This window comes from Microbispora sp. H13382 (assembly GCF_014161445.1).
In the GTDB taxonomy this organism is placed as follows: domain Bacteria; phylum Actinomycetota; class Actinomycetes; order Streptosporangiales; family Streptosporangiaceae; genus Microbispora.
Window position 1 is genome coordinate 414,278 of sequence record NZ_JABBXA010000004.1, and the last position, 57,671, is coordinate 471,948.

Consider the following 57,671-nt stretch of genomic DNA (forward strand, 5'->3'; position numbering starts at 1 on the left):
GAGCGCGGCTCCCGGGCCGACGGCCATCGTCGTCCGCCCGGCCGCGTGCAGGGCCTGCCCGAGCGTGCCCGCGTCGCGCTGCCCCCGCGCCTCCCACAGCCAGGAGAACTCGGGGATCGCCGCCCCCGCGCCGTCCGCCTCGGGAGCGGGCGCCATGCCGCACCCGCCGCCCACCGCCGACCGCACCCCGGCCGAGACCGTGAGCCAGGCGTCGTACGGGCAGGTGTCCTTGCGCACGGCCCGCACGGACAGCGAGCCGAGGGCCGAGTCGCCGGCGAGCCGCCAGAGGTTCGGCGTGTCGTCCGGGGTGACGTCGCTCCACATCAGCCCGGGAATCCCGACGAGCACCACCCGCTCCCCGGCCGCCGTCCCGCTCGCACCCGGCCCGGCCGTGACTCCCGCGGACGCCGCCGGGGCGAGGGCCACGACCGACACGCCGAACACGACGGCGACGAGCGCGCGCTTCACCCACGTGCCTCTCACCGGTGACCCCCAGCCCCGCACATGATCTTGGGAAAACTCGCGACCACGCTACCGGACCCGTCGGCGCCCCCGCAGCCGCACAAGCAACGGATGAGGCTGGAGGACATGCGGAATCTGGGACCGGAGAGCGGGGAGTGACCGGGGTCAGCCCGCCCGGGTCGCCGGGCTCTCGTTGCCGAGGCGGTCGACGGTGGTGACGTAGTAGGTGCCGGAGGCGCCGGCGGCGTACGACGGGGCGCCGGAGGCCGGCACGACCGCCACCAGGTTGCGCGCGTCCGCCGTCGCGCAGGAGGCGTCCTTGTCCGCCACCCGGTAGATCCCGTACGCCTGCGCGCCCGGCTGGGCCTGCCAGGTCAGCGTCCCGCCGGAGGCCTTCACCACGCGCGGGGCGACGGGCGGCGTGGCGCTCGCCCTGAGCACCGGCGGCAGCGCCGGGCGGGCGTAGTGGCTCTTCACGATCCGGTCGAGCACGCCGAGCGGGTTCTTCACCAGCTGCGCCGCGCTGAAGTAGACGTCGCCCGAGATCTCGGGATGCTTGCGGTTCAGCGTGAGATGGGCGGGCAGCTCGCCCGCCTTGGTCCAGGCGGGGGTGTCGGCGGCCCCCACCCGGTAGAGGGCCTGCCCGATGTAGAGGTCGACGGCGGTGCCCTTCACCGCGTCGGCCCACCACCTGGCGAGCACGGAGTAGTCGGCCGCGGCGAACCCGCGGGGCCAGTAGAGCTGGGGCATCACGTAGTCGACCGAGCCCGCCTTGATCCACGCCCTGGCGTCCGCGTAGATCGAGTCGTAGGCCGACATGCCCTTGGTGGCCGAGCCCGCCGGGTCCTCGGTCTTGTTGCGCCAGATGCCGAACGGGCTGATCCCGAAGACGGTGTGCGGCTTCGCCGAGTGGACCGCCTGCGAGACCTCGGCGACGAGCTGGTTCACGTTGTGCCGCCGCCAGTCGGCCAGCGTCAGGCCCTTGCCGTACTTCTTGTACGCGGCCTGGTCGGCGAACCGCGTGCCCTGCCCGGGGTAGGGGTAGAAGTAGTCGTCGAAGTGGACGCCGTCCACGTCGTAGCGCTTCACGACGTCGGTCACGACCTTGGTGACCCAGCCGCGCACCTGCGGCAGGCCGGGGTTGTAGTAGAGCTTGCCCTCGTGCTTGACGGTCCAGTCGGGATGGAGCCGCGCCGGGTGCCCGGCGGGCAGCCTCGAGGAGGCGGAGTCGGCCGCCCGGTAGGGGTTGAACCACGCGTGGAACTGCAGGCCACGCTTGTGGGCCTCGTCGACCAGGAACGGCAGCGGGTCCCAGCCCGGGTCCTGGCCCGCCGTGCCGGTGAGCCACTGGGACCACGGCTCCAGCGACGAGCGGTAGATGGCGTCCGAGGCGGGCCGGACCTGGAAGAACACCGCGTTCAGGCGTCGTTTCACGGCGTTGTCGAGGATTTTCACGTATTCGGCCTTCTGCCGCTCGGGCGGCAGCCCCGGCTTCGACGGCCAGTCGAGATTGTGCACGGTGGCCACCCAGACGCCGCGTAGCTGGCGCTTGGGATATTTCTCGTTGACGGCGCAGGTGTCGGCCGCCGTGAGCGTCTCCGCCCTGACCTGCTGCCGCTGCGCCTTCGGGGCCACCGTACGGCCGGCCTTCTCGGCGCCGACCTTCTCGGCCTGGGCGCCGGGGCCGAACGTGTAGGCGGCTCCGACCGCGACCGCGGCGATGACGGTGGTCGCGATCAACGGACGGATGACCTGTCCCCGCTCGGTCACGTGGCTACCCCTCCGATTTGCCAGTAAGTCCGGCCATAAGTCTTACACCGGCAAAAGAATGGTTTAGCCAGAAAAACGAAATGAACTTGTGATGCGCATGTGACGCCAGGCACCTATCGGGACTCCCCGTACGGCGCGAATACGAAACCCGGCCCCCGGAAAAGGGCCGGGTGAGCTGCGCGGACATGGCGGGGCCCCGGCGGCGGGAGGCGGGCCGCCGGGGTCCCCGGTGGGGCTGCTACTCGCCCGCCGCGGCCACCTTGCCGGCCAGGTGCGCGGGCAGGGGCTCGTACCGCAGGAAGGAACGGGTGAACGTGCCCGCCCCGTGGGACAGCGAGCGCAGGTCGATCGCGTACCGTGTGATCTCCAGCTGTGGCACCTCGGCGCGCACCAGCGTGCGGCCGGTGCCGACCGGTTCGGTGCCGAGCACCCTGCCCCGGCGGGAGGACAGGTCGGACATCACGGCCCCGACGTAGTCGTCCGCCACGAGGACCGACACCTCGTCCACCGGTTCGAGCAGGTGCGTCGCCACCTTGGACGCGGCGTCCTTGAGCGCGAGCTGACCGGCGATCTGGAAGGCCATGTCGGACGAGTCGACCGAGTGGGCCTTGCCGTCGTAGAGCGTGACGCGGACGTCGACCATCGGATAGCCGGCGACGACCCCGCGTTCCATCTGCGCCCGCACGCCCTTCTCCACGGACGGGATGAACTGCCTCGGGACCACCCCGCCCACGATCTTGTCGACGAACTCGAACCCGCCGCCCGACGGCAGCGGCTCGACCTCGATGTGGCAGATCGCGTACTGCCCGTGGCCGCCGGTCTGCTTGACGTTGCGCCCCATGCCCTGCGCCTTGCCGGCGAACGTCTCCCGCAGCGGCACCCGCAGGTCGATCTTCTCGACCTCGACCCCGTGCCGCTTGGCCAGGCGGTCGAGCAGGACGTCGGCGTGCGCCTCGCCCATGCACCACAGCACGAGCTGACGGGTCTCGGCGTTGTTCTCCAGCCGCAGGGTCGGGTCCTCCGCGACCAGACGGCTCAGGGCCTGGCTGAGCTTGTCCTCGTCGGCTTTCGACCTGGCACTGATCGCCACCGGCAGGAGCGGTTCCGGCATGGTCCACGCCTCGACCAGCAGCGGGTCGTCCTTGTCGGAGAGCGTGTCGCCCGTCTCGGTCCGCGACAGCTTGGCGACCGCGCAGATGTCCCCGGCGACGCACTTGCCCACGGTCCGCTGGACCTTGCCCAGCGGCGACGACAGCGTGCCCACCCGCTCGTCGACGTCGTGGTCCTCGTGCCCCCGTTCCGCCAGGCCGTGGCCGGAGACGTGCACCGTCATGTCCGGCCGCAGGGTGCCGGAGAAGACCCGGACCAGGCTGATCCGCCCAACGTACGGGTCGCTCGTGGTCTTCACGACCTCGGCCACGAGCGGGCCGTCCGGATCGGCGGTGATCTCCCTGCACGGCTTGCCGTCGATCCCGGTGATCTTCGGCAGCGGGTGCTCCAGGGGCGACGGGAAGCCCTGGGTGACGATCTCCAGGAGCTCCAGCATGCCGACGCCGGGAGCCGTGGCGAGGACCGGGTAGAAGCCGGCCCGCGCGACCGCCTTCTCCAGGTCGTCGATCAGCACCTTGGTGTCGATCGTCTCGCCGGAGAGGTAGCGGTCCATGAGGGTCTCGTCCTCGCTCTCCTGGATGATCCCCTCGATGAGGTCGCCGCGGTACTGCTCGATGACCGCGAGCTGGTCGGCGTCAGGCTCCCGCTCGGCCCGGCGGCCGCCGCCGTAGTCGAACAGCCGCTGTGAGAGCAGCCCGAGCAGCCCGGTGCCGTTCACCGGCAGATAGAGCGGCGCGACGCCGTCGCCGAACGCGTCCTGGCAGGTGGCGAGGACCTCGTCGAAGTTGGCGCGCTGATGGTCGATCTTGGTGATGACCACGGCGCGGGGCATCCCGACGAGCGCGCACTCCTCCCAGAGCATGCGGGTGAGCCCGTCCACGCCGTCGGCCGCCGAGACGACGAACAGCGCCGCGTCGGCCGCGCGCAGCCCGGCCCGCAGGTCGCCGACGAAGTCGGCGTACCCGGGGGTGTCCAGGAAGTTGATTTTGATGCCGTTGTAGACGACGGGGGCGACCGACAGGTTCACCGAGCGCTGCTGGCGCACCTCCACCTCGTCGAAGTCGCTGACCGTGGTGCCGTCCTCGACCCGGCCGGGCCGCTGGATGGTGCCCGTCTCCCCGAGCAGCGCCTCGATCAGCGTGGTCTTCCCGGCCCCGGAATGGCCGACCAGCACGACATTGCGCACCATGTCCGGCCGATCGGCCGCGGGTGCCCTGCCCGCGGCCCCTGTTGTCGCGCCGGTTGATCTTTCGGCCACATCGCCTCCCGAATCTCGGAGCGGTCGGGATGGGCGCGTGGCACGCACCCCGCGCCGGCCGCTCGTGCCGTCGCTGTCCGCGCCCGGGGGCCCGCCCTTCTCCGGGACCGCACGAAGATCTCCGAGACACCTCCGGGCGGCCCTGCGGGCGCGTGCTCTTCACCCTTTACCCATGTGGCGCATATCACAAGACTTTTCGGCCAATGTGCTTGCGAGGTGCGGCAGCCCTGGATGGCCTACGATCGAACGGCGATGTTGAACATCCTGCGCCCCGCCGTCACCCGAGTCATGACCCCCCTGGGGCGAGCCCTCGCCCGATGGGGGATCTCGCCCGATGTGATCACGACGATCGGCACGCTCGGAGTGGTGGCCTCGGCCCTCGCCTTCTACCCGCCCGGGCATCTGTTCGCGGGAACGCTCGTCATCACGTTCTTCGTGCTCGCCGACCTCCTGGACGGCGTGCTGGCCCGCATGACGGGCAAGGGGAGCACGTGGGGCGCCTTCCTCGACTCCACGCTCGACCGTCTCGGCGACGCCTCGATCTTCTCGGGGCTGATCCTCTACTTCGTCCTCAAGGACGAGCCCGAGATCGTCCTCGCGGCAGTCGCGCTTTTCTGCCTCGTCGCGGGAGCATTGGTCTCCTACGCCAAGGCCAGGGCCGAGGGTCTCGGCATGACCGCGAACGTCGGCATCGCCGAACGGGGGGAGCGTCTCGTGGTCGTGCTCGTCGCGGCCGGACTGTCCGGCCTCGGCGTGCCTTACGTCCTGGCGGCCGGGCTCTGGCTGCTCGCCGCCGCCAGCGCCGTCACGGTGGTCCAGCGGATGGTGCACGTGTACAGACAGGCGGTGGTCAGATGAAGGGCACGGCCGGCCCACCCCAGGGGCGGTCCGGAAGACCCGGTGCGGCGCCGGACGACCCGTCCCCCGCACGGCCGGGGCGCCCCGGCGCGGCGCCGCTCGCCGACCGGCTGGTCGCGGCGGCGTACACCGTCGGCTGGGCCGTGGTCCGCCACGTGCCGGGACGGCTGGCCGCCTGGTTCTTCCAGGTCCTGGCCGACTGGCTGTGGCGCAGGCGGGGCAGGTCCGTACGCCGCCTGGAGGCCAACCTGGCCCGCGTCGTCGGCGGCGACTCCGCGGATCCCGCCGTACGCGACCTGAGCCGGGCCGGCATGCGCTCCTACTTCCGGTACTGGATGGAGTCGTTCCGCTTCACCGCCTACACCCGCGAGCGCATCCTCGACGGCACCCGGGTCACCGGGGGCGAGCACATCTTCGACAACATCGCCAGGGGCAGGGGAGTGGTGGTCGCGCTGCCCCACATGGGCAACTACGACCTCGCCGGGGCCTGGCTGGTGCACACGGGCCACCCCTTCACCACCGTCGCCGAGCGGCTGAAGCCGGAGTCGCTGTTCGAGCGCTTCGTGACCTACCGCGAGCGGCTCGGCATGGAGGTGCTGCCGCTGACGGCCAAGGGCGGCGGCAGCGCGATGGCGTTCGGCACGCTCGCCAAGCGGCTGCGCGAGGGCAGGCCGGTGTGCCTGCCCGCCGAGCGCGACCTGACCGCCTCCGGCGTCGAGGTCGACTTCTTCGGCGCCAGGACGCGCATGGTCGCCGGGCCCGCGCTGCTGGCGGTCCAGACGGGCGCCGCGCTGCTGCCCGCCGTGCTGTGGTTCGAGGACGACGGCTGGGGCATCCGGATCCACGAGGAGATCCCCGTGCCGTCCGAGGGGACGCGGCAGGAGAAGGTCGGGGTGATGACCCAGGCCATGGCGGCGGTGTTCGAGAAGGGCATCGCCGAGCACCCGGAGGACTGGCACATGCTCCAGCGCCTGTGGCTCGACGACCTGGAGCCCCGGGCCGGGGCCGGGTCGTGAACATCGGCATCGTCTGCCCGTACACCTGGGAGGTTCCCGGGGGCGTGCAGGCGCACATCAGGGACCTCGCCGAGGCGCTCATCGACGACGGGCACAAGGTGTCGGTCATCGCCCCCGCCGCCGACGACGCCGAGCTGCCGCCGTACGTGACCCCGGCGGGCCGCGCCGTGCCCGTGCCGTACAACGGGTCGGTCGCCCGCCTGGCGTTCGGCTTCCTGTCGGCGAACCGGGTGCGCAAGTGGATCAGGGAGGGCGGGTTCGACGTGCTGCACGTGCACGAGCCCGCGGTGCCCTCCCTCGGCGTGCTGGCCTGCTGGGTCGCCCGCGGGCCGATCGTGGCGACGTTCCACGCCTCCTACGAGAGGTCGCGGGCGATGTCCGTGGCGGCGCCGATGCTGCAGAGCGCGCTGGAGAAGATCACGGGCAGGATCGCGGTCTCCGACGCCGCCCGTAAGACGCTGGTGGAGCACCTCGGCGGTGACGCGGTGCTGATCCCGAACGGCGTCACGGTGCGCAGGTACGCCGAGGGCGAGCCGCTGCCGGGCTGGGGTCCGGACGGCGGCGTGATCGGCTTCCTCGGGCGGATGGACGAGCCGCGCAAGGGCCTGGCCGTGCTGCTGGAGGCGTTCGCGCTGCTCGCGCCCGAACGGCCGCGGCTGCGGCTGCTGATCGCCGGTCCCGGCGACCCCGACGACGTGCTCGACCGGGTGCCCAAGCCGTACCGGGACAGGGTCGGGCTGCTCGGCATGGTCAGCGAGGCCGACAAGGTGCGCGCCTACCACTCCGTGGACGTCTTCTGCGCGCCCAACCTGGGCGGCGAGAGCTTCGGCATCGTGCTCACCGAGGCCATGTCGGCGGGGGCGCCGATCCTCGCCAGCGACATCCCCGCCTTCCGGCGCGTGCTGGGCGACGGCCAGGCCGGGGCGTTGTTCACGACCGGGGACCCCGCCGCCCTGGCCGGGGAGGCCGCCCGGCTGCTCGACGACCCCGGACGCCGCGCCAAGCTCTCCGACGAGGCCCGCCAGGCCGTGTGGAAGTACGACTGGTCGACGGTCGCGCGGGAGGTCGTGCGCGTCTACGAGACCGTCACCCACGCCAGCGCGGGAGTCGTGGAGGACGCGCTGCCGTGACCACCACTGTCATCCTCGTGGCGGCCGTGGTCGTCGTGCTGTTCGCCGTCTACGTCTCCTGGCGGGCCGGGCGGCTCGACCGCCTCCACATCCGCCTGGAGACCGCGCAGGCCGCGCTCGACGCCGCGCTGCTGCGCCGCGCCGCGGTCTGCCTGGAGCTCGCCGGCTCGCGCATCCTCGACCCCGCCACCTCGCTGGTGCTCGCCGCGGCCGCCCACGAGGCCCGTACGGCGGGGCCGGACGAGCGCGAGCACGCCGAGAGCGACCTGTCGAGGACGCTGCGGGCGGTGGTCGACCAGGAACGGTTCAGGGAGAAGCTGGCCGAGCATCCCGCGGGGACGGCGCTGCTGGAGGAGCTGGACACGGCGGTGGCCAAGGTCGTCTACTCGCGCCGGTTCTACAACAACGCCGCCGGCGTCACCCGTACGGCACAACGGCGCTGGCTGGCCCGCACGCTGCGCCTGGCCGGGCACACCGACCCGCCCCGGTTCTTCGACATCGACGACGAACCGCCCGAATCCCTCGCTACTGGATAGTCACTTTTTGTCGGGTATTTCGGGCTGATCCCGGTAAGCTCATGCCGTTTCATAGCCATGCTGGTCAACGGGTCCGCATGGGCCAGGTCCGTCGTGCCTGGTGTCGGGGGCTTTCCACCGGGAGGAGCGGTACGGTGCGGGCAGGGATCGGCTTCACGCTGGCCATGGCGGTCATCCTGACCGGAACCGCGTGTTCCGGCGACGACAAGCCGGCCGCCCAGTCCCAGGGAGCGAGCCCGCTGGCGTCCCCGTCGCCGACGCCGCCTCCCGAGCACCCGTTCACCGGCCGCCCGGTCGCCTCCCGCAGGCCCGTCCTCGCCGTGAAGATCGAGAACACCCACGCGGGCAAGCCGCAGATGGGCGTGCGCAGCGCCGACATCGTCTACGTCGAGCAGGTCGAGGGCGGGCTCACCCGGCTCATGGCGATCTTCTCCTCGAAGCTGCCCGCGCAGGTGGGACCGGTCCGCAGCGCCCGCATCTCCGACCTGCACATCCTCCCGATGTTCGGCAAGCCCGCCCTGGCCTACTCCGGGGTGCAGACGAAGATGATCCCCTTCGTCCAGAAGGCCTCGCTGTTCGACGTGTCCGACAGCCGCGTTCCCGGCGCGTACACCCGCGCCCAGGGCCGCGTCGCGCCGTACAACCTGGTCGGCAGCCCCAGGCAGCTGCTCGCCAAGGCGCCGCAGGCGAGCAAGGCGAAGGACATCGGATTCGTCTTCTCCGACGAGCCGCCCGCCGGGGGCACGCCGCAGAAGAGCGTCAGCGTGCGCTATCCGGCGGCGCGCTTCACGTTCACCTGGTCGGCGGCGCAGAAGCGCTGGCTGGTCACCCAGGACGGCGAGAAGGACATGGCCGCCGAGGGCGGCCAGCAGGGCGCCCCCACGATCGTCATCCAGTGGGTGAAGACCGAACGCTCGGAGTTCCACGACTTCACCGGTAGCTACACCCCGCTCGTGCACACGGTGGGCAAGGGCACCGGCGTCGTGCTCAGGGACGGCCAGGCCTACCGGGTGAAGTGGTCGCGCGCCTCGGAGAAGGAGGGCACCGCCTACACCATGGCCGACGGCACGCCCATGCCGTTCGCCCGCGGCCAGGTCTGGGTGGTGCTCGCCTCGCGCAAGCCCGTCGCGCCGTGATGGACAAAAGACATGATCGACTCTGCCATGTGGGAGCGTCGGGTGCGGGATCGGCCAGCACCTACCATGGAGAGGAATCCGTAGGCCCGCCGTCGTGAGGTAGCACCGTGTCCAGCAGCACGCCCGAAGTCAACGAGACCACCGCCGTCGGCACCGCCCGCGTGAAGCGCGGCATGGCCGAGATGCTCAAGGGCGGTGTCATCATGGACGTCGTCACCCCGGAGCAGGCCAAGATCGCCGAGGACGCCGGAGCCGTCGCCGTCATGGCGCTCGAGCGCGTCCCCGCCGACATCCGCGCCCAGGGCGGAGTGTCCCGGATGAGCGACCCCGACATGATCGAGGGCATCATCAGCGCCGTGTCCATCCCCGTGATGGCCAAGGCCAGGATCGGCCACTTCGTCGAGGCCCAGGTGCTCCAGGCGCTCGGCGTCGACTACATCGACGAGTCCGAGGTCCTGACCCCGGCCGACTACGCCAACCACATCGACAAGTGGCAGTTCACCGTTCCCTTCGTGTGCGGGGCCACCAACCTCGGCGAGGCGCTGCGCCGCCTCACCGAGGGCGCCGCGATGATCCGCTCCAAGGGTGAGGCCGGCACCGGCGACGTCTCCAACGCCACCACCCACATGCGCAAGATCCGGGGTGAGATCAAGCGCCTCACCTCGCTGCCCGAGGACGAGCTGTACGTCGCCGCGAAGGAGCTGCAGGCGCCGTACGAGCTGGTGGCCGAGGTCGCCAAGACCGGCAAGCTGCCGGTGGTGCTGTTCACCGCGGGCGGCATCGCCACTCCCGCCGACGCCGCGATGATGATGCAGCTCGGCGCCGAGGGCGTGTTCGTCGGCTCGGGCATCTTCAAGTCCGGCGACCCCGCCAAGCGCGCCGCCGCCATCGTCAAGGCCACCACGTTCTACGACGACCCCGACGTGATCGCCAAGGTCTCGCGCGGCCTGGGCGAGCCCATGGTCGGCATCAACGTCGACGACATCCCCGTGCCGCACCGCCTCGCCGAGCGCGGCTGGTAGACGGCCCCGCGAGCTCGGCACACGGGGGAGACACGCTCGGCTGGGACATCCCAGCCGGGCGTTCTTGCTGTTCGTGCATCGGAGGTCGGGATGACCGCTTGGTGATGCCGCCTTTCGGGTGACCGATATCGTTCCGCCGGTCTTTACTCTCCTGTCACGATCGATCGTCAGGCTGCGGGCGTCCCGCCTCTGATCGTCACAGGGAGCCCAATTGCCCGGCCTCGATCGTCGTTCCTTCCTCGTCACCGGACTCGCCGCGGGGGCCGTCGCCGCGGTCCCCGGCGCCGCCCTGGCGGCTCCGACGCCCACGCCCGGGGCGGCGGGCGAACTCGCCTCCCGGGACCTGCGTTCCGACCCGTTCACCCTCGGCGTGGCCTCAGGAGACCCCGACCACGCCGGCTTCGTGATCTGGACCCGCCTCGCCCCGCAGCCGCTCGCCGAGGACGGGCTCGGCGGCATGCCGCGGCGCGCGTTCACCGTGCAGTGGCAGGTCTACGCCGACGAGAGCTGCCGCCGAGTGGTGCGGGCGGGCGTGGCCGAGGCGAGCCCGGAATGGGGGCACAGCGTCCACGTCGAGGTGGACCACCTGCAGCCCGGCAGGGAGTACTGGTACCGCTTCCGCGTCGGGCCGTACGTCTCACCGGCCGGCCGGGCCCTGACCGCGCCGGACCCGCTGTCGTTCGGCGGCCCGCTGACGATGGCCTTCGTGTCCTGCGCGCAGTACGAGCACGGCTACTTCACCTCCTACCGCCGCCTCGCCGAGGACCACCCGGACCTGGTCCTCCACCTGGGCGACTACCAGTACGAGTACACCAGGAACACCTACGTCGCCCCCGGCGGCAACGTGCGCGACCACGAAGGGCCGGAGACGATGACGCTGGCGAACTACCGCCAGCGGCACGCGCAGTACAAGACCGACCCCGACCTGCAGGCCGCGCACGCCGGCGCGCCGTGGCTGGTCGTCTTCGACGACCACGAGGTGGACAACAACTGGGCCGACGAGATGCCGGAGCGCCCGGAGGAGCAGCCCACCTTCCTCGAGCGCCGGGCCGCCGCCTTCCGCGCCTACTACGAGAACATGCCGCTGCGCCGCACCTCCGTACCGCGCGGCATCGACATGCAGCTCTACCGGCGCGTCAGGTGGGGGGCGCTGGCGAACTTCCACATGCTCGACACCCGGCAGTTCCGCGACGACCAGGGCTGCGGCGACGGCTACAAGGACTGCCCGGAGGCGGTCGACCCGGCCCGCTCGATCATGGGCTTCGAGCAGGAGGCGTGGCTGCTCGACGGCTTCCGGCGATCGCGGGCGCGCTGGGACGTCATCGGCCAGCAGGTCTTCTTCGCCCAGCGCGACAACAACGCCGGGCCGGCGAAGATCACCAGCCAGGACGCCTGGGACGGTTACGTCGCCTCGCGGCAGCGTGTCACCCAGGGCTGGATCGACGCCGGCGTGCGCAACCCCGTCGTTCTCACGGGAGACGTGCACGCGCACTGGGCCAGTGACCTGAAGCTGGACTACGACGACCCGACCGGCCCCACGGTCGGGTCCGAGCTGGTGACGACCTCCATCAGCACCACCGGCGACGGGGCCGACTCCGACCCGGCGGCGCACCCCTTCCTGAAGATCAACCCGCACCTGAAGTTCTACAACAACCAGCGCGGCTACGTCCTCACGAAGATCGACAGGCACGCGCTGACCGCCGACTTCAGGGTGGTGCCCGTGGTCTCGGCCCCCGGCTCCGAGGTGCGCACCAGGGCGACGTTCGTGATCGAGGACAGGGTGCCCGGCGTGCAGCAGACGTACCTGCGCCCGCTCGACCCCTCGATCGCGGCGCGGCGTGCGATCACGGTCGAGGACACCGTGCGGCAGGAGACCGAGCGCCCCTGACAAACGCGGCCCCGGCGGGCGGCGTCCCTTCCGGGGCGCCGCCCGCTTCGTCTGTTCCGGCCCGGCCACCGTTATCGTGACCTGCTATGACGACCGACGACACCGGGCGGCTAGCCGAGGCCCTGTCGCGCGAGCTGCGCCACATCGTGATGCTGCTGCGCCGTACGACGGCGGGGCAGCCGGTCACCAGCCAGCAGTACTCCGTGCTCGGCTCCCTGGAGGACGGCGCGCGCCGGATGACCGAGCTGGCCGAGGAGCACGGCGTGCAGCTCCCGACGATGACCGTGCAGGTCAACCGTCTGGAGGAGGCCGGCCTGGTCGCGCGGGGCACCGACGCCTCCGACGCGCGGGTGCGCACCGTCGAGCTGACCGGCGAGGGCCGCGACCGCCTCCGGGCCGTACGGCGGGCGCGGGTCGCCTACCTGTCCGGCCGGCTGGGCGCGCTGACGCCCGAGGAGCGCTCCGCCATCGCCCGCGCCCTTCCCGCCCTGGCCAAGCTGGGCCGTGTCTGATTTGTCGTGTCTGATTTATCGTTTTGGGCGCGCAAGACCGCGGCCATACCCTGAACAGGGTCACCACAGGAAGGGAAACCGTGACGTCCGCACCCAAGATCGGCGTGCTCGCCCTGCAGGGCGACGTGCGCGAGCACATCCGCGCTCTGGAGGAGGCGGGCGCGACCGCCGTGCCGGTGCGCAGGCAGGAGGAGCTCGCCGCGGTGGACGCGCTGGTCGTCCCGGGCGGCGAGTCGACCACGATCTGGAAGCTCGCCACCGCCTTCGAGCTGATCGAACCGCTGCGGCTGCGGATCAAGGAGGGCATGCCCGCCTACGGCTCGTGCGCCGGCATGATCATGCTGGCCGACCGCATCCGGGGCGGCATCGAGGGCCAGGAGACGCTGGGCGGCATCGACATGGTTGTCCGCCGCAACGCCTTCGGCCGCCAGGTCGACTCGTTCGAGGCCGACCTCGACTTCGCCGCGCGCGGGACGATCAGGGCCGTCTTCATCCGCGCGCCCTGGGTCGAGTCCGTGGGGCCCGACGTGGAGGTGCTGGGCCGCACCGAAGCTGGGGATAGGATCGTCGCGGTCCGACAGGGACCGTTGCTCGCGACGTCCTTCCATCCGGAGCTGACCGGCGACGCGCGGGTGCACTCGTATTTTGTCGAAATGGTGAGGGAGCTCTAGGCGATGTCCGGCCACTCCAAATGGGCGACGACGAAGCACAAGAAGGCGGCGCTGGACTCCAAGCGCGGCAAGCTTTTCGCCAAGCTCATCAAGAACATCGAGGTCGCGGCCAGGACCGGCGGGCCCGACCCGGACGGCAACCCCACGTTGTTCGACGCCATCACCAAGGCCAGGAAGAACTCGGTCCCGATCGACAACATCGAGCGGGCCCGCAAGCGCGGCGGCGGCCTCGAGGCCGGCGGCGCCGACTGGCAGACGATCATGTACGAGGGCTACGCCCCGGGCGGCGTCGCGGTCCTCATCGAGTGCCTCACCGACAACCGCAACCGCGCGGCGTCCGAGGTGCGCGTGGCGCTGACCCGCAACGGCGGCTCGCTCGCCGACCCCGGTTCGGTGTCGTACATGTTCAACCGCAAGGGCGTCGTGATCGTCCCCAAGGGGTCGCTGACCGAGGACGACGTGCTCATGGCCGTCCTCGACGCGGGGGCCGAGGAGGTCAACGACCTCGGCGACAACTTCGAGGTGGTCTGCGAGGCCTCCGACCTCATCCCGGTGCGCAAGGCGCTGCAGGACGCGGGGATCGACTACGAGTCGGCCGAGATGAGCTTCGTCCCCACGCTCAACGTCCCCCTCGACGAGGACGGCGCCCGCAAGGTCTTCAAGCTCATCGACGCGCTCGAGGACAGCGACGACGTGCAGAACGTCTGGGCGAACTTCGACGTGAGCGACGAGGTCATGGAGAAGGTCGAGGCCTGACGCCGAAGTCGGACAGAGGGGCGGAAAACCGGTGGCAGCAGCCGACGGCGCCCGCATAGCCTGGCCTGCTGTGGAAATCCGTCATCTCACGAGCGACGACCTTGACGCCGTCCTCGACTCCCGCAGGCGCGCCTTCGGCCCGTTGTCCGGCGACGGCGCGCAGATGTGGCGCAAGCTCGTCACCCCGATGCTGCCCGAGGGCCGTTACCTGGGCGCCTTCGACGGCACCCGCCTCGTCGGCACGGCCAGGATCAACCCGTACGTCCAGTGGTGGCACGGCCGCCCGCAGTCGATGGGCGGCGTGGCGGGCGTGACCGTGGCGCCGGAGGACCGCGGCAGGGGAGTGGGCCGGACGCTCATGGACGCGGTGATCGAGCGCTGCACGCAGCTCGGCCACGCCGTCTCCGCGCTGTACCCGGCCACCACGCCGCTGTACCGGAGCGCGGGCTACGAGCACGCCGGCGTGCTCCAGCGGATCACCCTGCCCGCCGAGGCGCTGCGTACGGTGGGCGACCCCGGCGGCGTGGTCAAGCTGCGCCGGATGGGCCCGTCCGACGCGGCCGAGCTCGTGGCCCTGATCGGCAGGGTGCACGCCGCCACGCGCGCGAGCGGGCCGCTGACCTTCGACGAGCGGACCTGGCGCCTGTGGCTGGAGGACGACGACGACTTCTGCTACCTGGCCGAGGACGGGTTCGTCGTCTACCGGTGGAACGACGGCGACATCGAGGTCGACAACCTGCTCGCGGAGTCGGAGGCGACGGCCCGGGCGCTGTGGTCGATGGTCGGCAGCGCCTCGTCCGTCGCGAAGTCGGTGACCGCCTGCCTCGACCCGGCCGACCCGGTGCTCTGGATGCTGCGGGAGCGGTCGAAGGACGAGGTCACCCAGACCCGGTGGATGTTCCGGCTGATCGACCTGCCCGCCGCGGTCGGGGGGCGCGGCTTCCCCGCCGGGCTGTCCGTCGAGATCCCCGTCGAGGTGACCGACTCCCGGCGCGCCGGCAACACGGGTGCGTGGCTGCTGCGGGTGGACGGGGGCTCCGGCTCCGCGACGCGCCGGGACACCGCGCCCGGGGAGAGCACCCGGCTCACGATCGGCGGCATGTCCGCGCTGTTCGCCGGTGTGCCCACGGCCACGCTCCGCCGCGCCGGCCTGCTGACCGGCGGCTCTCCCGAGGCCGACGACGCGCTGGACGCGGCCTTCGGCTGCGCCGCGTACATGATCGACTACTTCTGACCCGCCCGCGCCGCCGCTGATCGCGATAGAGTGACCGGCCGAACAGGTGTTCGGCGTAGTGGCGGTGAGGTGCGGTGGCTGCGCCGGCCGGGATCAGGGAGGCGTGCCGGTGCGGTTGCCCCAGATGCGGGTGATGGGCGTGGACCCGGGGCTGACGCGGTGCGGTCTCGGCGCCGTGGAGGGCCGTCCCGGCGCGCCGCTGAGCCTGCTGTCGGTGGGGGTGGTCCGCACCCCGGCCGACGACGACATCGGGTCCCGGCTGGTCGTCATCGAGGCGGAGATCGAGCGCTGGCTCGACGAGATCAGGCCGGACGCGGTCGCCGTCGAGCGGGTCTTCGCCCAGCACAACCTCCGCACGGTCATGGGGACGGCCCAGGCGTCGGCCGTCGCGATCGTCTGCGCGGCCCGGCGGGGGCTGCCGGTCGCGCTGCACACGCCGAGCGAGGTCAAGGCCGCCATCACGGGCAACGGCAACGCCGACAAGAAGCAGGTCGGCATGATGGTCACCCGGCTTCTGCGGCTCGACGCCATGCCCAAGCCGGCGGACGCCGCCGACGCGCTCGCCCTGGCCATCTGCCACGTCTGGCGCGGCGGCGTGCAGCACCGCCTGGCCGACGCCCTGGCCAGGGCCCGTCACGGCGGTGCGGGCGCCACTGGCACTGGGGGCTCTGGGGCCTCTGGTAGGACTGGGACGCCCGGCGAAGTCGCGGCCGGGCGTACGGACCGGGGAGGGAGCACGCGGTGATCGCATCCGTTGCGGGGCAGGTGGCGGCGATCGGGGCCGACAGCGCCGTGGTCGAGGTGGGCGGCGTCGGGATGCTCGTCCACTGCACCCCGGGGACCCTGGCCGGGCTGCGGGTCGGCGAACCCGCCCGGTTGTCCACCTCGCTCGTCGTCCGCGAGGACTCGCTCACGTTGTACGGCTTCGCCTCCGACGACGAGCGCACGGTCTTCGGACTGCTCCAGACGGCCAGCGGGGTCGGGCCGCGCCTGGCCCTGGCCATGCTCGCGGTCCACGCGCCCAACGCCCTGCGCGTCGCGGTGGCGAGCGCCGACATCAAGGCCCTGACGATGGTGCCGGGCATCGGCCAGAAGGGCGCGCAGCGCATCGTGCTCGAACTCAAGGACAAGCTCGGCACGCCGGCCGGGGCCGTCGACGCCGCGCTAAACGGCTCGGCCGCCGCGCCGGCCTGGCGCGACCAGGTCCACTCCGGGCTGGTGGGGCTGGGCTACTCGTCCCGCGACGCCGACGAGGCGGTGGCGGCGGTGACCGCGGAGGCCGAGGCGGAGGTCGCGGCCGGCCGCGCCCCGCAGGTGGCCGTGCTGCTGAAGTCCGCCCTGCGCGCGCTGAGCGTGCGGTGACCGTGTGACGGGCTGATGGTTCGATGAAATTTTCACCGGGAAGCGGACAGGTCCCGGCAGGCCGAGCGGATGGTGTCGAGTGAGCTTCGAGCGGGATCTCGTGTCGCCCGAACCGGAGGGCGACGAGCGGGCGATCGAGGCCGCGCTGCGTCCCCGGCGTCTGGAGGAGTTCATCGGGCAGGGCCGGGTGCGCGAGCAGCTCTCGCTGGTGCTGGAGAGCGCCCTGCGCCGCAACCGCCCGCCCGATCACGTCCTGATGAGCGGGGGTCCCGGGCTCGGCAAGACGACGCTGGCCATGATCATCGCTTCCGAGCTGGGCGCGCCGCTGCGGATGACCTCGGGTCCGGCGCTGGAGCGCGCGGGCGACCTCGCCGCGATCCTGTCCACGCTGACCGAGGGCGAGGTCCTGTTCATCGACGAGATCCACCGCATGGCCCGCCCTGCGGAGGAGATGCTCTACCTGGCCATGGAGGACTTCCGGGTCGACATCGTGGTCGGCAAGGGCCCCGGCGCCACCTCGATCCCTCTCGACATCGCCCCGTTCACGCTGGTCGGGGCCACCACGCGGGCGGGGCTGCTGCCCGCGCCGCTGCGCGACAGGTTCGGCTTCACCGCGCACATGGACTTCTACGAGGTGGCCGAGCTCGAGCAGGTGCTGCGGCGATCCGCCCGGCTGCTGTCGGTGGAGCTGCCGGACGAGGGCGCCCATGAGATCGCCCGCCGGTCACGGGGCACGCCCCGGATCGCCAACCGCCTGCTGCGGCGGGTGCGCGACTTCGCCGAGGTACGCGCCGAAGGCGTGATCACCACGGACGTCGCGGCGGCGGCGCTCAACCTGTACGAAGTCGACGCCGAGGGGCTGGACCGGCTCGACCGGGCCGTGCTCGACGCGTTGCTGCGCAAGTTCGGCGGCGGCCCGGTGGGCCTGTCGACGCTCGCGGTGGCCGTGGGGGAGGAGCCGGAGACCGTCGAGGTCGTGGCCGAGCCCTTCCTGGTGCGGCAGGGGCTGCTGGCCCGCACTCCGCGGGGCCGCGTCGCCACCGCCGCGGCCTGGGCGCACCTCGGCCTGACTCCGCCCCCCGACGCCGTGGGCGCGGTCGCCGCGCCCACGCTCTTCGACGACAAGTGAGCGCCCCTCCGTCGGCGCCGGCACGGACGCGGCGGCTGGAAGCGGAAAGCGGGGCAAAGAGGTAACAGACCGATTGCGAAGCCCATGAAACGGGAACTTTCCTGCCCGCCAGGCCGTGGGTTCGTTGCCGGGCTTCTGCGGGCTCGCATACACTGCGTGGCTTGACTGGCCGTTCTTGCGACACGAGAAGCGTCGCGGTGGCCCGCGTGTGAAGCGCACAAGACCTCCGGCGCCAGGCCGGTTCATCACGTTACGGAAGGGTGGCCCCCGTGGGTAACAACCCGCTTGGGACGTTCCTGCCACTGATCTTGCTGGTAGTGGTTTTCTACTTCCTCCTGATCCGCCCGCAGCGCAAGCGGCAGCAGGAGCAGATCCGGATGCAGAACTCCCTCACCCCGGGCGTCCGGGTCATGACCACGACAGGCCTGTTCGCGACGGTCGTCGCCCTCGAGGACGACGACGTCGTGCTGGAGCTGGCCCCCGGCGTCGAGACCCGCTGGGTCAAGGCGGCGATCGGCCGGGTGCTCACTCCTGTTGACGAGGTGACGAGCGGGGAGACCGAGGGGACCGTGGCGGAAGGTTCCGACACGGGGAACGGTGACGACACGAGCACCAAGCAGTCCTGAGTAGGCTGATCACAACTTTTCGACGAAAGAACTGACCTCCAGTGGCCCCACCGACAAGTAGCCAGAGCAAGCCTGGACGCACACTCCTGCTGCTCCTTGCGCTCATCCTCGTCATGGGCGCGACGGTCGCCCTCCAGAAGGCGTTCGTCCCCAAATTCGGCCTCGACCTCGCGGGCGGCACCACGGTGACGCTCTCGCCGGTCACGGCGAACGGGAAGGCGCCGTCGCAGGAGAGCCTCGACCGAGCCGTGACGATCATCCGGCAGCGCGTCAACGGCACCGGCATCTCCGACGCCCAGGTCGCGAAGGCGAACGACAACATCGTGATCCAGATTCCGGGCGCGGGCCGGGACGAGGCGCTGCGACTGGTGTCGACCACCGCCGAACTGCGTATGCGGCAGGTGCTCGCGGTGGCCGCCGCCACGAACCAGCCGGCCGAGGTGCCCACGGCGGCCCCGACGCCGAGCTCGTCGGCGGCGGCGACGCCCGCGGCCTCTGCGGGTGAGTCGACCCCTGCCAGGGAGAGCGCGCCTCCCAGCGGGAACGCCTCTCCGGCCGGCCGCGTCCTCTCGAAGGCGCTGACCGCGCCGTCCCCGGAGCCGACGAGCACCTCGACGAGGGCCACGACCCACCGCAGGGCCGGCGCCGGGGCCGCGCGGGCCAAGGCCTCGCCCTCGGCCACTCCGAGCCCATCGCCACCGGCCGCTTCGGAGGACGCCGGCGACCCACTGGCCGGTCAGGACACCAGCGGCATCGAGCCGGCACTGCTGGACGAATTCCGTAAGATCGACTGCACCGCGAAGAACCGCGGTCAGGGCGCCATCGACGACCCGAACAAGCAGATCGTCGCCTGTAGCGACGACGGCACGGCCCGGTACATCCTGGACAAGGCCGCGGTGCAGGGCACCGAGATCAGCGGCGCGCAGGCGGGCACCGACCCCACCACCGGTGAGTGGATCATCCAGGTCGACTTCAAGTCGAAGGGCGCGTCGCTGTTCGCCGACATCACCCGGCGCATCACCAGCCTGCCCGCCCCGCGCAACCAGCTCGCCAACGTGCTGGACGGCGTCGTCATCGTCGCTCCGACGATCGAGGAGGCCATCCCCGGCGGCAGCGCCCGCATCTCCGGCAGCTTCACCCAGACGACCGCCACAGAACTGGCCGACCAGCTCAAGTACGGCGCGCTGCCGCTGAAGTTCCAGCAGAGCTCGGTCGTCTCGGTCTCCTCGACCCTCGGCCAGGACCAGCTCAGGGGCGGCCTCATCGCCGGCGCGCTCGGTCTGATCATCGTCGTGTTCTACCTGCTGCTCTACTACCGCGGCCTGGGGCTCATCGGCATGGCCAGCCTGGCCGTGGCCACCGTGTTCACGTACCTGACGGTGGACGTGCTGAGCCACAACGCCGGCTTCCGCCTCTCGCTGCCGCACATCATCGGTCTGGTGGTCTCGATCGGCATCACCGCGGACTCGTTCATCGTCTACTTCGAACGCATCCGTGACGAGATCAAGGAGGGCCACCGCACGCTCCGCTCGGCGGTGGAGGTGGCCTGGCGGCGCGCCCGGCGCACCATCCTGGTCGCCGACGCCGTCATGTTCATCGCCGCGGTGGTGCTCTACTTCCTCGCGGTCGGCGACGTGGCCGGCTTCGCGTTCGCGATGGGCCTGACGACGCTCATCGACATCGTGGTGGTGTTCCTGTTCACCAAGCCGCTGATGTCCCTCGTGGCGCGGTTGCGGTTCTTCTCGAAGGGCCACAAGCTGTCCGGACTCGACGCGGAGCGCATGGGCCGCACCAGCCCCGCCGAGCAGACCCTGCAGGAGGCGTGATGCCGGGCGTGATCAGCCGCCTCTACCGCGGCGACATCAACATCGACTTCGTCGGTAAGCGCAAGGTCTGGTATGGCCTGTCGGTGTTCCTGCTGGCGGTCTCCATCCTGGGCCTGGTGCTGAACGGGCTGAACCTGGGCGTGGAGTTCCGCGGCGGTTCGGTCTTCGACTTCACGCGCACGCCCGGCTCCAGCATCGAGCAGGTCCGCGAGACCGTCGCGGACACCGGAGTCCACCAGGTCATCGTGCAGCAGGCCGGCCCCAACTGGCGGGTCACCACCGAGAGCCTCAAGGGCGACGAGGTGACCAAGGTCCAGCAGACGGTGGCCCAGAAGTACGGCATCACGGAGGACGAGGTCAGCTCGCAGGTCATCGGCGCGACCTGGGGTGGCGAGGTCTCCCAGAAGGCCTGGATCGGCCTCGCGGTCTTCATGATCGCGATCATGCTGTACCTGTCGGTGGCCTTCGAGTGGCGGATGGCCCTCGCGGCGATCGTCGCCCTCGTCCACGACCTCGTGATCACCGCGGGCGTCTACGCCTGGTCGGGCTTCGAGGTCACCCCGGCGACCATGCTCGGCTTCCTCACGATCCTCGGCTACTCGCTGTACGACGCGGTCGTGGTCTTCGACATGATCAAGGAGGTCACCGGCAAGCTCGGCACGAGCGCGAGGATGACCTACACGCAGGCCGCCAACAACGCGCTCAGCCACACGCTGATCCGGTCGCTGAACACCTCGCTGGTGGCGATCCTGCCGGTGGCGGCGATCCTGTTCATCGGCACCACGCTGCTCGGCGCGGGCACGCTGAAGGACCTGTCGCTGGCCCTGTTCGTGGGTATGGTCGTCGGCACCTACTCGTCCCTGTGCGTGGCGACGCCGATCCTGGTCACGCTCAAGGAGCGGGAGCCCAAGTGGCAGGCGCTGGCCCAGCGGGTGCACGCCAAGGAGGCCGCCGCCGCCAAGGCCGCCCGTACGGCCAAGGAGCCCGTCTCCGCCGGCTCGCAGAACGTCACGGCTCAGGCGACGGACAAGCGCAAGAAGCGCTGATCGCGCTCGCCGCAGGCGCCCCCGGAACCTGTCAGGTTCCGGGGGCGTCTTCGTGTTCTCCGAGCCCGCCGGGGGCCCGCTAGGGTGAGCGTCGTGACTGACTGGACCGCTCTCATCAGGGATGTTCCCGACTACCCCAAGCCGGGCATCCTCTTCAAGGACATCACGCCGCTTCTGGCGGACCACGGCGCCTTCACCCGGGTCGTGGGCGAACTCGGGGACGGCCTGGAGTTCGACAAGGTGGTCGGCATCGAGGCCCGGGGCTTCATCCTGGCCGCGCCGGTGGCCTACCGCAGCGGCGCGGGGTTCGTACCAGTGCGCAAAAAGGGCAAATTGCCTGCGGATACGTTCGAGGCCTCCTATGATCTCGAGTACGGCTCCGCGACGATCGAGGTGCACGCTGACGCGTTCGACCCCGGAGACCGGGTCCTGATCGTGGACGACGTCCTCGCCACGGGCGGCACGGCCCGGGCGGCCGTGGAGCTGGTCAGGAGGACGGGCGCGGAGGTCGTGGCCGTCTCCTTCCTGATGGAGCTGTCCTTCCTCTCCGGCCGCGACCGGCTGCCGGGCCTGGACGTCCGGACCCTGCTCACCGTCTGAGCGGAGCCGCCGCCCGGGGGGTACGTGGCCGAGAGTGCTGTGGCAGCACGGATACACTGTGGAATCTGGACTCGACGTGAGGAGTCTGTGTGCCCCGTGATGTGGTCGTGCCCGGCAGCGCGCGGGTCGATCGCGGAGTGATCTCCCGCGACGCCCCCGAGCCCGTCGCCGATGTGCCCCCTGACGCGGCGCGCGACCCGGCGGAGAGCCCGGAGGACAGGCCGGCTGCGGCCACGCGACGAAGGCTCGCCCGGTTCGGGGGGCAGTGGGGTGCTATGAATCCGGTGTTGGAACCGCTCTTCAAGACGGTCCGTGCCACCCATCCCAAGGCCGACCTGCGGCTGATCGAGCGGGCGTACGACGTCGCGGCCTACCATCACCGCGACCAGAAGCGAAAGAGCGGCGACCCCTACATCACCCACCCGCTCGCGGTGGCGACGATCCTGGCGGAGCTGGGCACGGACGACGAGACGCTGTGCGCCGCCCTGCTGCACGACACCGTCGAGGACACCGCCTACAGCCTCGACGAGTTACGAGCCGACTTCGGCGACAACATCGCGTTGCTCGTCGACGGCGTGACCAAGCTCGACAAGGTGAAGTTCGGCGACGCGGCGCAGGCCGAGACCGTGCGCAAGATGGTCGTCGCGATGTCGCGCGACATCCGCGTGCTGGTGATCAAGCTGGCCGACCGGCTGCACAACATGCGGACCATGCGCTACATGCCCGAGCACAAGCGCCAGCAGAAGTCCCGGGAGACGCTGGAGATCTTCGCGCCGCTGGCCCACCGGCTCGGCATGAACACCATCAAGTGGGAGCTGGAGGACCTCGCGTTCGCCATGCTCTACCCGAAGCGGTACGACGAGATCGCCCGGATGGTGTCGGAGCGCGCGCCCCGCCGCGACCTGTTCCTGCACGAGGTCATCGAGAAGGTCTCCGCCGACCTGCGCGAGGCGAAGATCAAGGCGACCGTGCGCGGCCGGCCCAAGCACTACTACTCGATCTACCAGAAGATGATCGCCAAGGGCGTGGCCTTCGACGACATCTACGACCTGGTGGGCATCCGCGTCCTGGTCGACACGGTCCGCGACTGCTACGCGGCGCTCGGAACGATCCACGCCCAGTGGAAGCCGGTGCCGGGGCGGTTCAAGGACTACATCGCCATGCCCAAGTTCAACATGTACCAGTCGCTCCACACGACGGTCATGGGACCCGAGGGCAAGGCCATCGAGCTGCAGATCCGCACGCGGGCCATGCACAACCGCGCCGAGTACGGCGTGGCCGCCCACTGGAAGTACAAAGAGGAGATGACCGGGGCAGGGCCCGGCAAGGTCAAGCAGGTCAACGACATGGCCTGGCTCCGCCAGCTGCTCGACTGGCAGAAGGAGACCTCCGACCCCGGGGAGTTCCTGGAGTCGCTGCGCTTCGACCTGTCGGTGTCGGAGGTGTTCGTCTTCACCCCGCGCGGCCAGGTCATCGCCCTGCCCGAGGGCGCCACTCCGGTCGACTTCGCGTACGCCGTGCACACCGAGGTCGGCCACCGATGTATCGGCGCGCGGGTGAACGGCAGGCTGGTGCCGCTGGAGTCCCGCCTGGGCAACGGCGACACCGTCGAGATCTTCACGTCGAAGTCCCCGGACGCGGGCCCGTCGAGGGACTGGCTCAAGTTCGTGAAGAGCGGCCGGGCCCGCAACAAGATCCGCCAGTGGTTCACCAAGGAGCGCCGCGAGACCGCCATCGAGGCGGGCAAGGAGGCGATCGGGCGGGCCATGCGCAAGCAGGGCCTGCCGCTGCAGCGGCTGATGTCCGGTGAGGCGCTGCTGGCCCTGGCCAGGGACCTGCGTTACGCGGACGTGTCCGCGCTGTACGCGGCCGTCGGCGAGGGGCACATCACGGCCCAGGCGGTGGTGGACAAGCTCGTACAGGCCCTGGGCGGCGTCGAGGGGGCCGAGGAGGACATCGCCGAGGCCCAGGTCCCGACGCGGCTGAAAGGCCGTCTGAGGGCCAACTCGAACGCCGGTGTCATGGTCGCGGGCGACCCGGACGTGTGGGTCCGCCTGTCCCGTTGCTGCACGCCGGTGCCGGGAGACGAGATCGTGGGGTTCGTCACGCGGGGGCACGGCGTCTCGGTGCACCGCACCAACTGCCCCAACGTGGAGCAGCTCAGCGCCCACGCCGACCGGCTGGTGGAGGTCGCCTGGTCGCCAGGGGACGACTCGGTCTTCCTCGTCGCCATCCAGGTGGAGGCGCTCGACCGGCCCCGGCTGCTGTCGGACGTCACGCGGACCCTGTCCGACCAGCACGTGAACATCCTGTCGGCGTCGGTGACGACCAGCCGCGACCGGGTGGCCATCAGCAAGTTCACGTTCGAGATGGGCGACCCGAAGCACCTCGGCCACGTGCTCAAGGCGGTGCGCAACGTCGCGGGCGTCTACGACGTCTACCGGGTGACCAGCTGACCCCTCCACGGGCGTGATCGCGCGGTTCGCCGCAGGGACGGCGCGCGACGCGCGCACTCCGTGATCTCGCACTGGACGTGGTCACAGCATGAACGAGCTGCGAACACACCGTGCGTGATCATGCGATCAACGGGTGCCTCGACCTCATCGCATGATCACGAAGGCTGTCCGCCCAGGTCGGAGCGGGGTAGGGCCGAATTCCTGCACGATCACGGACCGTGTCCGCCCGGCTCTGCCCCCCCGGCGTGCGACACACCGCACGATCACGCCGAGGGGGGAGCGGGAGGGAGGAGGTCAGGAGAACTCGGCGAGCGTGCGCTCGGCCTCCTGGAGCCAGGAGCGGCGGGCGGACAGGGCCTCCTCCGCCTCCTTGACGTCCTTGTCCCGTCCTGCCGCCTGGGCCTTGGCCAGCCGGGTCTCCAGCTGGCCGATGGACTTGAGGAGCTGGTTGACCGTGTCCTGGGCGCGGGCCCGGGCCTCGGGGTTGGAGCGCTTCCACTCGGCCTCCTCGGCCCTGCGGACCGCGTCGTCGACCTTGCGCAGCCCGCCCTCCAGGCGGTCGCGCTGGTCGCGCGGCACCGGGCCGGCGGCCTCCCAGCGCTCCAGGATGCCCCGCAGCGTCGAACGCGCGGAGCGGGCGTCGGTGACCGGCAGCAGCTTCTCGGCCTCGGCCAGCAGGGCCTCCTTCACCTCCGCGTTGGCGGCGAAGGAGGCGTCCCGCTCGGCGAAGACCGCCGAGCGGGCCTGGAAGAACTGGTCCTGGGCGCCCTTGAAGCGCGCCCACAGCTCGTCCTCGACCTCGCGGGAGGCGCGGCCCGCGGCCTTCCACTCGCGCATCAGCTCCCGGTAGGCCGCCGCGGTGGCGTTCCAGTCCGTGGAGCCCGCCAGCGCCTCCGCCTCGCCCACGATGCGCTCCTTGGTGCCGCGCACCGCGTCGCGCTGCTGGTCGAGCGAGGAGAAGTACGCCTTGCGCCGCTTGGCGAAGGCCGTACGCGCCGTGGACAGCCTCTTCCACAGCGTCGCCTCGGTGGCCCGGTCGACCCGCTCGGCGGCCTTCCACTCCTCGACGAGCTGCCGCAGCCGCTCGCCGCCGGACTTCCAGTGCGTCGTCTCCTCGGCGATGCGCTCGGCCTCGGCGACGATGCGCTCCTTCACCTCGCGCGCGTGCGTCCGGGCCTGGTCGCGCGCCGCCCGCAGTTCCTCGCGCCGCTTGCCCACCAGCTCGCTCAGCGCCGTCAGCCGGTCCTGCAGCGAGCCGAGGTCGCCGACCGCGTGCGCATCGGTCACCGACTCGCGCAGCTTGGCGATGCTCGCCTCGGCCTGGGCCGGCGCGAGGTCGGTGCCGCGCACCCGCTGCTCCAGGAGCTGCACCTGGCCCGCCAGCTCGTCGAACTTCCGGCGGTAGTAGGCCAGCGCCTCCTCCGGCTCGCCGGCCTGCCAGGACCCGACGGCCCGTTCTCCCTCAGCCGTACGCACGTAGACGGTGCCGTCCTCGTCTACCCGGCCCCACGGGTCGGTGCTCACCGTGTCCTCCCGCACTTGAATCAGCCTCCAGGGCTCGATGTGCCCTTGGTTGTATTACGTCAGCTCTTGCTGGTGATTGTCACGTCTTTGATGACCACAGGCTGCTTCGGGGCACCGGTGCCGTCCCCGCCGGCACTGGCGATGACGCCCTTCTTGGCGACCTTGTCCACGATTTCGAGTCCTTTGGTCACCGTACCGAAAGGCGTGTAGTCGGGCGTCAGCCCGGTGTCCCCGAACACGATGAAGAACTGGCTCCCGTTCGTGTTCGGGCCGCTGTTCGCCATCGCGAGCACGCCGCGCGTGTACTTCGCGCCCGCCAGGTTCTCGTTGACGAACCGGTAGCCCGGCCCGCCCTGGCCGTCGGTCGGGTTCTCGCCGTCGGCCTTGGCCAGCGGGTCGCCGCACTGCAGGATCGGGAAGTCCGTGCCCATCCGGTGGCACTTCGTGTCGTCGAAGTAGTCCTTGGAGGCCAGGAACTTGAACGAGTTGACCGTGCAGGGCGCCTTCTCGCTGTCCAGCCGCGCGACGATGTCGCCGAGGTTGGTCTTGATCGTCATCGTCGCAGGGGCGGTGCTCACCTTCTCCGGCGGCGTGCCGACGTTCTTGACCTGGCCGCTGCCCTCGTCGGCCACGTAGCCGCAGGTGCCCTTCGCCGGGTCGTACGGTTTGGGGTCGGCCACGGCGGGCTTGATGCTCGCCGACGGCTTCGCCGACGCCGTGGCGTCGTCGTCGCCGCGGCCGAGCAGAGTCGTGGCCGCCACGACGCCGCCGATCACCACCACCACGGCCGCGGTGGTGCCGATGATGGCGTTGCGCCGCGCCTTCTGCTCGTGTTCCGCGCGTGCCTGCAGTTGCCGCTGGTAGTGCTCCCGGGCCAGCTGCTTCTGCCGGTCCTTGCCGGTGACCACTTCGACCTCCCGACTCGTCCTGTTTCCCATGGTCGTACGCCCGGACGCGATCTCGCCGGCGCGTGCCCGCCACGCCCGGAGGTGCTCCGGGAATGGCGGCCCGTTCTATAGCATCCGGCTCGACTGCTCCAAGAATGACTATTGAGGTGGGCGAATCGTATCGGCTGACGGGTATTGGTTCGCAGCCTGCCGACCCGCACCGGTACCCTTCGGTTACATTCGCTCGCGCAATCCTTGATTGATCCGTAGAGACGCAGAGGCCGCTTCCGTGCTCGTCGCCGGGTTCCCCGCAGGGTCGTTCCAGACCAACTGTTATGTCGTCGCTCCCGCAGCAGGCGAGGAGTGCGTGGTCATCGACCCAGGTCAGGACGCCGTGGAGGATCTCGACGCGCTGCTGCGCGAGCACCGGCTGAAGCCGGTCGCGGTGCTGCTCACCCACGGCCACATCGACCACGTGTGGTCGGTGGCGCCGGTGTGCGGCGCCCGCGACGTGCCCGCGTGGATCCATCCCGAAGACCGCGACCTGCTGTCGGACCCGGCGAAGGGGTTCCCGCCGCAGGCGGGCCAGGTGTTCGGCGGGCTGAAACTTTCCGAGCCCGACGACGTGCGGGAGCTGGCCGACGGGGCCGTGCTGTCGCTGGCCGGGCTGGAGCTCACGGTCGAGCACAGGCCGGGCCATACCTGGGGGTCGGTGACGTTCCGGACGCCCTTCGAGGACTCCGAGGTCCTGTTCGCGGGCGACCTGCTGTTCGCCGGCTCCATCGGCCGTACCGACCTGCCCGGCGGCGACTACGCCGCCATTCTGCGCAGCCTCGCCAAGACGCTGACGCTGCCGGACGAGACCATGGTCCTGCCCGGCCACGGACCTCAGACGACCATCGGCCGCGAGCGCGCGACCAACCCCTTCCTCAGGGACGTCGCGCCGCACGCAGGCCCGACCAGGGGATTGTGATGACCTTTCAGGCGCCCAAGGGCACCTTCGACTGGATGCCCCCGCGTTCGGAGTGGGCTCTCGCCGTACGGGACGCCCTCGCCGCGCCGGCCCGCCGCGCCGGCTACGGCTACGTCGAGACGCCGGCCTTCGAGGACACGGCGCTGTTCGCCCGCGGCGTCGGCGAGTCGACCGACATCGTGACCAAGGAGATGTACACGTTCACCAGCCGGGGCGGGCAGTCGCTGACGCTGCGCCCCGAGGGCACGGCGAGCGTGATGCGGGCCGTGCTCGAACACGGCCTGTACGGCGGGCCGCTGCCGATCAAGCTCTGGTACTCGGGCAGCTACTTCCGCTACGAGCGGGCCCAGGCGGGCCGCTACCGCCACTTCTCCCAGGTGGGAGCGGAGGCCCTGGGGGCCGAGGACCCGGCGCTCGACGCCGAGCTCATCGTCCTCGCGATGGACGGCTACGCCTCGCTGGGCCTAAGCGGCGTCCGGCTGCTGCTGAACTCGCTCGGCTGCAAGGAGTGCCGGCCGGCCTACCGCGCCGCGCTCCAGGACTTCCTGCGAGGCCTGGACCTCGACGAGGCCACCCGCACCCGGATCGAGATCAACCCGCTGCGCGTGCTCGACGACAAGCGTCCCGAGGTGCGCGCGCAGCTGGACGGCGCGCCGCTGGTCACCGACCACCTGTGCGGGGCCTGCAAGGCCTACCACGAGGAGGTCAGGGGCCTGCTGACGGCCGCCGGCGTGGCGTACGAGGACGACCCCCGGCTCGTGCGCGGCCTCGACTACTACACGCGCACGACCTTCGAGTTCCTGCACGACGGCCTGGGCGCCCAGTCGGCGGTCGGCGGGGGAGGGCGTTACGACGGGCTGAGCGAGCAGATCGGCGGCCCGGCGCTGCCCAGCGTGGGCTGGGCCCTCGGGGTGGACCGCACGGTGCTCGCGATGGAGGCCGAGGGCCTGCTCGCCGAGCGGCCCCGCGGCGTCGAGGTGTTCGCCGTACCGCTCGGCGAGGAGGCCAGGCGGCGGGTGTTCCCGCTCGTGAGCGAGCTGCGCCGGGCCGGCCTCGCCGTCGACATGGCCTTCGGCGGCCGTGGCGTCAAGGGCGCGATGAAGGCCGCCGACCGCAGCGGCGCGCGGTACGCGCTCATCCTCGGCGACCGAGATATCGAGGCGGGAGCCGTGCAAGTGAAGGACCTGACCACAGCCGACCAGACCGCGGTTCCGCTCGCGGAGGTCGTCGAGTTCTTGAAGGGGAAACTCTCGTGATCCGCACCCACGAGGCAGGCACGCTCCGCAAGGAGCACGCGGGCCAGAAGGTGACGCTCGCCGGATGGGTGGCGCGCCGGCGCGACCACGGCGGCGTGGTCTTCATCGACCTGCGCGACGCCTCCGGCTCGGCCCAGGTGGTCTTCCGCGAGGAGGACCACGCCCACGACCTGCGCGCGGAATACTGCGTGAAGGTCACAGGCGAGGTACGCCAGCGCCCGGCCGGCAACGAGAACCCCGATCTGCCCACGGGCGAGATCGAGGTCGTCGCCTCCGAGGTGGAGGTGCTGAGCGAGTCGGCCCCGCTGCCGTTCCCGATCGAGGGCAGCTCGGGCGTGTCGGAGGAGGCGCGGCTGAAGTACCGCTACCTCGACATCCGCCGCCAGAAGATCGCCGAGGCCCTGCGCATCCGCTCGCAGGCGACCTACCTCGCCAACGAGGTCATGCGCGAGCGCGGGTTCGTCTACGTCGAGACCCCGAACCTGACCCGTTCGACGCCCGAGGGCGCCCGCGACTTCCTGGTGCCCGTACGGCTCCAGCCGGGCAGTTGGTACGCGCTGCCGCAGTCGCCGCAGTTGTTCAAGCAGCTGCTCATGGTCTCCGGCCTGGAGCGCTACTACCAGCTCGCCCGTTGCTTCCGCGACGAGGACCTGCGGGCCGACCGGCAGCCCGAGTTCACCCAGATCGACATCGAGATGTCGTTCGTGGACCAGGACGACGTCATCGAGCTGGGCGAGGCGCTCATCGGGCGGATCTGGAAGGAGACGATCGGCTACGAGCTGCCGGCGCCGCTGCCCCGGATGACGTACGCCGAGGCGATGGCGCGCTACGGCTCCGACAAGCCGGACCTGCGCTTCGGCGTCGAGCTGACCGACCTCACGGACTACTTCTCCGGCACCTCGTTCCGCGTCTTCCAGGCGCCGTACGTGGGCGCGGTCGTCATGCCGGGCGGCGCCTCGCAGACCCGAAAGGAGCTCGACGCCTGGCAGGAGTGGGCCAAGTCGCGCGGCGCGCGCGGCCTGGCGTACGTGCTGGTGCAGGAGGACGGCACGCTGGGCGGCCCGGTGGCCAAGAACCTGTCGGACAGCGAGCTGGGCGGCCTCGCCGGGGCGACCGGCGCCAAGCCCGGCGACGCGATCTTCTTCGCGGCCGGCGCGCGCGCTGCCTCCCGCGACCTGCTCGGCGCGGCCCGCCTGGAGATCGGCCGCCGCTGCGACCTGATCGACGAGTCGCAGTGGTCGTTCCTGTGGATCGTCGACGCCCCGATGTTCGAGGAGGACGGCGAGGGCGGCTGGACCCCGGTCCACCACCCGTTCACCTCTCCCAAGCCGGAGTGGGCCGACAACTTCCAGGACAACCCCGGCGAGGCCCTGGCGTACGCGTACGACATGGTCTGCAACGGCATGGAGATCGGCGGCGGCTCGATCCGTATCCACCGCGCGGAGATGCAGCAGCGCGTGTTCGACGTGCTCGGCATCTCCAAGGAGGAGGCCGAGAGCAAGTTCGGCTGGCTGCTGGAGGCGTTCAAGTACGGCCCGCCGCCGCACGGCGGCATCGCCTACGGCTGGGACCGCGTCTGCATGCTGCTGGCGGGCGGCGAGTCGATCCGGGACGTGATCGCGTTCCCGAAGACGGCGTCCGGCTTCGACCCGCTGAGCGGGGCGCCCACCCCGATCAGCCCGGACCAGCGCAAGGAGGCCGGCGTGGACGCCACGCCGAAGGCCGACAAGCCCGAGTCCGCGCAGTAGTAGAAGCGAGACGGCCCCCGCGACACCGGTCGCGGGGGCCGTCGTGCGTCCGGGGCCGCTCAGACGATGGCCACGTCCTTGATCACGACCTTCTTCTTCGGGGCGTTGGAGCCCTCGCCCCGCACGTCGGCGGTGGGGTCGCCGTTGAACGGGATGATCCCGCCTCTGGCGATCTTGTCGATCACGTTCATGCCCTTGCTCACCACACCGATCATGGTGAACGCGCCGCCGGCGGCGGTCAGCTGGCTGTTCTCGTCGCTGAAGGAGATGAAGAACTGGCTGCCGTTGGAGTTGGCGTCCTCCGTGTTCTGCGCCAGTCCGACGGTTCCCCGGATGAGCGGCATGCCGCCGAGGTTCTCGTCGTCGAACAGGTAGCCGGGGCCGCCCGAGCCGTCCTCCTTGCGCTTGCCGTTGCCCGTGGCCAGGGGGTCGCCGCACTGCAGCATGCCGAGGCCGACGGTCTCCACCGTCGCGAGGCGGTGGCAGACGGTGTTGTCGTAGAAGTTCTTACTCGCCAGGAACGCGAGCGAGTTCACCGCGCACGGCACGTCCTTGGTGGCCAGGTCGATGACGATCTCACCCTGGTTGGTCGTGATGATCATCTGCTTGGCCAGGATGACCCTCCTGGTCAGCTTGCTCGGCGGCGTGCCCACGGACTTCGTCGGGCTGCCCGAGTCGTCCTTGCGGTAGGTGCAGGAGATCTGGCGCAGGTCGGTGGGCCTGGCCGTCGGCGCGTCCGGCGCGAGCGTGGTCTCGGTCACGGTGGGACCGTCCGAGGGGGTCGCAGAAGAGCCGGCCGAGGCTGTGGCCTTGGCCTCGTTGGCCGTGCCGTCACTGCAGGCCACCAGGCCGCCCGCCAGCGCGAGGAGCCCGAGCCCGGCACCGAGGGTGCTCCCCAGGCGGCGACGTGCAGTGGTCGCGCGCCCGGCCGTGCTCACGCGCGAAGCCGGTTGCTTCTGCCGATCAGTGTCGGTCACCGCTATGCCTTCCCTTTTCCCATTTATTACGACTGGTGCGCCACTCTATCCGTGATCCCGTCGGCTTCGTGTAAAGCACGCGTCCCTTGGGTATCACCATGGTTTGCCCCGGCTGCGCTCATCTTGCTCTCAGATCTCCCTGGGAACCTCCTGACGATCGAATCCGTATACCGGGAGCGGCCCGCGATCCGCGCCCCCGGTAGCCGTCACAGGAGCGATGCACGATGTTCGACCAGGTCTTCGGACTCCCGGCCCATGCTCTGATCGTCCACGCGGCGGTGATCTTCGCGCCGCTGCTCGCGGCGCTGTCCATCGCGTACGCCGCGCTGCCCCGCCTGCGGCACAAGCTCGACTGGGCCCTGGTGGCGACCGCCGTGGTGGCGCTCGGCGCGGTGTTCGCGGCCGAGGAGAGCGGGGAGGCGCTGGAGCACCGGATGTTCCAGGGACGGCCCTCCGACGCGATCGAGGTCCACTCCGGGCTCGCCGAGGTCCTCGTTCCGGTGACCGCGCTCCTGACCGTCGCGTCCCTGGTGATGGTGTGGCTCACCCGGGCCCGCCGCGCTCCGCAGGGCGCCGGATCGCGGGCGGGCCTCCTGGTCGTGTCCGCCGCCGCCGTGATCCTCGCCGTGGTCGTCGGCTACTACGCCGTACGGACCGGGCACACGGGCGCGACGGCCGTGTGGGGCGGCTGACGGTAGTGTCGGCGACGTGGAGAGCCTGTTCGATTCGGCCGCGGAGGAGGCGCACCGGGGCCAGGAGCCGCTGGCCGTGCGCATGCGGCCGCGCTCGCTGGAGGAGGTGATCGGCCAGCGGCACCTGCTGGGACCCGGCACGCCGCTGCGCCGTCTGGTGGAGAGCGACGCCCCGATGTCGCTGTTCCTGTGGGGGCCCCCGGGCACCGGCAAGACCACGCTGGCGTACGTCGTGGCGGGCGCCACCAAGCGGAGGTTCGTCGAGATCTCGGCCGTCTCCGCCGGGGTCAAGGACGTGCGCGCCGCCATCGACCAGGCGCGCCGCGAGCTCGGCATGTCCGGCAGGCAGACCGTGCTCTTCGTGGACGAGGTCCACCGGTTCAACAAGGCGCAGCAGGACGCGCTGCTGCCCGCCGTGGAGAACCGCTGGGTCACCTTCATCGGCGCGACCACCGAGAACCCGTTCTTCTCGGTCATCTCCCCGCTGCTGTCCCGCTCGCTGCTGCTCACGCTCGAGCCGCTGACCGAAGACGACGTCCGCACCGTCCTGGAGCGCGCGGTCGCCGACCCGCGCGGCCTCGGCGGGCGCGTCACGCTGCATCCCGACGCGCTCGACCAGCTCGTACGGCTGGCCGGCGGCGACGCGCGGCGCTCGCTGACCTACCTGGAGGCGGCCGCGATGCTGACCGACGGGGCCGCGGCCGAGGTCACGATCGAGGTCGTGGAGAAGGCCGTCGACAAGGCGGCCGTGCGCTACGACCGGCAGGGCGACCAGCACTACGACGTCGTCAGCGCGTTCATCAAGAGCATGCGGGGTTCGGACGCCGACGCGGCGCTGCACTACCTCGCCCGGATGGTTGAGGCGGGGGAGGATCCGCGGTTCATCGCCCGCCGGATCGTGATCTTCGCCAGTGAGGACGTGGGCATGGCCGACCCCACGTGCCTGCAGGTCGCGGTGGCCGCCGCGCAGGCCGTGGAGTTCATCGGCCTGCCCGAGGGCAGGATCAACCTCGCCCAGGCCGTCATCCACTGCGCGCTCGCGCCCAAGTCGAACGCGGTCGTGAAGGCGATCGGCGCGGCCTCCGACGACGTGCGGCGCGGCATGGTGGGGCGCGTCCCCGGCCACCTGCGCGACGCCCACTACCCGGGCGCGAAGAAGCTCGGCCATGGCAGGGGCTACCAGTACCCGCACGACTTCGAGCACGGCCTCGTCCGCCAGGACTACGCGCCGGAGGAGCTGCGGGAGCGCCGCTACTACGAGCCGACCACGCACGGCGCGGAGGCGCGGTTCGCCGAGCGCTGGGCGAAGATCCGGAGCTTCCTGCGCGGAGGCTGACCTCCGCGGGTGTGGAATGCGGAGCGCCCGGTGTGTGGCGCGGAGCGCCCCCGTGTGTGTGGTGCGGAACGGCGGGCAGGTCGTTCGCGATAAGGTCTTGCCATTCCAGCTCCGTTGATCTAGGGAGATCGGCACATGCTTACCGCGGGAGAGCTGGCGGGCCTCGTGGTCGCCATTTTCTGGGTGATCCTGGTCTGCTTCATGGTCGTCGTGCTGGTCAGGCTGGCCAGACTGCTGACCGAGACCCGCAAGTCGGTGGCCGAGCTGAGCGACCGCATCGCCCCGCTCCTCGACGACATGAGCCAGACCGTCTCCGAGGCCAACCGGCGGCTGGTGGCGGCCGAGGAGATCACGGACAACATGCGCGACGTCAGCGGCAACATGGTGAGGATCACCGGGGTGGCGTCCACGCTGTTCGCCGGACCGGTGCTCAAGATCTCCGCCTTCCGGGACGGCTTCCGCCTGGCGCTGGCCCGGCGCGGCGCCCGCAGGGTCCCGGCCCGCAGGGTCGCCCGCGGCGGCCCTCGAACCGGGGACAGGATCAGGGAGCGGCACGCGGCCGAGCGGGCCGCGGAGCGCCGGGCGATCGGAAGGGGACGCGGATGATCCGGCGGCTCTTCTACATGTCCCTGGGCGCGTTTGTGACGGTCTGGACGATGCGTAAGCTTCAGTCGTTGCGGCCCGACCACGTGGCCAGGCGCACCGCTGATCGCGCGGTGACCCTCGCCGACCAGCTCAGGGACTTCGCCGGCGAGGTGCGCCGCCTGTCGGCGAGCAGGGAAACCGAGTTGCGCGCCGAGTTCGGACTCGGCACGGTTGCTGGAACCACCACAGGCAAGAACAGAATCTACGACGTAAAGGACGGCCGCTGAAATGGAGTCGGCAGAGATCGCGCGCCGCTTCCTGCGCTTCTTCGAGGAGCGCGGGCACACAGTCGTGCCCTCGGCCAGCCTGGTCGCCGAGGACCCGACACTGCTTCTGGTGAACGCGGGGATGGTCCCGTTCAAGCCCTTCTTCCTGGCGCAGCAGACGCCGCCGTTCCGGCGGGCGACCAGCGCGCAGAAGGTCATGCGGACCCTCGACATCGACGAGGTCGGCAAGACCACCCGGCACGCCAGCTTCTTCCAGATGCTCGGCAACTTCTCCTTCGGCGACTACTTCAAGGAGCAGGCGATCCCGTTCGCCTGGGAGTTGCTGACGCGGCCCGAGTCCGACGGCGGCTTCGGCTTCCCGGAGGACCGCCTGTGGGCGACCGTCTACCTGGACGACGACGAGGCCCAGGACATCTGGCACCGCAAGGTGGGGCTGCCGCTCGACCGCATCCAGCGCCGTGACCTGGCCGACAACTACTGGCACATGGGCGTCCCCGGGCCGGGCGGCCCCTGCTCGGAGATCTACTACGACCGCGGCCCGGAGTACGGCCGCGAGGGCGGGCCGATCGCCGACGAGAACCGCTACCTCGAGGTGTGGAACCTCGTCTTCATGCAGTTCCAGCTCAGCAAGGTCCGCAGCAAGATCGACTTCGACGTGGCGGGCGAGCTGCCGGCCAAGAACATCGACACCGGCATGGGCCTGGAGCGCATGGCGGCCATCCTGCAGGGCGTCGACAACATCTACGAGATCGACACGACGTACAAGATCCTCGACACGGCGGCCGACCTGACCCGGTCCCGCTACGGGCGCGACAAGCGCGCCGACGTGTCGCTGCGGGTGATCGCCGACCACATGCGGGCGGGCGTCATGCTCGTCGGCGACGGCGTGCTCCCGTCCAACGAGGGCCGCGGCTACGTGCTGCGCCGGATGCTGCGCCGCGCGATCCGCAACCTCCGCCTGCTCGGCGCGGGCGAGGAGCGGCACATGCACGCGCTCACCGCCGTGACCATCGACGTGATGGGCCAGCAGTACCCCGAGCTCAGGGCCGACGCCGCCAACATCCACACGGTCATCGATGCCGAGGAGGCGTCGTTCCTCGGCACGCTCCGCACCGGAACGGCGATCTTCGACGTCGCGGTGGAGGAGAGCAAGCGCAAGGGCGCCTCGACGCTCAGCGGCGACCAGGCGTTCCAGCTCCACGACACCTACGGCTTCCCGATCGACCTCACCCTGGAGATGGCGGCCGAGCAGGGCCTCCAGGTGGACGAGGAGGGCTTCCGCCGGCTCATGAAGGAGCAGCGGGACCGCGCCAAGGCCGACGCCGCGGCGAAGAAGACCGGCAACGCCGACATCTCGGTGTTCACCGGCATCCTGGAGAAGGCCGGGAAGGTCGACTTCCTCGGCTACGACCACACCACCGCCGAGGGATCCGTCATCGGCCTGCTCGTCGACGGCGCGTCCGTCCCGGCGGCCGGCGCGGGGACCACGCTGGAGGTCGTGCTCGACCGCACCCCGTTCTACGCCGAGGGCGGCGGCCAGCTCTCCGACCAGGGCGTGATCCGCACCGGCGGTGCGGAGATCGACATCGTGGACGTCCAGTCGCCGGTGGCCGGCCTGGTCGTGCACCGCGGCAAGGTGCGCGCCGGCGAGGTGCGCGTCGGCGACCAGGCGCAGGCAGACATCGACCTGGAGCGGCGCCGGGCGATCTCCCGCAGCCACACCGCGACCCACCTGGTGCACCGCGGGTTCCGCAACGCGCTCGGCGAGTCGGCGGCCCAGGCGGGCTCGGAGAACTCCCCGGGCCGCTTCCGCTTCGACTTCACCGCGGCCGGGGCCGTCTCCCCGTCGATGCTGCGTGACGTCGAGGACGAGGTGAACGCCGTCCTGATCAACGACCTCAAGGTCAACGCCTTCTATACCAGCCAGGCGCAGGCCCGCGCGATGGGCGCGCTCGCGCTGTTCGGCGAGAAGTACGGCGACGAGGTGCGGGTGGTCGAGGTCGGCGACTACTCCCGAGAGCTGTGCGGCGGCACGCACGTGGCCAGCTCCGGCCAGCTCGGCCTGGTGAAGGTGCTGGGCGAGTCGTCCATCGGCGCGGGCGTGCGCCGCGTGGAGGCGCTCGTCGGCATCGACGCGTTCCGGTTCCTGGCCCGCGAGAGCGTGCTGGTCGCCCAGCTCAGCGAGCAGCTGAAGACCCGCCGCGAGGAGCTGCCCGAGCGCATCGAGGGCATCGTCACCCGGCTGCGGACGGCGGAGAAGGAGCTGGAGAAGCTGCGCTCGGCCCAGGTGCTCGCGGTGGCCGGCGAGCTCGCCGCGCAGGCCCGCGACGTCCAGGGCGTCTCCGTGGTGACCCACCGCGCGCCTGATGGCACCACCCCTGACGACCTGCGTAAACTCGCCCTCGATGTGCGCGGCAGGTTCCCTGGCGACCGCGCCGCGGTCGTCGTCGTCTCCGGCGTCCCCTCCGACCGGCCGGTCGTCGTCGCCGCGGTCAACGAGGCGGGACGCGAGCGCGGCCTGAAGGCGGGCCGGCTCGTCGGCGTAGCCGCCAAGGCACTCGGGGGTGGCGGTGGCGGCAAGGACGACGTGGCCCAGGGCGGCGGCACGCGGCCCGAGGCGATCGGCGACGCGCTTCGCGCGGTCGAGGAGGCCATCTCCTCCGTGGTGGCGTGAGCGGCCGATGAGGCACGGCGTCAGGATCGGGGTCGACGTCGGCTCCGTCCGCATCGGCGTGGCCCGCAGCGACCCGTCGGGTCTGCTGGCCACGCCGGTGGAGACCGTACGGCGTGGCCGGGGCGACCTGACGAGAATCGCGGAGATCGCCGCCGAGCACGAGGCGATCGAGATCGTGGTCGGCCTGCCCACGTCGTTGTCGGGCAGGGAGAGCCACGCCGCCGAGGCGGCACGGGCCTTCGCCACGCGGTTGGCCGCCCGGATGGCTCCGGTCCCGATCCGGCTGGTGGACGAACGGCTCACCACGGTCAGCGCCCAGCAGGGCCTGCGTTCCAGCGGCGTGAAGGCCCGCAACCAGCGCGACGTGATCGACCAGGCGGCGGCCGTCGTGCTGCTGCAGGCCGCGCTCGACGGTGAGCGGGCCACCGGCAATCCCCCCGGCAGACCTCTCGAACCACCGCGGCCCGGCACCGGGCCCGGTGAGGAAGCGAGCGGCGGGACCGCACGGTGAGGCGGACCGCGGCCGTCGTGGCCGGGGCGCTCGCCCTGGTCGCGGCGGCGGTGGCGTACGGCGTGCACGAGGTCGTCGGGCAGCCCGACAAGGCCCCCGACTACTCCGGCGGCGGGTCGGGGACGGTCACGGTCGAGATCACGCCGGGCACGAGCGCCGGAGAGATCGGCAAGACGCTGGAGAGCGCCGGCGTGGTGGCCAGCGCCCAGTCGTTCATCGAGCAGGTGATCACGCGCTCCAAGGAGAGCAGCCTGCGCCCGGGCCGCTACGTCCTGCGGCGCCGTATGGCCGCCGCCGATGCCCTCGACCTGCTGCTCGCGCCCGCCAGCAAGGTCGTGCGCAAGGTCACCGTGCCCGAAGGGCTACGCACGAGCGAGGTGCTCCGCACCCTCGCGGACGGGACCGGCATCCCGCTGAAGGACTTCACCGAGGCCGTCGCCGAGCCCGGTCGGCTGCGCCTGCCCGCGTACGCCGAGGGGACGGCCGAGGGGTTCCTGTTCCCCGCGACGTACGAGATCGAGCCGGGGATGACCGCCGTCGACCTGCTCGGGAAGATGGTGGCCCGGTTCCGCGTCGCCGCGCGGAAGGTGCGGCTGGAGGAGCTGGCGCCGCGCGTGCGGCTCACGCCCAAGCAGGCGGTGACGGTGGCGAGCATCGTCCAGGCCGAGGGCGGCGTCCCCGCCGACTACCCCAAGATCGCCAGAGTGGTGTACAACCGTCTCGCGCGCGGAGCGAAGCTGGAGATGGACAGCACGGTCAACTACGCGCTGGACCGCCACACGCTCAAAGTCAGCAACGAGGACACGCGGGTCGACTCGCCGTACAACACCTACGCGCGGACGGGCCTGCCGCCGGGACCCATCGGCAACCCGGGAGAGAGCGCGCTCGTCGCCGCCCTCCATCCTGCCGAAGGCACGTGGTACTGGTTCGTGACCACTGATCCTCGTCGTAAAATCACCAAATTCACTGACAAAGAGGCTGAGTTCAGGAAATATCGGGAGGAGCTGAACAGGTATCTCGGGACGAACTGATCGCCTCCCGGGGCATCCGCGCGGCGCCGGCCCGCGGGGTTCCGGAGCGCGCCCGGTGCGTCCGCACGGCCCCGCCGCCCCCGGGCGGGGCTCCATATATCGGGAACGCCCCCCGCGGAACCCCCTGTCCCGAACCCCCTCGGTTTGGCACACTCGCTTGACGGGAGGCCTCTCGTACCGAGAGATTGGCCAGCGCACTATGAATGATCTGGACATGGACTTCCTGCTCGGCGCCGAGGACGACGACGGTCCGCCCCGGCGCCGGCCCTCTGGCAGCCGCACCCAGCAGCGGCGCAGCCGCAGACGTCGCAAGAAACAGCGGCGCAAGGGCAGGGTCGCGACGCTGTTCGCCGTTGTGATCATCGTCGGCGTCCTCGGCGGCCTCGGCTACTTCGGATTCACCTGGGCGCGCAGCGTGATGATCCCCAAGGACTACACCGGGGAGGGGCGCGGGGAGGTCGTCGTCGAGATCGAGGAGGGCGCGAGCGCCACCGACGTCGCCCAGTTGCTGGAGGACGAGGGCGTAGTGGCCAGCGCGCGGGCGTTCATCAACGCCATCGGCGCCGCCGGGAAGAGCTCCTCGCTCCAGCCGGGCCAGTACGAGATGCGCAAGGGCATGTCCGCCGAGTCCGCCCTGGCCCTGCTCGACCCCAAGAACCGGATGCTCAACCGGCTGACCATCCGCGAGGGGCTGCGGCTGAGCAAGATCTACGAGGAGCTGTCCACCGCCACGGGCAAGCCGGTCGAGGACTTCAAGAAGGCCGCCCGCACCGACATCGGGCTCCCCGCGTACACCAAGGGCCGTCTGGAGGGCTACGCGTTCCCGGCCACGTACGAGATCAGCAGCAAGCTCACCCCGGAGCAGATCCTCACCAAGATGGTCGACCGGTTCAACCAGACCGCGGACCGGGTCGACCTTGAGGGGCAGGCGAAGCAGCTCGGCTTCACCGCCAGGCAGATCATCATCATCGCCAGCATCGTGCAGGCGGAGTCCGGCAGCGCCGAGGACATGCCGAAGGTCGCCCGGGTCATCTACAACCGGCTGGGCTCCAACCCCCAGATGAAGCTGGGCATGGACAGCACGGTCATGTACGGGCTGAACAAGTACGGCATCGCGGCCTCGCACGCCGACCTGGAGAGCACCTCGCGGTACAACACGTACAAGTACTTCGGCCTGCCGCCCGGCCCGATCGCCAACCCCGGCGACCACGCGATCGAGGCCGCGCTGCACCCGGCGGACGGCAACTGGCTGTACTTCGTGACGGTCGACCCCAAGCGGGGCATCACCAAGTTCACCGACAAGGAGTCGGAGTTCTGGAAGCTGCGCGACGAGTTCAACCGGAACAACAAATGACCGAGACCGGCGAGGGGACCGGCCGCCGGGCCGCCGTCCTCGGGTCCCCGATCGCCCACTCGCTGTCCCCGGTCCTGCACCGGGCGGCGTACGCGGAGATGGGCCTGGACGACTGGCGCTACGACGCGATCGAGTGCGCCGAGGACGGGCTGGCCGGCCTGATCGGCGGGCTCGGCCCGGAGTGGGCGGGACTGTCGCTCACGATGCCGCTCAAGCGTGCCGTGCTCCCCCTGCTGGACACCGTCTCCGACCTCGCGCTGGCCGTCGGCGGCGCCAACACGGTGGTCTTCCGTGAGGGCGGCGCGCGGCACGGCGAGAACACCGACGTGTACGGCATCGTGCGGGCGCTCGCGGAGGCGGGCGTGCCCGCACCGGCCTCCGCGGTCGTCCTCGGCGGCGGCGCCACCGCGGCCTCGGCCGTCGCCGCTCTGCGGGAGACGGGGCTCGCGGAGGTCACGCTCGTCGTGCGCGACCCGGCCCGCGCGGGGGAGACCCTGCGGGTCGCCGAGCGCCTCGGCACGAGGGTGACCGTGCGCTCCTTCGACGACTTCGACCCCGCGGCCGATCTGGTCGTCTCCACGCTGCCGTCCGGCGCGGCCGACGCGCTGGCCGAGCGGGTCGCGGCCCGCCTGCCCGAGAAGGCGGCGCTGTTCGACGTCGTCTACGCGCCCTGGCCGACCGCGCTGGCCGCGGCCGTCCGCGCGCGGGGATGTGCCGTGGTCGGGGGCTTCCCGATGCTGCTGCACCAGGCGGTGCGGCAGGTCGAGCTGATGACCGGGCGTGCGGACGTGCCGGTGGAGGCGATGCGCGCCGCCGGCGAGGCCGAGATCGCACGCCGGGCGGCCTCCTGAGCGGCGTCGCGCCGGGGCAGGAATACGTCGAGAGGCTGTCGGGTTTGTGGTAGCGTAGGAACTCGATCGGTCCGGCATGAGCTGGACGCGCAAGCGGAGGTCCTCCTCCCACCTGCTCCGCCGAAAGGCGGACGGGTTCAGGATCACACCGGAGTTTTCGGCAGGAGAGCTCAGTGACCCCGCATGCGTGACGTGCGGGGTTTTTGTTTTGCCCCGCACGGTCGAGACAAGCGGAAGTCTTTTGGAGGTCCCATCAGCACCGAGCCCCGCATCAACGACCGTATTCGTGTGCCCGAGGTGCGCCTCGTCGGCCCGAACGGCGAACAGGTCGGCATCGTCTCCATCGGCGACGCGCTGAAGCTGGCCCAGGAGAGCGATCTCGACCTGGTGGAGGTCGCGGCCACGGCCCGCCCGCCCGTCTGCAAGCTCATGGACTACGGCAAGTTCAAGTACGAGTCGGCCATGAAGGCGCGTGAGGCCCGCCGTAACCAGGCGCACACGATCATCAAGGAGATCAAGCTCCGGCCGAAGATCGACCCGCACGACTACGAGACCAAGAAGGGTCACGTCGTGCGCTTCCTGAAGGCGGGAGACAAGGTCAAGGTCACGATCATGTTCCGGGGCCGCGAGCAGTCCCGGCCCGAGCTGGGCTTCCGGCTCCTGCAACGCCTCGCTGAGGACGTCACCGACCTGGGGTTCGTCGAGTCGCAGCCGAAGCAGGACGGTCGCAACATGATCATGGTGATCGGGCCGCACAAGAAGAAGGCCGAGGCGAAGGCCGAGAAGGCCGCCGCCAAGGCCCGCGGCACCGGCCAGCCGGAGGCGGAGCCCGCCGAGGAGCAGGCCGCGCAGCCGCAGTGACACCCGCCTGAACCACCAGGCGGGGCGCCGCAGACGTACACGGAAACCGAGACCGGGGCGGTCTCGCGGAGTAAGGCAGGCCGCCGGCCCGGGTCACCGGCCCGGGCCGTCGGCACGGACGAAAGAGGAGAGACGGCTGACATGCCGAAGATGAAGACGCACAGCGGTGCGAAGAAGCGGTTCCGGCTCACCGGATCCGGCAAGGTTGTCCGCCGCCGCGCCAACCGGCAGCACCTGTTCGAGCACAAGCCGTCCACTCGCACGCGCCGTCTCGAGGGAGTCGTCGTCATGTCCGACGCCGACACCAAGAAGATCAAGAAGCTGCTCGCGAAGTAACGACCCGGGGAGATAGAACAACATGGCACGCGTGAAGCGGGCGCTCAACGCCAAGAAGAAGCGCCGGGTCGTCCTCGAGCGGGCGAGCGGTTACCGGGGGCAGCGGTCGCGCCTCTACCGCAAGGCCAAGGAGCAGATGCTCCACTCGATGACCTATGCGTACCGGGACCGCAAGGACAAGAAGGGTACGTTCCGCCGGCTGTGGATCCAGCGGATCAACGCCGCGGCCCGGGCCAACGGCATCACCTACAACCGGTTCATCCAGGGCCTGCGCCTGGCCGGCATCGAGGTGGACCGCAAGATCCTCGCGGACCTCGCGGTGAACGACGCCCAGACCTTCGCCACGCTGGTCGAGTCCGCCAAGAAGGCGCTCCCGTCCGACGTGAACGCGCCGGTCGCCTGACACCTGCTTCGACGAGGGCCCGCCGCCTGCGGCGGGCCCTCGTCCACGTCGAGGGGGGAATGAGCGGGCATGGCGGAGCTCACCAACATCAAGTCGCCGCGCGTCAAGGCGGCCCGCAGGCTGACCAAGCGCGCGTTCCGGGATCGTGACCGGGCGTTCCTCGCCGAGGGGCCGCAGGCCGTCCGCGAGGCTCTCGCGATCAAGGACGTCACGGTCGAACTGTTCGTGACGGTCGAGGCGGAGACGCGGCACGCCGACATCGTGGCCGACGCCGTGGCGGCGGGCGTCCCCGTCCACCGCGCGAGCGGCGAGGTCATGTCGGAGCTGACCCAGACCGTCACCCCGCAGGGCCTGCTGGCCGTGTGCCGCTTCGTGCACGTCCCGCTGGCCGAGGCGGTGCCGCGGGGGACGCGGCTGGTGGCGATCCTCGCCCACGTGCGCGATCCCGGCAACGCCGGCACGGTCCTGCGCACGGCCGACGCCGCGGGCGCCGACTCGGTGGTGTTCACCGACGCGTCGGTGGATCCGTACAACGGCAAGTGCGTGCGGGCCAGCGCGGGAAGCCTGTTCCACCTGCCGGTTGTGACCGGCACTCCCGTCGCGGACGCCGTACGGCACGCCAAGGAGGCGGGGCTGCGCGTGCTCGCGGCCGACGGCGCGGGCACCCGGACGCTCGACGAGGTCGCCCTCGACGCGCCCACCGCCTGGCTGTTCGGCAACGAGGCGTGGGGACTGCCGCCCGAGCTCCTCGCGCTGGCCGACGAGGTCGTCCGCGTCCCGATCTACGGACGGGCGGAAAGCCTGAATCTCGCCACCGCCGCGGCGGTCTGCCTGTACGCCTCCGCACGCGTTCAGCGGCAGACCTTACATTCCGTGGAAGATCCCACTACCCCCGCGCCCTGAGGCTGCTGCCGGGTCCGGGAAACCCGCTATTGTCGGCGAAGGAGTCGCGCAGAACCCGGCGGCGCGCGCAGTTCCGGAGCTCGAGGAGGCGGTCTCGTGCGAGGTGACGACACCCCCGGCGGCGCCCTTGAGGGGGACCCCGGAGGGCGGGCGCACATCGACGCCGACGACCTTCCAGACGGCCTCGTCGCCACCGACGCCGACGGCGTGATCCTCGTGGTCAACCGGGCCGCCGAGTGGCTCACCGGCGTGACCCGCGAGGCGGCCGTGGGCAGGCTCATCGGCGACGTGCTGCCGCTGCGCGACCAGGACGGCCGTGACTGGTGGAAGTGGCTCGACCCGCAGGGCGGGCTGTCCACGCGCAGCCGCCAGCCGGAACGGCCGCTGCACCTGCCCGGCCGCCAGGAGATGCTCGTCGCCGCGCGCTTCGTCCGCACCCCGCGGCGCGGCGGGCGGGTGGAACGCGTGGTCATCACGCTGCGCGACGCCTCGGCGCGCGCCCGGATCGAGCGCAGCCGCGCCGATCTCGTCTCGACCGTGGCCCACGAGCTGCGCTCACCGCTGACCAGCGTCAAGGGGTTCACCGCGACGCTGCTCGCCAAGTGGGACCGCTTCACCGACGCTCAGAAGCGCGTGATGCTGGAGACCGTCAACGCGGACGCCGACCGGGTGACGCGGCTGATCACCGAGCTGCTCGACGTCTCGCGCATCGAGTCGGGCAGGGTGGAGATCCACCGCCAGATCGTGGACGTGCCGGCCCGGGCCCGCAGGATCGTCGCGGGCCGGGTGGCGGCGGGGGAGCCGGAGGACCGCTTCCGGCTGGAGGTTCTCGGCGAGCTGCCCGAGATGTGGCTCGACCAGGACAAGATTGACCAGGTTCTCGCGAACCTGGTGGAAAACGCGGTGCGTCACGGACGCGGTACGGTGACCATAGTGGTGGAGCCGGTCGAATGGGGAGTGGCGGTGTCGGTGCGGGACCAGGGTGAGGGCGTGGCGCCCGAGCTGGTCGGCCGTGTGTTCCGCCAGTTCTGGCGGGGCAACGGCCGTCGCCGCGGGGGGACCGGTCTCGGCCTGTTCATCGTCAAGGGCCTCATCGAGGCCCACGGCGGCACGATCAGCGTGCAGCGCGCGCCCGGCGGCGGCGCGGAGTTCCGATTTACGTTGCCCACCGGCACCCCTGACTTCGCCTGAGCCTTTTCCACAGGCTCCCCGCGCGGAGGACGGCCCGGTGGGCTGATCGGACTAGACTCGTTGCCGCTGAGCGCAGGGCGCTCGCAGGCCCCTGGATACGGAGCTCTCTCTTGTCGAACACCTATGACCCGGTCGAGGTGACGCCGCTGCACGCCGACGAGGTCGCGCGGGCGCAGGCCGACGCTCTCGCCGCCATCGCCGCGGCGCGCGACCTCGACGATCTGAAGCAGGCCAGGCTCGCGCACGCGGGCGACCGCTCGCCGATCGCGCTGGCCAACCGTGAGATCGGCGCACTGCCGCCCGCCGCGCGCGCCGAGGCGGGCAAGCGGATCGGCACCGCGCGCAAGGCCGTCGGCGAGGCGCTCGCCGCCCGCCAGGCCGAGCTGGAGGCCGAGCGGGACGCGCGGGTCCTCATCGAGGAGACCGTCGACGTCACGCTGCCCTGGGACCGCGCGCCGCGCGGCGCCCGGCACCCGCTGACCACCCTTCAGGAGCGCATCGCCGACGCCTTCGTCGCGATGGGCTACGAGGTGGCCGAGGGGCCCGAGCTCGAAGGCGAGTGGTTCAACTTCGACGCGCTGAACATCGCCACCGACCACCCGGCCAGGTCCGACCACGACACCTTCTTCGTGGAGAGCGTCGAGTCGGGGAAGGTGCTGCGCACCCAGACGTCGCCGGTGCAGATCAGGGCCCTGCTGTCGCGCCCGCTGCCCGTGTACGTCGTGTCGCCGGGCAAGACCTTCCGCACCGACGAACTCGACGCCACGCACACACCGGTCTTCCACCAGGTCGAGGGCCTGGCGGTGGACAAGGGGCTGACGATGGCCCACCTGAAGGGCACGCTGGACCGGTTCGCCGAGGTGATGTTCGGTGCCGGGATCACCACCCGCTTCCGGCCGCACTACTTCCCCTTCACCGAGCCGTCCGCCGAGCTCGACCTGCGCTGCTTCGTCTGCCGCGGCTCCTCGGCGGTGCCCGGCAACCCGCCCTGCCGCACCTGCAAGTCGGAGGGCTGGATCGAGTGGGGCGGCTGCGGCATGGTCAACCCGCGCGTGCTGATCGCCTGCGGCGTCGACCCCGCCGTCTACTCGGGATTCGCCTTCGGCATGGGCGTGGAGCGGACGCTGATGTTCCGCCACAACGCCGAGGACATGCGTGACATGGTCGAGGGCGACATCCGGTTCACCCTGCCGTTCGGGATGGAGGTCTGATGAAGGTCCCGCTTTCATGGCTGCGGGAGTACGTCGATCTCCCCGCGGTCACCGCCCAGGAAGTGGCCGACCGGCTCACCGCCGCCGGCCTCAAGCTGGAGGCCATCCACTCGCACGGCCACGAGCTCAAGAACGTCGTGGTCGGCCGGGTCCTCGAGATCGAGGAGCTGACCGGGTTCAAGAAGCCGATCCGGCACTGCAAGGTCGAGGTGGGGGAGGCGACGCCGCGCGAGATCGTGTGCGGCGCGACGAACTTCTCCGAGGGCGCGGTGGTTCCGGTCGCGCTGCCCGGCGCGGTGCTCCCCGGCGGCTTCGAGATCGGCTCCCGCAAGACCTACGGGCGTCTGTCCGACGGCATGATCTGCTCGGAGGCCGAGCTCGGCATCGCCGAGTCCTCCCCGGGCATCCTGCTGCTGCCGCAGGACACCCCGATCGGCGCGGACGTGGTCGAGCTGCTCGGCCTGCGTGACGACGTGCTCGAACTCGAGGTCGCCACCGACCGCGGATACGCCCTGTCGATCCGCGGCGTCGCGCGTGAGGCGGCCATCGCGTTCGGCGTCCCGTTCCGCGACCCCGCCACGGTCCCGGCGCCGGCGGACGGCGGCGAGTCCTGGCCGGCGGCGATCGCCGACCCGACCGCCTGCGACCGGTTCGTGCTGCGCTCGGTCACCGGGTTCGACCCGGCCGCCGAGTCCCCGCTGTGGATGCGGGTGCGGCTGGCCCGCGCCGGCATGCGCTCGGTCTCGCTGGCCGTCGACGTCACCAACTACGTGATGCTGGAGCTTGGCCAGCCGCTGCACGCCTTCGACCGGTCGCGCCTGTCCGGCCCGATCGTCGTACGGCGGACCCGGCCGGGCGAGAAGCTCGAGACGCTCGACCACGTGGTGCGCACGCTCCACGAGGAGGACATCCTCATCACCGACGACTCGGGCCCGATCTCGATGGCGGGCACGATGGGCGGCCTGCACACGGAGATCTCCGGCACCTCGACCGACATCGTCATCGAGGCGGCGCACTTCTCCGCCACCGGCATCGCCCGCGAGTCGCGGCGGCACAACCTGGTCAGCGAGGCGTCCAAGCGGTTCGAGCGCGGCGTCGACCGGGAGTTGCCGCTGGCCGCGTCGTGGCGGGCCGTCCAGCTCCTGGCCGAGCTGGGCGGGGCCGTCGCCGACCCGGGAGTGACCCACGCCCAGGCGGAGGTGTCCCCGGTGCGGATCACCATCCCGGCCGACCACCCCAGCCGCGTGGCGGGCGTGACGTACGAGCGGGAGACCGTGATCCGCAGGCTGGAGCAGATCGGCTGCACGGTGACCGAGGGCGCCGCGCCCGCGGCCGCCGCCGGGACCGGCGTCGCGGCCACCGGCGTGCTCGCCTCCGGCGACCTCGCCGGCCGGCTTGCCGTCAACGGCGACGACCTGATCACCGTCACGCCGCCGACGTGGCGCCCCGACCTGACCGACCCGAACGACCTCGCGGAGGAGGTCATCCGGCTGGAGGGGTACGACCGCATCCCGTCGGTCCTGCCGCCCGCTCCCGCCGGCGGCGGGCTGACGGAGGAGCAGCGGCTGCGCCGCCGGGTGGGCCGGGCCCTGGCCCACGCGGGATACGTGGAGGTGCTCGCCTACCCGTTCATGGGACCGCGCGACCTCGACAACCTGCTGCTGGCCGAGCATGACCCCCGCAGGCGGGCGACCCGGCTGGTCAACCCGCTCAGCGAGGACGAGCCGTACATGCGGACCACGCTGCTGCCCGGGCTGCTGAAGACCCTGGTGCGCAACGTTGGCCGCGGCTTCGCCGACGTGGCGCTGTTCGAGTCCGGTCTGGTCTACCGGCCCGAGCCGGACGCCCCCGCCACGGCTCCGGTCCTCGCGGTCGACCGCAGGCCCGCGGAGGAGGAGCTCACGGCGATCGAGACGGCGCTGCCGAGGCAGCCGCTCAGGGTGGCCGTGGTGCTCGCGGGAGAGTTCGAGCGCTCCGGCTGGTGGGGCCAGGGACGGCAGGCGTCCTGGGCGGACGCCGTCGAGGCGGCCCGCACGGTCGCACGTGCGGCGGGCGTGGAGCTCGGCGTCCGGGCCGACCAGCACGAGCCGTGGCACCCCGGGCGGTGCGCCGCGCTGACCGTGACCGACGTGGAGACCGGTGAGCAGGTCCTGGCCGGTCACGCCGGCGAACTGCACCCCCGGGTCGTCGAGGCCTACGGGCTGCCGCCGCGCACCTGCGCGATGGAGCTGGAGCTGTCGCTGCTGGTCCCCGCAGGGCCGGTGGAGACGCCCGCGGTCTCGGCCTATCCGGTGGCGACGCAGGACGTCGCCCTGACCGTCTCCGCCTCGGTCCCGGTCGCCGAGGTCGAGGCCGCCCTCCGGGAGGGCGCGGGCGAGCTGCTCGAGTCGATCAGGCTGTTCGACGTCTACACGGGCCCGCAGGTGGGCGAGGGGAACAAGTCCCTGGCCTACACGCTGCGGTTCCGGGCCCCCGACCGCACGCTCACGGTCGAGGAGACCACGGCGGCGCGGGACGCCGCCGTCGCCGTCGCGGCGCAGCACACCGGAGCCCAGCTCCGCGGCGCCTGAGCACGATCATCGGCGGGTGCCGGCCCGGTGTGCGCAAGCACCGGGCCGGCACCCGCCGCCATGTCGCCCTCGGTGCCGGGGAGAACGCGGTGCCAGGGAGAACGCGGCGCCGGGCAGTCGGGCGCGGACGCCGGGGGAGCGATCGATTTCCGGAGGAGCGGTGCGTCACCTGCTGGTGTTCCCCGAGCGGGACAGCGCGGAGGAGTCCGCCGAGGCCGTGGCCGAGCTGTTCCCGGCACTGGGCGTTCCCACCGTCGTCCGTGAGCTGCTCGCCGGCGAGGACGACGCCGAGGACGCCCAGTGGGTGGTCGTGGTGGACGACCCGGACGGCGCACTCGGCCCGGCCGGCCTCGCCCGGCTCGACGCCCTCGCCGAGGAGGGCGAGGGCTGGCGCGAGCCGGGCTGACCGTCCTATCTTCCGTACACCTCGAAGGAGTACAGCGAGTAGCCGTAGCCGGTGCCCCGCTTGACCCCCTGCATCCGCACGTGGCGCGCGCTGCCCGGCGCGAACGTGACGGTGTCCACGCCGCCGTCGCCCGAGGTCGTCTGCGCGACGGTGGTCCACGTCGCGCCGTCCGCCGAGGTTTGGATCCGGTACGACGTGGCGTACGCCGCCTCCCAGCGCAGGATCACCCGGCTCACGGTCTTCGCCGAGCCGAGATCTACCTGGATGTACTGGTTGTCGCTCCACGCGCTGGCCCACCGGCTCGCGGGGTCTCCGTCGACGGCCTTGGCGGGGCTGTAGGAGCCCTGCGTGCTCGACGCGCTCGCCGTACGGCCCAGGGCGAGGTCGGCCACGTCGTCGCCGCGGTGCGCGGGGAACGAGACCACCTGCTGGTAGGTCGGCCGGTTCTGCCACGAGATCAGCGAGTGTTTGACGCCGCCGAGCGGTGACTGCCGGACGGCGTCGGCGCACCACTGGTCGCCCGCGGAGCAGGAGTCGTCACCCGGGTAGGTCGTCGCCGCCGGTTCCGCCAGCGCGGCCGCCAGGCTGTCCAGCAGGACCGTACGGCAGGCCGCCACGGTGGCCCCGCAGTACTTCGCCGGGAGCGGAGCGGCCACCGGGTCGCCCAGCACGGCCCGGATGTCCTTGTCCACGTAGCCCCACCAGCCGTACTGGAACGACGAACCCTTGTGGGGCTGCGTCTCGTTGGCCGAGCCGGGCAGCGAGGAGACGTCGCCCTGCTGGTGCCCGGAGGGCGACTCGTTGATCTGCAGCGCGTTGACGAGTGCCTGGTAGAGCCCGTCGCCCAGTCCGGGCCGGAACTGTGCCCGGACCAGCTTCGGCCACCACGCGTCGAAGATCCGGATGGCGTCGGCGTGGGCGTACGTCTTGCTGCCCTTCGAGGTCTCCTGCCGCGTGGCGCCCGCGGCGGCCCAGGCGGACAGCTTGGCGACGGCCGAGGCCAGAGCGGGATCGGAGACGGAGGCGCTGTTCACGACGCGCAGCAGCTTGGGCAGCACCTTCCACCCGCGCAGGTCGGTCGTCGCGGCCGACGCCATGATCTTCACGACGCCGGCGCGGTCGAGGGTGCCCGAGGACAGGGCCGCTCTCACCGGGGCGTCGAGCAGGTCGCCCCGGTGGACCGCGCCGAAGCTGAAGTTGCCGTCCGACGCGCCGAAGTCCTTGGCCTGCTTGTTGTTCCAGCTCACGAAGTAGTCCTGGTTGACCGCCTGCGGATGCGCCGAGGGCGGGACGTAGGACGCCGTGTTGGCCGCCGGGTCGAAGCCGCTCCACTCGTGCGCGGCGTCACCCGCCATGGGCAGGTTCGGGTCGGACACCGCCGACCGTACGGGGACGTTGCCGGACATGAAGTACGCTGCGTCGGCGGAGTTCACGTAGAACCAGTTGAACGCGAAGCCGATGGTGGAGGCCGAGTCGCGGAACGCGGCCGCCGACCCCATCTCGGCCGGGTCGTTGAACATCTGGAACCCGATCGCGGAGTCCGCCTCGTGCTGGTAGGTGGAGCGCAGCGTGGTGAACGCCGTCGGCACGCCGCCGGCCGTGCCCCGCCAGGTCACCAGGCCATACTTGGTGCGCTTGACGACCAGGTCGTACGACCCGGCGGCGGTGGAGTCGGCCGTGTTGGGCTTCCAGGAGTTGGTCTTCTTCAGCGTCTCCATCGCGGTGCAGGCGCCGTGGTAGAGGTAGTGGTCCGACGAGACCGTGGGCGTGCCGCCATTCGGATCGCACAACGTCACCGCGTACGTGTCGGTGATGTCCTCGGCGGCGGAGGTGGCGCTCCAGGCGTAGTCGGTTCCGCGTCCGAGCAGCACATAGAGGTTGAGCCCGGCGAAGGCCGCGCCGCGTGCCCGGATGCCGGGGCCGGACAGCTCCTCCAGCATGAGCAGTTGCGGCGCGAAGTAGCCGGTCTGCGGGCCGAACACGGCGATCGGGTGACCGCCGGTCGCCTTGGCGGCCGAGACCACGATGGCGTTGGACATGCCGGGTTTGGAGTTGTCGACCGTGAGCCCGGTCAGCGCGCTTTCGACCTGTGTGGTCGCGGAGGTGGCGGTGCCGGTCTCGTTGGCCGTGATGTCGACCGGCGCGGTCGTGCCGGCGTCGGGCAGCACCACTCCGGTCGCGCCGGCCGGGGCCGCCCCGAAGGGGAAGCTCTGCCCGTCGTGCAGGGTCAGTACGGTCTCCGGGTCGTTCTGGGCGCGCAATGCCGTCCAGACCCTGTCCCCCTCGGCGGCCCCGTACTTCGCCCGCGCGGCCACGCGTACGAGGGCGGACTGCATCTCGGCGCCGCCGCCACCGCCGAACAGGCCGCCGATCACGCCGGAGATCGCGATCAGGTCGGTCATCCGGAAGTCCTCCGGGCCGCCCTTGTTCGTGATCGCGTCGAGGTGGCCGGTCAGCACGTACTCACCCGGGCAGTCGCGGTCGGCCATGCAGCGGTCGATGTACGCGTTGATGCCGGCGACGTAGTTCTGCACGTCCGCGTACAGCTGGGCGCCCCGGGGGCCGGCGGTCCGCAACCGGTCGATCTGCGCCTGGAGATCGGTCTCCGTGTAGGGGGAGTTGCGCCAGACGCTCTGCTCCAGCTCCCTGTTGCCGGCCGCACCGCCGGCGAACGGCGTCAGCTCGCCCCGGCCGACGTGGCGCATGAGGTCCATCAGCCACAGGCGGTCCTGCGCGCCGGCGTATCCGGCGCCGAACATGGTGCCCTCTCGGGTGGTGCCGGTGATGTGCGGGACCCCGGTCGACTTGTCGCGGACGATGGTGACGTCCGAACGAGGGCGCACGGTGCTGTCGACCTGGTTCGCCGGCACGCCGAAGCCGCTGTCGTTGAAGAACGCGGAGATCTGCTCGTCGGTGAGGCCAGTGTAGCCGGAGACGAGGTCGGCGTACCTGCCGAGCTGGTCCTTGCTGTGGGCCGGGTAGGTGCCGAGGGCCTGGTTGCCCAGGATGTCGACGAGCGTGGCGTTGCCGTTCTGGCCGGGCGGCAGGATGTCCGCGCACTGGCCCAGGCAGTAGTCGTCGGGCGGGTAGTAGGGGTCGGCGGCGGCCGGTGCCGCGGGCAGGCCGACGGCGACCAGGGCCAGCGCGGCGGCAGCGGTGATCGCCCGTCGAAGGCGCGCGTGCATGGGGGATCTTCCCTTCGCGGTGTCGGGGGGTGAAGGGACCGTGGTGGTGCTGTTCACGCGCGTGAATGTGAGTCAGGCTCAACTCCGGACGATACCTGCGGGTAACCAGAGGAGCAATGCCAACTTTGCCGCGATCGTGACTGCCCCCGCCGGTCGTGACCAATACCCCTCGCCCCGCCCGTGCGTCGAGTTCGTACACGTAGACCGTGGGCCGCCCGGACAGGTTTCGCGGCGCCGGGGCCATGGAGGAGACCAGGACAGCGGGAAGGTGCGGCGCTCCCGGAAAGCGCCGCACCGTTCCTGGCGGTCAGCCCACGCGGCAGGAGACCGACGGCCAGGTTCATACGACAAGGAGGCGGCCGGGTCGTGGCCCGCGGGGTGTTCCGCACCGCGGGCCACAGGTGCGGGCTACCTGTTCCAGGTCCACTTCTGGTTGGTGCCGCCGTGGCAGGAATACAGCTGGAGCTGGGTGCCGTTGCCGGTGCCGGCGCCGGCGGCGTCGAGGCACAGCCCGGACTGGACGCCCTGGATGCTGCCGTCGGAGTTGACGCGCCACTTCTGATTGTCGCCGCCCCAGCAGGAGTAGATCTGGATCTTGGCGCCGTTGCCGGTGCCGGCCGCGTCCAGGCACTTGTTGCCGTACACCCGGATCTCACCGGCAGAGGTGGAGCTCCAGGTCTGGTTGGTCTGGCCGTTGCAGTCCCAGATCTGCACTGCGGTGCCGTCCGAGGTGCTCGCGTTCGGCACGTCCAGGCACCGCCCGGAGGCCACCCCCCTGATCGCCCCGCTGCCGCCACCGGAGGTGGGAGTCGCGCTGGGGGACTGGGGGATCGTCGGGGATGGGGAGACGGGGGTGCCGCCGTCGGGGGCGACCGCGCGGCCGGTCGTGGGGGAGATCATGCCGGCGCAGAGGTTGCGGCTGCGGAGGTTGGCGGCGATCTGGGGGATGGCCTGCACGGTGGTGGAGTACTGGTCGTGCATGAGGATGATCTGGCCGTTCTGGAGGCGGCCGGCGGCTTGGACGATGGCCGAGGTGCTGGCGCCGTTCCAGTCCTGGGAGTCGACGTCCCAGATGATCTCCCTGAGGCCGAGCTGCTGCTCGACGGACTTCAGCGTGGAGTTGGTCTCGCCGTACGGCGGGCGGAACAGCTTGGGCGCGGAGCCGGTGGCCTGCTGGATGGCCTGTTGGGTGCGCTGTAGTTCGGACTGGATCTGGGAGCTGCTCAGCTGGGTGAGGTGCGGGTGGGTGTAGCTGTGGTTGCCGACCCACATGCCCGCGTCCACCTGCGCTCGGACCAGGGACTGGTTGTTCTGGGCGTTCTGGCCGATGTTGAAGAACGTGGCCCGCAGGCCGTTGGCCTTCAGCGTGTTGAGCAGGTTGGTGGTGTTGCTCGGATTGGGCCCGTCGTCGTAGGTGAGGCCCACGTACCCGCCGCTGCAGTCGGCCGCCTGTGCGGCGGTGGCGGACAGGGTCACGGTCGCGAGTGCCGCGGTGACGACGCCCGCGAGCGCCGTGGCGAGCATCTTGCGTAAGCCTGCACGTCTTGCGGTGGGCACGGCGCTGTCGGCCATCTCTTGCTCCTCCGATCGGGGAAGGGCCGGACGGCGCTGTCCACCGGTAGGTGAGCGCCGCCCGGCCCAGGGGTTCGCCGGGGCATCATTCTGGGGAACGAGGTTGAAACATGTCAAAGATTCGCAGAAACATTTCAAGGAGGAGCCCGCATGAATGCCCATTGAGCTGCCGAAACATCGGATGAATATTTCATGGCAGCGGCGTTCCGATGGGGGATGGTGCGCGTGCCCGCGAGCAGAGCCACACCTGGAGACGTGACGGCCGTACGGCGGGGAGGTGAGCTCTCCCCGCCGTACGGCCGGTGTCAGGCGATCGCCGTCGCGCTGCCCGTCAGGACGCGCTGCAGGTCAGCGTCGGCGTGGCGGCGGTGCCGTTGGCGACGAAGCCGAAGGTGGTGGAGGCGCTCGCGCCCAGGCTGCCGTTCCACGATTCGTTGCGCACGCTCACGGAGGAGCCGGAGCCGGACTGCAGGCCTCCCCACAGCTGGCTGACGGACTGGGAGCCGGGCCAGCTCCAGGTCACCGTCCAGCCCCTGATCGCCGAACTGCCCGCGCGCACCGTCACGTTGGACTGGAACCCGCCACCCCAGGAGTTGACGGTCTCCATCGTCGCCGTGCACGCGCCCGATCCCGCCGTGGGCGTGAGCGTGGGAGTGGGGCTGGGGGACTGCGGGATCGTCGGGGATGGGGAGACGGGGGTGCCGCCGTCGGGGGCGACCGCGCGGCCGGTCGTGGGGGAGATCATGCCGGCGCAGAGGTTGCGGCTGCGGAGGTTGGCGGCGATCTGCGGGATGGCCTGGACCGTCGTGGCGTACTGGTCGTGCATCAGGATGACTTGGCCGTTCTGCAGGCGGCCGGCGGCCTGGACGATCTGGGTGGTGCTGGCGCCGTTCCAGTCCTGGGAGTCGACGTCCCAGATGATTTCCTTGAGGCCGAGCTGCTGCTCGATCGACTGAAGGGTCGAGTTGGTCTCGCCGTACGGTGGGCGGAACAGCTTGGGCGCGGAGCCGGTGGCCTGCTGGATGGCCTGCTGGGTCCGCTGCAGCTCCGACTGGATCTGCGAGCTGCTCATCTGGGGCAGGTGCGGGTGGGTGTAGCTGTGGTTGCCGACCCACATGCCCGCGTCCACCTGCGCTCGGACCAGGGACTGGTTGTTCTGGGCGTTCTGGCCGATGTTGAAGAACGTGGCCCGCAGGCCGTTGGCCTTCAACGTGTTCAGCAGGTTCGTGGTGTTGCTGGGGTTCGGGCCGTCGTCGTAGGTCAGTCCGACGTAGCCGCCGCTGCAGTCGGCCGCCTGCGCGGCGGTGGCGGACAGGGTCACGGTCGCGAGTGCCGCGGCGACGACGCCCGCGAGCGCCGTGGCGACCGTCTTGCGTAAGCCTGCACGTCTTCTCATGGGCACGGCGCTGTCGGCCATGTGCTCCTCCTGTCAGGGGCTCTGATCGGACACCGGGAACAGGCCTGGCAGCACGTCACCATGCGAGGGAGGCGCCGCCCGGCCCGGGGTTCGCCGGGGGCATCATTCTGGGAAGCGCCGTTGAAATATGTCAAAGATTCGTTAGAAATATTTCAGCGACAACCGGTCAAGCGCGGGTCGCGCTGCCGGAACACGATGAACCTTTCACGCCGTCAGACGGGCGTTAGGGCGAGCACGCTCCTGCCGGCCCCCCGCGCCCCTGCGCTCGACTATGAGCTTGTAGTCGGCTGGTTTCGAACGGTGACTGTAGGGGAATCTGGAAAACGGCCGTAGGGCGTGCGCGCCGAGACCATGGTCGACTCCGGACACAGAGTATTGCCAAGGAGTACTCGTGGATTCCCCCCTCCCGTCGTTACCGATGAGGCCATGGACACGCATTCTGATGGGCCTGCTCGGAGCGGTGTCTTTCGTGGCCGGCGTGATCGCCGTCTTCATCACTCAGAACGAGCTCGGTGCTGCGGTTCTGGTGGTGCTCGGCGGAGTCCTCCTGGTGCTCGCGTTGTGGGGGAGCTCCATCGAGAGCCTCGAGTTCGGAGGCGCGAAGCTGGTGGTCCGTACCGTGCAGGAGAAGCTGCGACTCGCTGACGCGTCAGAAGGGCGAGGGGACATCGCCGAGGCCGGTCGGCTGCGCGCGGAGGCCAGGGCCTTGCTGGAGACCATAGAGCCTGTCGCATCCGAATACCGGCTCACCCGCGCATCGATGTCTTCGGGACCTGCGCGGACACAGGCGATGGAAAAGGTGGTGAGCGATGTGCGCCGTCTCTCCGCGGAGCTGCCTCTGGATTCGGCCGAGGTGTCGCGCTGGCTCAGGCAGGGGAGCGAGGAACAGCGCATCGCGGCACTGGCCATTATGCAGGCCAGGCCCGAGCTGCGGGACTTCGACGCCGCGCTGGAGGCGATCGAGCACTCGCGGAGCGCTTTTGAGCAGTATCACGCCATGTTGCTCTCGCTTCAGATGCTGGACGACCTCGACCAGGAGCATCGATGCCGGTTGGCCGAGGTGATCAAGTCGGAGCGTGAGGTCCATTTCCGTGACGACGGCGACCGCCTGTGGCTCAGCGAACGCATCCTGGCGGAGGTGGATCCACAGCGCTCCCGCTGAGGCCCGAGCGGATGGCCGCACGCAGCCGGGGCCCGATTCCGCAGGCGGTTCCGCGGGAGCCGGCGGTCAGAGTGCGGGGGCTTCGCGGCGGGCGCGTTCGGCCAAGGTGTGCTCGTCCGTACGGGCGTCGTAGGCGCGGAACTTCGGCAGGACCACGGCCATGAGGGCGACCGCGCCGACGCACAGCAGGCCGCCCGCGCCCAGGGAGAAGCGGGTGCTCCACCTGGGCCATGAACCCGGCCCGCGCGTCGCCCAGCATCGGGCCGGGCCGAATAGGACAGCAGCTCGATGCCCGCGAGCCGTCCGCGGTAGGAGTCGTAAATCGTCTGGTTCCAGAAGGTACTCTCAAGGGGTCCAGGAGGGATCATGGCGGAGCAGTCGGCGTTGGTGCCTGTGGTGTCGTACGCGCGCATCTCGGCGGACACCAAGCGGGACGGCCGCGGCGTCAAGGATCAGCACGAGGTCAACCGTGAGACGGCGGCCCAGCACGGCTGGACGGCCGTCCACCAGTACACCGACAACGACAAGTCGGCCGCGCGGCTCGACGTCGCGCGGGACGCCTTCGAGGACATGTTGAAGGCGCTCAAGGCCGGGAAGCTGCCGGACGGCACGGAGATCCGGGGCGTCGTGGTCGTCGCCGATGACCGCCTGGCGCGGCGGCCGGGCGACTACGAGCGCTTCCTGGACGCGTTCACGCACAACGAGGGCTTCGTCTTCGCCGACGCGAAGCAGGAGATCGACCTCTACAACGAGGACGCCGAGACGATGGGCCTGATCGGCGTCGTCTTCTCGAAGAAGGAAGTGCGCCGGATCGCGCGTCGTACCCGCCAGGGGCACCGGAGGCGGGCCGAGCAGGGCATCCCGGTGGGCGGACATCGGCCGTTCGGCTGGAAGTGGGACCGCGTCACTCTCGAACCGGCTGAAGCGGAGCTGATCCGCTCGGCCGCGCAGCAGTTCATCGCCGGGCGGGGGCTCCATCGCGAACGAGTGGCGGCGCAACGGTGTGCTGAAGCCGCGCGGAAACCTCTGGATCACCAAGACCATCAAGGCGATGCTGGGGCACGCGCGCAACTGCGGATGGCGGGAACTCCACGGCGGGCTGGCCCGCGACGAGAGTGGGAACCCGGTCGTCGGCACCTGGCAGCCCATCATCACCCCTGAGCAGTGGATGACCATTCGTGCGCTCCTCGACGCCCGCAAGGGCAAGCGGATCGAAACAACGGTGCGATCGTCGGCGTGCTGCCGCAGGACTACCGGGATCACCGCTACCTGCTGACCGGCATTCTGCGTTGCGCCCGGGAGAAAGAGGGGCGGTGGCATCTGCAACAAGCTGCCGCGCGTCCCGACCTACAACGGCAGGAGGC

The 57,671-nt window shown here is 71.0% G+C and carries 50 protein-coding genes and 1 pseudogene (1 of these 51 cut by a window edge); 42 read left to right on the plus strand and 9 right to left on the minus strand.

Annotated features, from left to right (window positions below):
• From HHX41_RS11635 to HHX41_RS11645, 3 genes are all read right to left on the minus strand, one after another.
• Positions 1 to 468 carry the 5' end (the start) of a hypothetical protein gene (locus tag HHX41_RS11635; RefSeq protein ID WP_182905946.1) on the minus strand. It extends 1,620 nt beyond the left edge of the window, so the window shows 468 of its 2,088 coding nt (coding positions 1-468); the start codon lies at positions 466 to 468; its stop codon lies beyond the left edge, outside the window.
• A 159-nt stretch (positions 469 to 627) separates the two neighbouring features.
• The gene (locus tag HHX41_RS11640; RefSeq protein ID WP_182905947.1) at positions 628 to 2,232 is read right to left on the minus strand and encodes a family 10 glycosylhydrolase; all 1,605 of its coding nucleotides are present in this window, start codon (positions 2,230 to 2,232) and stop codon (positions 628 to 630) included.
• A gap of 238 nt (positions 2,233 to 2,470) precedes the next feature.
• Complete coding sequence (locus HHX41_RS11645) at positions 2,471 to 4,600, minus strand: elongation factor G-like protein EF-G2 (RefSeq protein WP_182905948.1); 2,130 nt, start codon at positions 4,598 to 4,600, stop codon at positions 2,471 to 2,473.
• Between the two features lie 252 nt (positions 4,601 to 4,852).
• On the opposite strand from HHX41_RS11645, the gene pgsA reads away from it, so the two are divergent.
• From pgsA to HHX41_RS11740, 19 genes are all read left to right on the plus strand, one after another.
• Positions 4,853 to 5,458, plus strand: coding sequence for a phosphatidylinositol phosphate synthase (pgsA, locus tag HHX41_RS11650; protein ID WP_169983136.1), 606 nt, complete (start codon positions 4,853 to 4,855; stop codon positions 5,456 to 5,458).
• Positions 5,455 to 6,474, plus strand: coding sequence for a phosphatidylinositol mannoside acyltransferase (locus HHX41_RS11655; protein ID WP_182905949.1), 1,020 nt, complete (start codon positions 5,455 to 5,457; stop codon positions 6,472 to 6,474). The genes pgsA and HHX41_RS11655 overlap by 4 nt, the downstream gene beginning before the upstream one ends.
• Positions 6,471 to 7,604 (plus strand): glycosyltransferase family 4 protein, encoded by a 1,134-nt coding sequence (locus HHX41_RS11660; protein WP_169983134.1) that lies wholly within the window; start codon positions 6,471 to 6,473, stop codon positions 7,602 to 7,604. The genes HHX41_RS11655 and HHX41_RS11660 overlap by 4 nt, the downstream gene beginning before the upstream one ends.
• Complete coding sequence (locus HHX41_RS11665; RefSeq protein WP_169950012.1) at positions 7,601 to 8,140, plus strand: hypothetical protein; 540 nt, start codon at positions 7,601 to 7,603, stop codon at positions 8,138 to 8,140. The genes HHX41_RS11660 and HHX41_RS11665 overlap by 4 nt, the downstream gene beginning before the upstream one ends.
• A gap of 134 nt (positions 8,141 to 8,274) precedes the next feature.
• Entirely contained in the window at positions 8,275 to 9,276 is a 1,002-nt protein-coding gene (locus HHX41_RS11670; protein WP_310741931.1) for a DUF3048 domain-containing protein, read from the plus strand.
• 107 nt (positions 9,277 to 9,383) lie between these two features.
• A complete protein-coding gene (gene pdxS, locus HHX41_RS11675; RefSeq protein ID WP_182905950.1) occupies positions 9,384 to 10,298 on the plus strand; it encodes a pyridoxal 5'-phosphate synthase lyase subunit PdxS in 915 nt (304 codons plus the stop codon).
• Between the two features lie 211 nt (positions 10,299 to 10,509).
• Positions 10,510 to 12,186 (plus strand): alkaline phosphatase, encoded by a 1,677-nt coding sequence (locus HHX41_RS11680; protein ID WP_182905951.1) that lies wholly within the window; start codon positions 10,510 to 10,512, stop codon positions 12,184 to 12,186.
• Between the two features lie 86 nt (positions 12,187 to 12,272).
• Positions 12,273 to 12,698 carry a MarR family winged helix-turn-helix transcriptional regulator gene (locus HHX41_RS11685; protein ID WP_169983131.1) on the plus strand — a complete coding sequence of 142 codons (426 nt, stop codon included), beginning with the start codon at positions 12,273 to 12,275 and terminating at the stop codon, positions 12,696 to 12,698.
• A gap of 80 nt (positions 12,699 to 12,778) precedes the next feature.
• A complete protein-coding gene (gene pdxT, locus HHX41_RS11690; RefSeq protein WP_182905952.1) occupies positions 12,779 to 13,369 on the plus strand; it encodes a pyridoxal 5'-phosphate synthase glutaminase subunit PdxT in 591 nt (196 codons plus the stop codon).
• A 3-nt stretch (positions 13,370 to 13,372) separates the two neighbouring features.
• Positions 13,373 to 14,125, plus strand: coding sequence for a YebC/PmpR family DNA-binding transcriptional regulator (locus tag HHX41_RS11695; protein WP_182905953.1), 753 nt, complete (start codon positions 13,373 to 13,375; stop codon positions 14,123 to 14,125).
• Positions 14,126 to 14,195: 70 nt separating this feature from the next.
• On the plus strand, positions 14,196 to 15,359 hold the full coding sequence (eis, locus tag HHX41_RS11700; protein WP_182905954.1) for an enhanced intracellular survival protein Eis: 1,164 nt from the start codon (positions 14,196 to 14,198) through the stop codon (positions 15,357 to 15,359).
• 124 nt (positions 15,360 to 15,483) lie between these two features.
• The gene (ruvC, locus tag HHX41_RS11705) at positions 15,484 to 16,104 is read left to right on the plus strand and encodes a crossover junction endodeoxyribonuclease RuvC (protein ID WP_182906009.1); all 621 of its coding nucleotides are present in this window, start codon (positions 15,484 to 15,486) and stop codon (positions 16,102 to 16,104) included.
• Positions 16,101 to 16,721, plus strand: coding sequence for a Holliday junction branch migration protein RuvA (ruvA, locus tag HHX41_RS11710; RefSeq protein WP_182905955.1), 621 nt, complete (start codon positions 16,101 to 16,103; stop codon positions 16,719 to 16,721). Before ruvC ends, ruvA begins: the two co-directional genes overlap by 4 nt.
• Before the next feature lie 79 nt (positions 16,722 to 16,800).
• Positions 16,801 to 17,850, plus strand: a complete 1,050-nt coding sequence (ruvB, locus tag HHX41_RS11715; RefSeq protein WP_182905956.1) for a Holliday junction branch migration DNA helicase RuvB — start codon at positions 16,801 to 16,803, stop codon at positions 17,848 to 17,850.
• A gap of 269 nt (positions 17,851 to 18,119) precedes the next feature.
• Positions 18,120 to 18,476, plus strand: coding sequence for a preprotein translocase subunit YajC (gene yajC, locus HHX41_RS11720; RefSeq protein WP_169983125.1), 357 nt, complete (start codon positions 18,120 to 18,122; stop codon positions 18,474 to 18,476).
• 113 nt (positions 18,477 to 18,589) lie between these two features.
• Positions 18,590 to 20,302 (plus strand): protein translocase subunit SecD, encoded by a 1,713-nt coding sequence (gene secD, locus HHX41_RS11725; RefSeq protein ID WP_182905957.1) that lies wholly within the window; start codon positions 18,590 to 18,592, stop codon positions 20,300 to 20,302.
• Positions 20,302 to 21,348 (plus strand): protein translocase subunit SecF, encoded by a 1,047-nt coding sequence (secF, locus tag HHX41_RS11730; protein ID WP_182905958.1) that lies wholly within the window; start codon positions 20,302 to 20,304, stop codon positions 21,346 to 21,348. Before secD ends, secF begins: the two co-directional genes overlap by 1 nt.
• 93 nt (positions 21,349 to 21,441) lie before the next feature.
• Positions 21,442 to 21,948, plus strand: a complete 507-nt coding sequence (locus tag HHX41_RS11735; RefSeq protein WP_169983122.1) for an adenine phosphoribosyltransferase — start codon at positions 21,442 to 21,444, stop codon at positions 21,946 to 21,948.
• A 275-nt stretch (positions 21,949 to 22,223) separates the two neighbouring features.
• On the plus strand, positions 22,224 to 24,404 hold the full coding sequence (locus HHX41_RS11740) for a bifunctional (p)ppGpp synthetase/guanosine-3',5'-bis(diphosphate) 3'-pyrophosphohydrolase (protein WP_169983322.1): 2,181 nt from the start codon (positions 22,224 to 22,226) through the stop codon (positions 24,402 to 24,404).
• 294 nt (positions 24,405 to 24,698) lie between these two features.
• Here HHX41_RS11740 and HHX41_RS11745 read toward each other — a convergent pair whose 3' ends face one another.
• Together HHX41_RS11745 and HHX41_RS11750 are read right to left on the minus strand one after the other, a co-directional pair.
• Positions 24,699 to 25,928, minus strand: a complete 1,230-nt coding sequence (locus HHX41_RS11745) for a DUF349 domain-containing protein (RefSeq protein WP_182905959.1) — start codon at positions 25,926 to 25,928, stop codon at positions 24,699 to 24,701.
• A gap of 59 nt (positions 25,929 to 25,987) precedes the next feature.
• Entirely contained in the window at positions 25,988 to 26,836 is an 849-nt protein-coding gene (locus tag HHX41_RS11750; protein WP_310741932.1) for a peptidylprolyl isomerase, read from the minus strand.
• A gap of 268 nt (positions 26,837 to 27,104) precedes the next feature.
• Between HHX41_RS11750 and HHX41_RS11755 the strand changes: the two genes are divergently transcribed.
• The 3 genes from HHX41_RS11755 to aspS are packed head-to-tail and all read left to right on the plus strand — an operon-like array spanning position 27,105 to position 30,792.
• Positions 27,105 to 27,788 carry an MBL fold metallo-hydrolase gene (locus HHX41_RS11755; RefSeq protein ID WP_182906010.1) on the plus strand — a complete coding sequence of 228 codons (684 nt, stop codon included), beginning with the start codon at positions 27,105 to 27,107 and terminating at the stop codon, positions 27,786 to 27,788.
• Entirely contained in the window at positions 27,788 to 29,044 is a 1,257-nt protein-coding gene (gene hisS, locus HHX41_RS11760) for a histidine--tRNA ligase (protein ID WP_182905961.1), read from the plus strand. Before HHX41_RS11755 ends, hisS begins: the two co-directional genes overlap by 1 nt.
• A complete protein-coding gene (aspS, locus tag HHX41_RS11765) occupies positions 29,041 to 30,792 on the plus strand; it encodes an aspartate--tRNA ligase (protein WP_169983118.1) in 1,752 nt (583 codons plus the stop codon). Before hisS ends, aspS begins: the two co-directional genes overlap by 4 nt.
• Before the next feature lie 59 nt (positions 30,793 to 30,851).
• Here the strand turns inward: aspS and HHX41_RS41700 are convergent, their stop codons facing one another.
• Positions 30,852 to 31,769: a peptidylprolyl isomerase gene (locus HHX41_RS41700; protein WP_182905962.1), complete on the minus strand. Its 918-nt coding sequence runs from the start codon at positions 31,767 to 31,769 to the stop codon at positions 30,852 to 30,854.
• Between the two features lie 224 nt (positions 31,770 to 31,993).
• Here HHX41_RS41700 and HHX41_RS11775 point away from each other — a divergent pair, with 224 nt between their 5' ends.
• The 17 genes from HHX41_RS11775 (at position 31,994) to HHX41_RS11855 (ending at position 48,971) form a co-directional block, all read left to right on the plus strand.
• Positions 31,994 to 32,461, plus strand: coding sequence for a DUF2231 domain-containing protein (locus tag HHX41_RS11775; protein ID WP_169983116.1), 468 nt, complete (start codon positions 31,994 to 31,996; stop codon positions 32,459 to 32,461).
• A 16-nt stretch (positions 32,462 to 32,477) separates the two neighbouring features.
• Positions 32,478 to 33,797 (plus strand): replication-associated recombination protein A, encoded by a 1,320-nt coding sequence (locus tag HHX41_RS11780; protein WP_182905963.1) that lies wholly within the window; start codon positions 32,478 to 32,480, stop codon positions 33,795 to 33,797.
• 135 nt (positions 33,798 to 33,932) lie between these two features.
• Complete coding sequence (locus HHX41_RS11785) at positions 33,933 to 34,403, plus strand: DUF948 domain-containing protein (RefSeq protein WP_182905964.1); 471 nt, start codon at positions 33,933 to 33,935, stop codon at positions 34,401 to 34,403.
• The gene (locus HHX41_RS11790; RefSeq protein WP_169983113.1) at positions 34,400 to 34,669 is read left to right on the plus strand and encodes a hypothetical protein; all 270 of its coding nucleotides are present in this window, start codon (positions 34,400 to 34,402) and stop codon (positions 34,667 to 34,669) included. The genes HHX41_RS11785 and HHX41_RS11790 overlap by 4 nt, the downstream gene beginning before the upstream one ends.
• A gap of 1 nt (position 34,670) precedes the next feature.
• The gene (alaS, locus tag HHX41_RS11795; protein WP_182905965.1) at positions 34,671 to 37,343 is read left to right on the plus strand and encodes an alanine--tRNA ligase; all 2,673 of its coding nucleotides are present in this window, start codon (positions 34,671 to 34,673) and stop codon (positions 37,341 to 37,343) included.
• Between the two features lie 7 nt (positions 37,344 to 37,350).
• Positions 37,351 to 37,854, plus strand: coding sequence for a Holliday junction resolvase RuvX (gene ruvX, locus HHX41_RS11800; RefSeq protein ID WP_169983111.1), 504 nt, complete (start codon positions 37,351 to 37,353; stop codon positions 37,852 to 37,854).
• Complete coding sequence (gene mltG, locus HHX41_RS11805) at positions 37,851 to 38,885, plus strand: endolytic transglycosylase MltG (protein ID WP_169983110.1); 1,035 nt, start codon at positions 37,851 to 37,853, stop codon at positions 38,883 to 38,885. Before ruvX ends, mltG (HHX41_RS11805) begins: the two co-directional genes overlap by 4 nt.
• 199 nt (positions 38,886 to 39,084) lie before the next feature.
• The gene (gene mltG / locus HHX41_RS11810) at positions 39,085 to 40,239 is read left to right on the plus strand and encodes an endolytic transglycosylase MltG (RefSeq protein WP_182905966.1); all 1,155 of its coding nucleotides are present in this window, start codon (positions 39,085 to 39,087) and stop codon (positions 40,237 to 40,239) included.
• Positions 40,236 to 41,090 carry a shikimate dehydrogenase gene (locus tag HHX41_RS11815; protein WP_182905967.1) on the plus strand — a complete coding sequence of 285 codons (855 nt, stop codon included), beginning with the start codon at positions 40,236 to 40,238 and terminating at the stop codon, positions 41,088 to 41,090. Before mltG (HHX41_RS11810) ends, HHX41_RS11815 begins: the two co-directional genes overlap by 4 nt.
• A 252-nt stretch (positions 41,091 to 41,342) precedes the next feature.
• Positions 41,343 to 41,951: a translation initiation factor IF-3 gene (gene infC, locus HHX41_RS11820; protein WP_396704428.1), complete on the plus strand. Its 609-nt coding sequence runs from the start codon at positions 41,343 to 41,345 to the stop codon at positions 41,949 to 41,951.
• A gap of 141 nt (positions 41,952 to 42,092) precedes the next feature.
• Positions 42,093 to 42,287, plus strand: a complete 195-nt coding sequence (gene rpmI, locus HHX41_RS11825; protein ID WP_030504936.1) for a 50S ribosomal protein L35 — start codon at positions 42,093 to 42,095, stop codon at positions 42,285 to 42,287.
• Between the two features lie 22 nt (positions 42,288 to 42,309).
• Positions 42,310 to 42,690 (plus strand): 50S ribosomal protein L20, encoded by a 381-nt coding sequence (rplT, locus tag HHX41_RS11830; protein WP_169983106.1) that lies wholly within the window; start codon positions 42,310 to 42,312, stop codon positions 42,688 to 42,690.
• A gap of 69 nt (positions 42,691 to 42,759) precedes the next feature.
• Positions 42,760 to 43,593, plus strand: coding sequence for an RNA methyltransferase (locus HHX41_RS11835; protein ID WP_182905968.1), 834 nt, complete (start codon positions 42,760 to 42,762; stop codon positions 43,591 to 43,593).
• Positions 43,594 to 43,689: 96 nt separating this feature from the next.
• The gene (locus tag HHX41_RS11840) at positions 43,690 to 44,784 is read left to right on the plus strand and encodes an ATP-binding protein (RefSeq protein WP_169983104.1); all 1,095 of its coding nucleotides are present in this window, start codon (positions 43,690 to 43,692) and stop codon (positions 44,782 to 44,784) included.
• 110 nt (positions 44,785 to 44,894) lie between these two features.
• Positions 44,895 to 45,995 carry a phenylalanine--tRNA ligase subunit alpha gene (pheS, locus tag HHX41_RS11845; protein WP_169983103.1) on the plus strand — a complete coding sequence of 367 codons (1,101 nt, stop codon included), beginning with the start codon at positions 44,895 to 44,897 and terminating at the stop codon, positions 45,993 to 45,995.
• Positions 45,995 to 48,565: a phenylalanine--tRNA ligase subunit beta gene (locus tag HHX41_RS11850; RefSeq protein ID WP_182905969.1), complete on the plus strand. Its 2,571-nt coding sequence runs from the start codon at positions 45,995 to 45,997 to the stop codon at positions 48,563 to 48,565. Before pheS ends, HHX41_RS11850 begins: the two co-directional genes overlap by 1 nt.
• Positions 48,566 to 48,725: 160 nt before the next feature.
• Entirely contained in the window at positions 48,726 to 48,971 is a 246-nt protein-coding gene (locus HHX41_RS11855; RefSeq protein WP_169983101.1) for a hypothetical protein, read from the plus strand.
• 5 nt (positions 48,972 to 48,976) lie between these two features.
• Here the strand turns inward: HHX41_RS11855 and HHX41_RS11860 are convergent, their stop codons facing one another.
• The 3 genes from HHX41_RS11860 to HHX41_RS11870 form a co-directional block, all read right to left on the minus strand.
• Positions 48,977 to 52,156 carry a penicillin acylase family protein gene (locus HHX41_RS11860; RefSeq protein WP_182905970.1) on the minus strand — a complete coding sequence of 1,060 codons (3,180 nt, stop codon included), beginning with the start codon at positions 52,154 to 52,156 and terminating at the stop codon, positions 48,977 to 48,979.
• A gap of 408 nt (positions 52,157 to 52,564) precedes the next feature.
• Positions 52,565 to 53,728: a polysaccharide deacetylase family protein gene (locus HHX41_RS11865; RefSeq protein WP_182905971.1), complete on the minus strand. Its 1,164-nt coding sequence runs from the start codon at positions 53,726 to 53,728 to the stop codon at positions 52,565 to 52,567.
• Between the two features lie 331 nt (positions 53,729 to 54,059).
• Positions 54,060 to 55,145: a polysaccharide deacetylase family protein gene (locus HHX41_RS11870; RefSeq protein ID WP_220503943.1), complete on the minus strand. Its 1,086-nt coding sequence runs from the start codon at positions 55,143 to 55,145 to the stop codon at positions 54,060 to 54,062.
• Between the two features lie 391 nt (positions 55,146 to 55,536).
• On the opposite strand from HHX41_RS11870, the gene HHX41_RS11875 reads away from it, so the two are divergent.
• The 3 genes and pseudogenes from HHX41_RS11875 to HHX41_RS42270 all read left to right on the plus strand — a co-directional run bounded on the left by HHX41_RS11875 (position 55,537) and on the right by HHX41_RS42270 (position 57,583).
• Entirely contained in the window at positions 55,537 to 56,307 is a 771-nt protein-coding gene (locus tag HHX41_RS11875; protein WP_220503944.1) for a hypothetical protein, read from the plus strand.
• Positions 56,308 to 56,673: 366 nt separating this feature from the next.
• A pseudogene (locus tag HHX41_RS42265) lies at positions 56,674 to 57,153 on the plus strand (recombinase family protein); the annotation flags it as partial.
• Positions 57,154 to 57,310: 157 nt separating this feature from the next.
• Positions 57,311 to 57,583 carry a recombinase family protein gene (locus tag HHX41_RS42270; protein WP_396794389.1) on the plus strand — a complete coding sequence of 91 codons (273 nt, stop codon included), beginning with the start codon at positions 57,311 to 57,313 and terminating at the stop codon, positions 57,581 to 57,583.
• The last annotated feature ends 88 nt before the right edge of the window (positions 57,584 to 57,671 follow it).

What these genes read in the sequence shown, in the direction of transcription:
- HHX41_RS11685 (WP_169983131.1), top strand. Translation starts at nt 12,273, where the DNA reads ATGACGACCGACGACACCGGGCGGCTAGCCGAGGCCCTGTCGCGCGAG.
- HHX41_RS11860 (WP_182905970.1), bottom strand. Translation starts at nt 52,156, where the DNA reads ATGCACGCGCGCCTTCGACGGGCGATCACCGCTGCCGCCGCGCTGGCC.
- HHX41_RS11740 (WP_169983322.1), top strand. Translation starts at nt 22,224, where the DNA reads ATGAATCCGGTGTTGGAACCGCTCTTCAAGACGGTCCGTGCCACCCAT.
- hisS (WP_182905961.1), top strand. Translation starts at nt 27,788, where the DNA reads ATGACCTTTCAGGCGCCCAAGGGCACCTTCGACTGGATGCCCCCGCGT.
- HHX41_RS11785 (WP_182905964.1), top strand. Translation starts at nt 33,933, where the DNA reads ATGCTTACCGCGGGAGAGCTGGCGGGCCTCGTGGTCGCCATTTTCTGG.
- pgsA (WP_169983136.1), top strand. Translation starts at nt 4,853, where the DNA reads ATGTTGAACATCCTGCGCCCCGCCGTCACCCGAGTCATGACCCCCCTG.
- alaS (WP_182905965.1), top strand. Translation starts at nt 34,671, where the DNA reads ATGGAGTCGGCAGAGATCGCGCGCCGCTTCCTGCGCTTCTTCGAGGAG.
- ruvX (WP_169983111.1), top strand. Translation starts at nt 37,351, where the DNA reads ATGAGGCACGGCGTCAGGATCGGGGTCGACGTCGGCTCCGTCCGCATC.
- HHX41_RS11695 (WP_182905953.1), top strand. Translation starts at nt 13,373, where the DNA reads ATGTCCGGCCACTCCAAATGGGCGACGACGAAGCACAAGAAGGCGGCG.
- HHX41_RS11835 (WP_182905968.1), top strand. Translation starts at nt 42,760, where the DNA reads ATGGCGGAGCTCACCAACATCAAGTCGCCGCGCGTCAAGGCGGCCCGC.
- rpmI (WP_030504936.1), top strand. Translation starts at nt 42,093, where the DNA reads ATGCCGAAGATGAAGACGCACAGCGGTGCGAAGAAGCGGTTCCGGCTC.
- mltG (WP_182905966.1), top strand. Translation starts at nt 39,085, where the DNA reads ATGAATGATCTGGACATGGACTTCCTGCTCGGCGCCGAGGACGACGAC.
- HHX41_RS11870 (WP_220503943.1), bottom strand. Translation starts at nt 55,145, where the DNA reads ATGGCCGACAGCGCCGTGCCCATGAGAAGACGTGCAGGCTTACGCAAG.
- secF (WP_182905958.1), top strand. Translation starts at nt 20,302, where the DNA reads ATGCCGGGCGTGATCAGCCGCCTCTACCGCGGCGACATCAACATCGAC.
- rplT (WP_169983106.1), top strand. Translation starts at nt 42,310, where the DNA reads ATGGCACGCGTGAAGCGGGCGCTCAACGCCAAGAAGAAGCGCCGGGTC.
- HHX41_RS11655 (WP_182905949.1), top strand. Translation starts at nt 5,455, where the DNA reads ATGAAGGGCACGGCCGGCCCACCCCAGGGGCGGTCCGGAAGACCCGGT.
- HHX41_RS11815 (WP_182905967.1), top strand. Translation starts at nt 40,236, where the DNA reads ATGACCGAGACCGGCGAGGGGACCGGCCGCCGGGCCGCCGTCCTCGGG.
- ruvC (WP_182906009.1), top strand. Translation starts at nt 15,484, where the DNA reads ATGCGGGTGATGGGCGTGGACCCGGGGCTGACGCGGTGCGGTCTCGGC.
- HHX41_RS11775 (WP_169983116.1), top strand. Translation starts at nt 31,994, where the DNA reads ATGTTCGACCAGGTCTTCGGACTCCCGGCCCATGCTCTGATCGTCCAC.
- HHX41_RS11790 (WP_169983113.1), top strand. Translation starts at nt 34,400, where the DNA reads ATGATCCGGCGGCTCTTCTACATGTCCCTGGGCGCGTTTGTGACGGTC.
- HHX41_RS11850 (WP_182905969.1), top strand. Translation starts at nt 45,995, where the DNA reads ATGAAGGTCCCGCTTTCATGGCTGCGGGAGTACGTCGATCTCCCCGCG.
- HHX41_RS11865 (WP_182905971.1), bottom strand. Translation starts at nt 53,728, where the DNA reads ATGGCCGACAGCGCCGTGCCCACCGCAAGACGTGCAGGCTTACGCAAG.
- secD (WP_182905957.1), top strand. Translation starts at nt 18,590, where the DNA reads ATGGGCGCGACGGTCGCCCTCCAGAAGGCGTTCGTCCCCAAATTCGGC.